At 65.1% G+C, this 57,671-nt stretch carries 45 protein-coding genes, 2 tRNA genes and 1 pseudogene (1 of these 48 running past the window's edge); 23 read left to right on the top strand and 25 right to left on the bottom strand.

All coding sequences use genetic code 11. The features are described 5' to 3' along the window. On the top strand, window positions 1–486 hold a 486-nt coding region (locus LQV16_RS08740; RefSeq protein WP_229993504.1), incomplete at its 5' end, for a PASTA domain-containing protein. Window positions 487–492: 6 nt separating this feature from the next. Next, window positions 493–2,469, top strand: a complete 1,977-nt coding sequence (gene pknB, locus LQV16_RS08745) for a Stk1 family PASTA domain-containing Ser/Thr kinase (protein ID WP_229993505.1) — start codon at window positions 493–495, stop codon at window positions 2,467–2,469. Between the two features lie 108 nt (window positions 2,470–2,577). Here pknB and LQV16_RS08750 read toward each other — a convergent pair whose 3' ends face one another. Continuing rightward, the gene (locus LQV16_RS08750; RefSeq protein ID WP_229993506.1) at window positions 2,578–3,219 is read right to left on the bottom strand and encodes a gamma-glutamyl-gamma-aminobutyrate hydrolase family protein; all 642 of its coding nucleotides are present in this window, start codon (window positions 3,217–3,219) and stop codon (window positions 2,578–2,580) included. 170 nt (window positions 3,220–3,389) lie between these two features. Continuing rightward, a pseudogene (locus LQV16_RS08755) lies at window positions 3,390–3,821 on the bottom strand (sortase); the annotation flags it as partial. 156 nt (window positions 3,822–3,977) lie between these two features. Here LQV16_RS08755 and LQV16_RS08760 point away from each other — a divergent pair. Both LQV16_RS08760 and LQV16_RS08765 read left to right on the top strand, forming a co-directional pair. Next, window positions 3,978–4,232, top strand: a complete 255-nt coding sequence (locus LQV16_RS08760; RefSeq protein ID WP_091560774.1) for a cell division protein CrgA — start codon at window positions 3,978–3,980, stop codon at window positions 4,230–4,232. 103 nt (window positions 4,233–4,335) lie between these two features. Next, window positions 4,336–4,941: a DNA-3-methyladenine glycosylase I gene (locus LQV16_RS08765; protein ID WP_290369353.1), complete on the top strand. Its 606-nt coding sequence runs from the start codon at window positions 4,336–4,338 to the stop codon at window positions 4,939–4,941. Window positions 4,942–6,092: 1,151 nt separating this feature from the next. Here LQV16_RS08765 and LQV16_RS08770 read toward each other — a convergent pair. Next, window positions 6,093–6,962, bottom strand: coding sequence for a rhomboid family intramembrane serine protease (locus LQV16_RS08770; protein WP_229993507.1), 870 nt, complete (start codon window positions 6,960–6,962; stop codon window positions 6,093–6,095). A gap of 9 nt (window positions 6,963–6,971) precedes the next feature. Further along, the gene (locus tag LQV16_RS08775) at window positions 6,972–7,517 is read right to left on the bottom strand and encodes a peptidylprolyl isomerase (RefSeq protein ID WP_229993508.1); all 546 of its coding nucleotides are present in this window, start codon (window positions 7,515–7,517) and stop codon (window positions 6,972–6,974) included. A 155-nt stretch (window positions 7,518–7,672) separates the two neighbouring features. Here LQV16_RS08775 and LQV16_RS08780 point away from each other — a divergent pair, with 155 nt between their 5' ends. Together LQV16_RS08780 and LQV16_RS08785 are read left to right on the top strand one after the other, a co-directional pair. Next, on the top strand, window positions 7,673–8,671 hold the full coding sequence (locus LQV16_RS08780; RefSeq protein ID WP_229993509.1) for a hypothetical protein: 999 nt from the start codon (window positions 7,673–7,675) through the stop codon (window positions 8,669–8,671). A 153-nt stretch (window positions 8,672–8,824) separates the two neighbouring features. Further along, complete coding sequence (locus LQV16_RS08785; protein ID WP_229993510.1) at window positions 8,825–9,697, top strand: glycosyltransferase family 2 protein; 873 nt, start codon at window positions 8,825–8,827, stop codon at window positions 9,695–9,697. A 44-nt stretch (window positions 9,698–9,741) separates the two neighbouring features. Here the strand turns inward: LQV16_RS08785 and LQV16_RS08790 are convergent, their stop codons facing one another. Next, window positions 9,742–10,686 carry a DMT family transporter gene (locus tag LQV16_RS08790; RefSeq protein ID WP_229993511.1) on the bottom strand — a complete coding sequence of 315 codons (945 nt, stop codon included), beginning with the start codon at window positions 10,684–10,686 and terminating at the stop codon, window positions 9,742–9,744. A gap of 132 nt (window positions 10,687–10,818) precedes the next feature. Between LQV16_RS08790 and LQV16_RS08795 the strand changes: the two genes are divergently transcribed. After that, on the top strand, window positions 10,819–11,187 hold the full coding sequence (locus LQV16_RS08795; protein ID WP_229993512.1) for a cupin domain-containing protein: 369 nt from the start codon (window positions 10,819–10,821) through the stop codon (window positions 11,185–11,187). A gap of 60 nt (window positions 11,188–11,247) precedes the next feature. Here LQV16_RS08795 and LQV16_RS08800 read toward each other — a convergent pair. From LQV16_RS08800 to dnaA, 11 genes are all read right to left on the bottom strand, one after another. Beyond that, window positions 11,248–11,323, bottom strand: a tRNA-Ala gene (locus LQV16_RS08800). A 72-nt stretch (window positions 11,324–11,395) separates the two neighbouring features. Further along, window positions 11,396–11,512: a DLW-39 family protein gene (locus tag LQV16_RS08805; RefSeq protein WP_216699097.1), complete on the bottom strand. Its 117-nt coding sequence runs from the start codon at window positions 11,510–11,512 to the stop codon at window positions 11,396–11,398. Window positions 11,513–11,581: 69 nt separating this feature from the next. Further along, a tRNA-Ile gene (locus LQV16_RS08810) sits at window positions 11,582–11,655 on the bottom strand. Between the two features lie 98 nt (window positions 11,656–11,753). Then, the gene (locus LQV16_RS08815; RefSeq protein ID WP_229993513.1) at window positions 11,754–12,389 is read right to left on the bottom strand and encodes a DUF3566 domain-containing protein; all 636 of its coding nucleotides are present in this window, start codon (window positions 12,387–12,389) and stop codon (window positions 11,754–11,756) included. Beyond that, window positions 12,386–15,124, bottom strand: coding sequence for a DNA gyrase subunit A (gene gyrA, locus LQV16_RS08820; RefSeq protein ID WP_229993514.1), 2,739 nt, complete (start codon window positions 15,122–15,124; stop codon window positions 12,386–12,388). Before gyrA ends, LQV16_RS08815 begins: the two co-directional genes overlap by 4 nt. A 60-nt stretch (window positions 15,125–15,184) precedes the next feature. After that, complete coding sequence (gene gyrB / locus LQV16_RS08825) at window positions 15,185–17,233, bottom strand: DNA topoisomerase (ATP-hydrolyzing) subunit B (protein ID WP_290369354.1); 2,049 nt, start codon at window positions 17,231–17,233, stop codon at window positions 15,185–15,187. A 466-nt stretch (window positions 17,234–17,699) separates the two neighbouring features. Continuing rightward, on the bottom strand, window positions 17,700–18,260 hold the full coding sequence (locus LQV16_RS08830) for a DciA family protein (protein WP_229993515.1): 561 nt from the start codon (window positions 18,258–18,260) through the stop codon (window positions 17,700–17,702). Continuing rightward, entirely contained in the window at window positions 18,257–19,513 is a 1,257-nt protein-coding gene (gene recF / locus LQV16_RS08835; protein WP_229993516.1) for a DNA replication/repair protein RecF, read from the bottom strand. Before recF ends, LQV16_RS08830 begins: the two co-directional genes overlap by 4 nt. Before the next feature lie 45 nt (window positions 19,514–19,558). Beyond that, window positions 19,559–20,443 (bottom strand): phosphogluconate dehydrogenase (NAD(+)-dependent, decarboxylating), encoded by an 885-nt coding sequence (gene gnd / locus LQV16_RS08840; protein ID WP_229993517.1) that lies wholly within the window; start codon window positions 20,441–20,443, stop codon window positions 19,559–19,561. A gap of 104 nt (window positions 20,444–20,547) precedes the next feature. Continuing rightward, window positions 20,548–21,672, bottom strand: a complete 1,125-nt coding sequence (gene dnaN / locus LQV16_RS08845) for a DNA polymerase III subunit beta (RefSeq protein ID WP_090582070.1) — start codon at window positions 21,670–21,672, stop codon at window positions 20,548–20,550. A 586-nt stretch (window positions 21,673–22,258) separates the two neighbouring features. Continuing rightward, a complete protein-coding gene (dnaA, locus tag LQV16_RS08850; RefSeq protein ID WP_018775671.1) occupies window positions 22,259–23,680 on the bottom strand; it encodes a chromosomal replication initiator protein DnaA in 1,422 nt (473 codons plus the stop codon). Window positions 23,681–24,142: 462 nt separating this feature from the next. Here dnaA and rpmH point away from each other — a divergent pair, with 462 nt between their 5' ends. The 8 genes from rpmH to LQV16_RS08890 all read left to right on the top strand — a co-directional run bounded on the left by rpmH (window position 24,143) and on the right by LQV16_RS08890 (window position 29,869). Further along, a complete protein-coding gene (gene rpmH, locus LQV16_RS08855) occupies window positions 24,143–24,280 on the top strand; it encodes a 50S ribosomal protein L34 (RefSeq protein WP_003800212.1) in 138 nt (45 codons plus the stop codon). Between the two features lie 41 nt (window positions 24,281–24,321). Then, the gene (gene rnpA / locus LQV16_RS08860) at window positions 24,322–24,732 is read left to right on the top strand and encodes a ribonuclease P protein component (RefSeq protein WP_229993518.1); all 411 of its coding nucleotides are present in this window, start codon (window positions 24,322–24,324) and stop codon (window positions 24,730–24,732) included. Continuing rightward, complete coding sequence (gene yidD, locus LQV16_RS08865; RefSeq protein WP_229993519.1) at window positions 24,725–25,120, top strand: membrane protein insertion efficiency factor YidD; 396 nt, start codon at window positions 24,725–24,727, stop codon at window positions 25,118–25,120. The genes rnpA and yidD overlap by 8 nt, the downstream gene beginning before the upstream one ends. Before the next feature lie 16 nt (window positions 25,121–25,136). Beyond that, complete coding sequence (gene yidC, locus LQV16_RS08870; protein WP_229993520.1) at window positions 25,137–26,117, top strand: membrane protein insertase YidC; 981 nt, start codon at window positions 25,137–25,139, stop codon at window positions 26,115–26,117. Continuing rightward, window positions 26,117–26,719 carry a R3H domain-containing nucleic acid-binding protein gene (locus tag LQV16_RS08875; RefSeq protein ID WP_229993521.1) on the top strand — a complete coding sequence of 201 codons (603 nt, stop codon included), beginning with the start codon at window positions 26,117–26,119 and terminating at the stop codon, window positions 26,717–26,719. The genes yidC and LQV16_RS08875 overlap by 1 nt, the downstream gene beginning before the upstream one ends. Before the next feature lie 16 nt (window positions 26,720–26,735). Next, the gene (gene rsmG / locus LQV16_RS08880; protein WP_229993522.1) at window positions 26,736–27,386 is read left to right on the top strand and encodes a 16S rRNA (guanine(527)-N(7))-methyltransferase RsmG; all 651 of its coding nucleotides are present in this window, start codon (window positions 26,736–26,738) and stop codon (window positions 27,384–27,386) included. Between the two features lie 87 nt (window positions 27,387–27,473). Beyond that, window positions 27,474–28,541 carry a ParA family protein gene (locus tag LQV16_RS08885; RefSeq protein WP_229993523.1) on the top strand — a complete coding sequence of 356 codons (1,068 nt, stop codon included), beginning with the start codon at window positions 27,474–27,476 and terminating at the stop codon, window positions 28,539–28,541. A 68-nt stretch (window positions 28,542–28,609) separates the two neighbouring features. Beyond that, window positions 28,610–29,869, top strand: a complete 1,260-nt coding sequence (locus LQV16_RS08890; RefSeq protein ID WP_229993524.1) for a ParB/RepB/Spo0J family partition protein — start codon at window positions 28,610–28,612, stop codon at window positions 29,867–29,869. Between the two features lie 6,393 nt (window positions 29,870–36,262). Here LQV16_RS08890 and trxA read toward each other — a convergent pair. From trxA to LQV16_RS08915, 5 genes are all read right to left on the bottom strand, one after another. Next, the gene (gene trxA / locus LQV16_RS08895) at window positions 36,263–36,589 is read right to left on the bottom strand and encodes a thioredoxin (RefSeq protein WP_091248528.1); all 327 of its coding nucleotides are present in this window, start codon (window positions 36,587–36,589) and stop codon (window positions 36,263–36,265) included. Between the two features lie 37 nt (window positions 36,590–36,626). Beyond that, window positions 36,627–37,583: a thioredoxin-disulfide reductase gene (gene trxB, locus LQV16_RS08900; protein WP_229993525.1), complete on the bottom strand. Its 957-nt coding sequence runs from the start codon at window positions 37,581–37,583 to the stop codon at window positions 36,627–36,629. 242 nt (window positions 37,584–37,825) lie between these two features. Continuing rightward, the gene (locus LQV16_RS08905) at window positions 37,826–39,382 is read right to left on the bottom strand and encodes an ABC transporter substrate-binding protein (RefSeq protein WP_229993526.1); all 1,557 of its coding nucleotides are present in this window, start codon (window positions 39,380–39,382) and stop codon (window positions 37,826–37,828) included. 170 nt (window positions 39,383–39,552) lie between these two features. Then, window positions 39,553–41,601: a murein biosynthesis integral membrane protein MurJ gene (murJ, locus tag LQV16_RS08910; protein ID WP_229993527.1), complete on the bottom strand. Its 2,049-nt coding sequence runs from the start codon at window positions 41,599–41,601 to the stop codon at window positions 39,553–39,555. A 62-nt stretch (window positions 41,602–41,663) separates the two neighbouring features. Beyond that, window positions 41,664–42,212 (bottom strand): NUDIX hydrolase, encoded by a 549-nt coding sequence (locus LQV16_RS08915; protein ID WP_229993528.1) that lies wholly within the window; start codon window positions 42,210–42,212, stop codon window positions 41,664–41,666. Between the two features lie 171 nt (window positions 42,213–42,383). Here LQV16_RS08915 and LQV16_RS08920 point away from each other — a divergent pair, with 171 nt between their 5' ends. The 5 genes from LQV16_RS08920 to LQV16_RS08940 all read left to right on the top strand — a co-directional run bounded on the left by LQV16_RS08920 (window position 42,384) and on the right by LQV16_RS08940 (window position 48,519). Then, window positions 42,384–43,862, top strand: coding sequence for a CCA tRNA nucleotidyltransferase (locus LQV16_RS08920; RefSeq protein WP_229993529.1), 1,479 nt, complete (start codon window positions 42,384–42,386; stop codon window positions 43,860–43,862). After that, entirely contained in the window at window positions 43,863–44,447 is a 585-nt protein-coding gene (locus LQV16_RS08925; protein ID WP_091560715.1) for a histidine phosphatase family protein, read from the top strand. It begins immediately after the preceding gene. Window positions 44,448–45,099: 652 nt separating this feature from the next. Next, complete coding sequence (locus LQV16_RS08930) at window positions 45,100–45,324, top strand: hypothetical protein (protein ID WP_229993530.1); 225 nt, start codon at window positions 45,100–45,102, stop codon at window positions 45,322–45,324. Between the two features lie 271 nt (window positions 45,325–45,595). Next, window positions 45,596–47,074 carry a glycosyltransferase 87 family protein gene (locus LQV16_RS08935; protein WP_229993531.1) on the top strand — a complete coding sequence of 493 codons (1,479 nt, stop codon included), beginning with the start codon at window positions 45,596–45,598 and terminating at the stop codon, window positions 47,072–47,074. Continuing rightward, window positions 47,071–48,519, top strand: coding sequence for an NAD(P)/FAD-dependent oxidoreductase (locus LQV16_RS08940; RefSeq protein WP_229993532.1), 1,449 nt, complete (start codon window positions 47,071–47,073; stop codon window positions 48,517–48,519). The genes LQV16_RS08935 and LQV16_RS08940 overlap by 4 nt, the downstream gene beginning before the upstream one ends. On the opposite strand, the gene LQV16_RS08945 is transcribed toward LQV16_RS08940, so the two are convergent. Both LQV16_RS08945 and LQV16_RS08950 read right to left on the bottom strand, forming a co-directional pair. Then, window positions 48,516–49,298, bottom strand: a complete 783-nt coding sequence (locus LQV16_RS08945; protein ID WP_229993533.1) for an ABC transporter ATP-binding protein — start codon at window positions 49,296–49,298, stop codon at window positions 48,516–48,518. The genes LQV16_RS08940 and LQV16_RS08945 overlap by 4 nt on opposite strands. Before the next feature lie 45 nt (window positions 49,299–49,343). Beyond that, a complete protein-coding gene (locus LQV16_RS08950) occupies window positions 49,344–50,444 on the bottom strand; it encodes an ABC transporter permease (RefSeq protein WP_229993534.1) in 1,101 nt (366 codons plus the stop codon). A 189-nt stretch (window positions 50,445–50,633) separates the two neighbouring features. Between LQV16_RS08950 and LQV16_RS08955 the strand changes: the two genes are divergently transcribed. From LQV16_RS08955 to LQV16_RS08965, 3 genes are all read left to right on the top strand, one after another. Then, window positions 50,634–52,022, top strand: coding sequence for a sensor histidine kinase (locus LQV16_RS08955; RefSeq protein WP_229993535.1), 1,389 nt, complete (start codon window positions 50,634–50,636; stop codon window positions 52,020–52,022). Further along, window positions 52,019–52,675 carry a response regulator transcription factor gene (locus LQV16_RS08960; protein WP_229993536.1) on the top strand — a complete coding sequence of 219 codons (657 nt, stop codon included), beginning with the start codon at window positions 52,019–52,021 and terminating at the stop codon, window positions 52,673–52,675. The genes LQV16_RS08955 and LQV16_RS08960 overlap by 4 nt, the downstream gene beginning before the upstream one ends. 89 nt (window positions 52,676–52,764) lie before the next feature. Beyond that, entirely contained in the window at window positions 52,765–54,789 is a 2,025-nt protein-coding gene (locus LQV16_RS08965; RefSeq protein WP_229993537.1) for a penicillin-binding transpeptidase domain-containing protein, read from the top strand. A 118-nt stretch (window positions 54,790–54,907) separates the two neighbouring features. Here the strand turns inward: LQV16_RS08965 and LQV16_RS08970 are convergent, their stop codons facing one another. Both LQV16_RS08970 and LQV16_RS08975 read right to left on the bottom strand, forming a co-directional pair. After that, window positions 54,908–56,281, bottom strand: a complete 1,374-nt coding sequence (locus LQV16_RS08970) for an aspartate aminotransferase family protein (protein ID WP_229993538.1) — start codon at window positions 56,279–56,281, stop codon at window positions 54,908–54,910. 27 nt (window positions 56,282–56,308) lie between these two features. Next, window positions 56,309–57,671, bottom strand: the 3' portion of a protein-coding gene (locus LQV16_RS08975; protein ID WP_229993539.1) for a CoA-acylating methylmalonate-semialdehyde dehydrogenase. 125 nt of this gene lie beyond the right edge of the window; only the last 1,363 of its 1,488 coding nucleotides appear in the window; its start codon lies off the right edge, out of view — the gene reads right to left on this strand; its stop codon occupies window positions 56,309–56,311.

Raw genomic sequence — 57,671 nt, forward strand, 5'->3', positions numbered from 1 at the left:
CCCACGCCCAGCTCCGCGACACCGACCGAGTCCACCCCGGCAGCGGTCAACCTGATCCCGGATGCCTATTTGGGGAGGCCCTTCAACGATGTCCGCAACGAGCTGATCGGCCAGGGGCTGCAAGTCACCGGCGTCGAGGTGGTCAACGACGCGACACCTGGCACCGTCACCAACATTGACCCTTCCGGTCCGGTTCAGCCCGGCACCACCATCACCGTCAGCTACTCCAAGGGACCGGAAATGGTTTCCGTCCCGTCCATCAAGGCAGGCTCAAGCGAGGCCAAGGTCCAGCAGGCCATCCAGGACGCCGGGCTGCGCTGGGCCAAGGGAGCCGACGTCAGTCCCACGAACAAGAACGAAGATCCCGGAACCTTCGTGAGCTCGGAGCCTCCTTCCGGGTCCAAGGTGCCCGCCGGCAGCGTTGTGACCTATCACCTCGCCGAAGCCACCGCCACAACACCTTCACCTACCAAGTCCGGACCCTAAAGAATCATGAGCAATACACCCCGCACTCCGTCGCACAGGGAGGAACGCCCGGCGAACACGCAGCGCGTCCTCAGCGGGCGCTATGAGCTGGGTGAGCTGATCGGCCGTGGCGGCATGGCGGATGTTTTCCGCGGCGTCGATACCCGGCTGGGACGTACAGTGGCCGTCAAGCTGCTTCGCCCTGACCTGGCCAGGGACCCCCAGTTCCAGGCCCGGTTCAAGCGCGAGGCCCAGGCTGTCGCGGCACTCAACCACCCTTCGATTGTGGCTGTCTTCGACACCGGGGACCACGCGGTCCCCGGTGACCACGACGACAGCGTCCGTGTGCCCTACATCGTGATGGAATTCGTTTCCGGCAAGACGATCCGCGATCTGGTGCGGGCCAAGGACGTCACCATCGATCAGGCGATCGACTTCACGCTGGGCGTGCTGTCCGCGCTCGATTACAGTCACAAGGCCGGAATCGTGCACCGCGACATCAAACCCGCCAACGTGATGTTTTGCCCGGATTCGAACAGCGTCAAGGTCATGGACTTCGGGATCGCCCGGGCCATGGCGGACTCCTCGGCCACCATGACGCAGACCCAGGCAGTCGTGGGGACCGCCCAGTACCTGTCCCCCGAACAGGCACGGGGCGAAACCGTCGATGCACGGAGCGATCTCTACTCCGCAGGATGCCTTCTCTATGAGATGCTGGCCGGCCGGCCGCCGTTCATCGGCGACAGCCCAGTCTCCGTGGCCTACCAGCACGTGCGTGAGATCCCGGAGCCCGCCAGCAGCCTCAACCCCGAGGTCTCCGCTGCGCTGGACAGCGTGTTGATGAAGGCCTTGCAAAAGAACCGCGCGGACCGGTTCCAGGACGCGGCCGCCTTCCGCCGTGCCCTGCGGGCCGCGCGCAGCGGCGTTCCGGTGGCAGCACCGGCCGCCAGTGAAGCCCCCACGGACCCCACCAACGCCGTTCCCCGGCATGACCCCCTGGCGCCTACGGCAGCGTTCACGCTGACCGGGGCCAAGTTCCTTGACGATTCCCCGGGCGGCCGGCTGCGGCCCGCTGAAGAAACGCCCGACGACGAGCAGTTGCTGCAGCCCGCAGACACCGAACTTTATGACACGGACGACACCGGCAGCCTGCCCCTGGTGCTGCCGGTCGAACGCGAGCACACGCCGCGCCAGAAGTCGCGCCGCCGCACGTGGATCGCGACCCTGGTGGTCCTCACGATGCTGGTATTGGCCGGGGGCGGTCTGTGGCTCTACAACCTCATGAACCAGGCCCCGCCGCAGGCAACCAAGGTTCTGGTTCCCACGGTGACGTCCCTGACGGAATCAGAGGCCCTGCAAAGGCTGTACAACGCCGGCTTCAAGCCACAGCTCCAACGGCTGCAGCACGAGAGCATCCCCAAGGGCGCAGCCATTGGCACGGTGCCGACGTCGGGAAGTTCCATGGACGCCAACTCGGACATCATCCTCAATATTTCCGAAGGCCCCAGCGCGGTCACCATCCCCACCGACCTCCCGGGCCGGACGGAGGCGGCGGCCCGCGATCTCCTGCACCAAAAGGGACTGACCGGGTCCCTCACCACCAAGATGTCCAACCACCCCACGGTCCCTGTCGGCATTGTCATCACCACCAACCCGGCCCCGGGACAAATTGTGGCCGTCGCGGACACCGTCGAAATCGTCGTCTCCACCGGGAAGGTTGCTGTGCCCCAGCTGATCGGGCTGCCGCTGGCGGAGGCGGAGGCGAAAATGACGGAGCAGGGTCTGAAGCTCAACGTCACCGAAGTGGAGAATTCCCAGGTGGCCCCGGGCAAGGTGACAGGCCAGGCCGATGCCGCGGATTCGCTCGTGGAACAGGGTAAGACCATCACCGTGACCGTGGCCAAGGCGCCAGCGCCGCCCCCCTCACCGACGCCCACGCCCACGCCAACGCCCACCAAAACCACGACAAAGGAGGGCGCGGTCCTGGACGGACTGTTCCCCTAGGCCGGGCGGGACAGCGGGTAAGGGCCAGCTACCGCCGAGCCGGCGCGTGCAGAGCTCGCGCATGCAGTGCGTGCAAGGTCAGGGCAGGAGCATGCTGTACCTAAAGAGTCAGTGCTTGATAAGCGGGCTGAGTTCCGCTGCCCGCTCAGCGGCGCCGGCCATGCCCAGCGACTCGAGCCAGTTGCCCAGCATCTGGTAGCCGCCTTCGGTCAGGACAGATTCCGGGTGGAACTGGACACCGCACAGCGGGGCGGTGCGGTGCTGCAGGCCCATCACAACACCGGTGCCCGTTTCCGCGGTGATCTCCAGGACTTCCGGGATGCTCGCGCGGACGGCGGCCAGAGAGTGGTAGCGGGTGGCCGTGAGCGGGGAGGGCAGCCCGGCAAACACGCTGGTTCCGTGATGTTCGACGAGGGAAGTCTTGCCGTGCATCAGTTCGGGAGCGTGAGTTACGGTTCCGCCGTAGGCCTCCGCCAGCGCCTGGTGGCCCAGGCACACACCCAGCATGGGCTTGTCATGGCTGCCGCACCATTTGATCAGCTCAATGCAGACGCCGGCCCCGGCGGGATTCCCCGGTCCGGGAGAGATGAGGACACCGTCCCGTGCCTCGGCCATTTCGATCGCCTCGGCGAGCGTGACGTCGTCGTTGCGGACCACGGTGGTCTCGGCACCGAGTTCCTGGAGATAGCCGACCAGGGTGTAGACAAAGCTGTCGTAGTTGTCTACGACCAGGATCTTGGTTGTACTCATGGGTGCTTTGCTGAACCAATCGTTGAATCTGTTAACTGGGTGAATTGCGCCAGCCAAGGAAAAAGGAACTGAACCATCAATACCAGTGCTCCGGCCGCCAGCACCAGCGCAGTCGCAATCCTGAGCCACAAGGGACCGGGAAGGTGGCGGAAAAACCAGCCATAAATCCGTCAGCCTTCCCTGGCCGCGCGGGCCGCCTGGATAATTTCAGCCGGCGGCTCTGCGGAAACAGGTTGCCACCTTTCAAGCAGCGTGTAGGCCACAAAGCGTTCCTGGGAGCCAAACCGCGGATTGCAGCTCGTCGGGGTCAGATAGCTCTCCGTCGGCGCGGCGCCCGGCCGCGTCGGCACCGGCTCATCGGTCCGTGAGGGGAGGCCTGTCTGGCTGTTCCGGAACACGTAGACATAGTAGCCCTCGCGGGTCTGGACGTAGATCCAGTCCCCGGGCACTAAGGCGTCGACATGGTCCAGGACCGCGTCGTGAGCCTGCCGGTGTCCGGCCACGGCGAAGTTTCCCGCAGCCCCTGGCATGGCCGTGCCCTGATGGTGCCCGATGCCCATAGTGTCCAACACCGCCGTCGTGGTTGCCTGACCGATGGGGCGGTTGCGGGGTCCACGGTGTGGCCGGAACTACAGCTAGAATTGTGCGAGCAAAAAGAATTCAAACTTGACCAAGAGCGCGTTGGCCGGCGGGGGCTCCTGTCCTGCAGGATATAAAGCCACATTGCCGCTCTTGTTCCAGCCCGCCAAGGAGGATCAGTGCCCGAGTCGAAGCCGCGTAAAAGGACTGCCCGTGTGGCCCCGCAGACTTCTGCTGCGGAGGCCTACAAGCCCAATCCGGTCTGGTTCAAGCCGGTCATGTTTGGCCTGATGATCATTGGCCTGCTGTGGATCATCACGTTCTACATCACCGAGGGCGCCTTCCCGGTGCAGTCATGGGCGTCGTGGAACATTGTCGCCGGATTCGGAATCGCGATCATCGGCTTCCTAATGACCACGCGCTGGCGTTCCTGAACAGGCCCGCGCGGCGCACATCCCTGACGGGCCGGTACACACAGTGTGCCGGCCGTCGTCGTTAATCCCCGGCCCTAATTCCCGGCCCAGCGAAGGAACCCAGATGACTCCGGCAGTGAGCGGCTCAACCATAGGCGACGACGGACTGGCGCGGCCGGCGTGGGCATCCGTGGATCCCATGCTGCGCGAGTACTACGACAACGAGTGGGGCATGCCCGTCCGGGATGAGCAGGGCCTCTACGAACGAATCAGCCTCGAGGGGTTCCAGGCGGGGCTGTCCTGGGCCACGATTCTGCGCAAGCGGCCCGCCTTCCGCGCGGCATTCAAGGACTTCGACCCGGAACTGGTGGCCCTCTTCACGGACACCGATGTGGAGCGTCTCATGCTCGACGCCGGGATCGTCCGGAACCGGCTGAAGATCCAGGCAACCATCACCAATGCCCGGGCTACTCTGGCGTTGAGGGACGACGGCGGCCTGGTTGACTTCGTATGGGGGTTCCAGCCGGTGGCCACACCCCGGCCCAGCTCCCTCGACCAGGTCCCCACCACCTCGGCCGAGTCCATCGCGCTCTCGAAGGCGCTGCGCAAGAAGGGCTTCGCCTTCGTCGGGCCCACCACCATGTTCGCGCTCATGGAGGCTACCGGAATGGTGGACACCCATCTGCTGGACAGCCACCGGCGCGGAACTTCGGGCGTCTGGCCGCACTGACCAGTCGGGCGACACCCTGCCCCAACCTTATCCACAGCTGTGCACAAGTCTGGGGAAACTTATCCACACTGTTTATAAGTTCCCGGGCTAATGGCGCGTTTCGGCCCAGTTTAAAGGCCACTGCCGGGTCCAAGGCCGATGACGGGATCCCCGGGCGGACGCGAATTACAGCCTTGTAAGTTATTAACAGTGTGGATTGTCTGTGGACAAGTACGGCAGGCCCATCAGTCAGACCCCATCAGACCGTGGACGGCACTGCTGCACCCTTAGTGGGCATGGCCAGTCCCGAAATGAAGTCGCCTGGCCGGACAGGCAGGGCACCAGATGAGTTATCCACTTAATAACACCCCACTACCCACAAGTTATCCACAGCTGGGGATAACAGCCCGCGCCCCGGCCCCGCAACCCCTGCTGCGGGGCCATGAGCCGGGTTAGTTCCCACGGAAACTCAGACCATCAAGTTATTAACACTGTGAATAACCCTGTTGAAACACACCGCCGCTGTGCCCGGGTCCCTGCCTCCGCACCGGGCGGACTGTGGCGCTGTGTCGCTGTGTCGCGGCTCATCCGCCTGCGGCGGCGACACCTGGAGGCAGCGGACAGAGACAGCGCGGCAGTGGCCGCATCACAGAGAGCGCGATCGGCCCCGCGTCAGAGCTGGCGCGACCTGGAATGCCGCGTACAGATGCAGTGGAGAGCCGGTGACGGCGTGGCATGGCCTGGAGGGGGCCGGCGCCTGGAAACCGTCGCGGTGCAGGGAGGCACTGCAGGCAATGGTGCCGGCTGGCAGAAGCGTCGGGCCAGCGATCAAAGTTGTCCACTTACGCACAGGGCAACCCACAGAAGTTATCCACAGGTGTGGAGATCAGGCAGGACGCAGCGCCTCTGCGCCGGAAAATCGCCAGCTCAGGCGGTCAGATCCGGGTCGCCACGTTGAACTACACGCTTGTAAGTTATTAACAATGTGGATAACCCTTGTGGAAAACTTTCGAGGCCGCACCTCTGAATTCAGAGGTTGGGGCTCGGCCGGAGTTTGCGCACGGAAAGTCCCCACCTCTGGGCAGCGGGGAGGGGGACCGAAAGGACCGGAGGGCACTGCGGACAGCAAAACCGGGCCGCAACATGCGGCCGGGAACATGGGCTGGAGCGGGCTAGGCGCCGGCGCCGGCCATCCGGACGACGGACGCGACGATCACCAAGGCAAGGACCCCGCCAAGGCCGATGGCCTGCAGCAGGGTCTGCCGGGGGCCGCGCGGGGTATAGGCAATGACTGCGGCGCTCAGGGCGCCGGTGACGAGGCCGCCGAGATGGGCCTGCCACGCGATCTGGGGCACCATGAAACCGATGACCCCGTTGATGGCGATCAGGACCAAGAGTTGGCGGACTTCTCCGCCGCGTTGACGCTGGACCACCAGCAGCGCGCCGAACAGGCCGAAGATGGCGCCGGAGGCGCCCACGAGTCCCACGGGGCCGTTCACGGGATACACCGGGGTCAGCAGGAGAAAGCCGACGGATCCGCCGACGGCCGAGAGCAGGTAGATGGCCAGGAAGCGGGCGTGGCCCAGCAGCGGTTCAAGGATCTGGCCGAAAATCCACAGCGTATACATGTTCAGGACGATGTGGAGCAGGAATCCCTGCGAGTGCAGGAACGCCGAGGTGAGCAGCCGCCATGGTTCAACATCAGTCAGGGCGGGCGCGTAGGCAAGTTGCTGGTAGATCCCGTCGTTGGGAACCATCCACTGCAGGGCATAGACAAGGGCGCACAGCCCGATGATCACGAAAGTGACCACGGGTTTGCCGGCGGTCACGGCACCGCCGTAGACGGTCCTGACTGTCGGCGTCGTGCGTTTGGTTTCGTTGACACAGTCAACACATTGGAATCCGACGGCGGCCGCCCGCTGGCAGTCGGGGCACGCAGGGCGCCCGCACCGCTGGCAGCGCACATAGGCAGGCCTGTCCGGGTGCCTGGGGCATACCGGGACCTCTGCGGACGGCTCTGCCGCCGGAACTCCGTAGCTCATGGTGTGGGGTTAGAGCTTTTCGATGTCAATGCTGTTGATGGTGACATCCTCGACGGGGCGGTCGCCCATGCCGGTGCGGACGCCTTCGATCGCGTCGACGACCTTCTTGGAATCCTCATCGGCGACTTCACCGAAGATGCTGTGCTTGCCCTGCAGCCAGCCGGTGGGGATGGTGGTGATGAAGAACTGCGAACCGTTGGTGCCGCGCCCCATCTGGACACCGGCGTTGGCCATGGCCAGCTTGTACGGCTCGTTGAAAGTCAGTTCCGGGTGGATTTCATCGTCGAACTTGTAGCCCGGTCCACCGGTGCCGCGGCCCAGGGGGTCGCCGGCCTGGATCATGAAGTCCTTGATGATGCGGTGGAAGATGGTGCCGTTGTAGAGCGGCGTGCCGGTCTTGTCCTCGCCCGTTTCCGGGTGGGTCCAGGCCTTCTCACCGGTGGCCAGCCCGACGAAGTTGTCGACAGTCTTCGGCGCGTGGTTGCCATAGAGGTTGACGACGATGTCGCCGAGGCTCGTGTGGATAGTGGCTTTTGCGGTTGCGTTGGCAGTCATAGCGCCTATTCTTCCATGACGGCTCCGCCCCCATAGGGCCGCACAGTCAGTTCCGCGCTGGGTGAAATCCACTGGAAATCGGTCTGAAGAATAGCCGGTGCGTTCCTAGACACGTAGGCTAACAGCAGAACCGTCACATTAATCGGGAGGTAGTTGTGAAGAAAACGGATCGTATTGCCCGTGACCTGGAGCAGTCAGTCAGCACCGGAGTAGACAGCGCCAAGGATTGGGCGGCTCCGCGGGTTGAGGCTGCCGTGAACTGGGCTGTTCCCCGCCTGCAGTATGGGCTGGATACCGCCTCTCCCAAAATCCAGGAGGGGCTCAAGTCAGCGGCCCACAATCTGGCCGGTAGCGTTGCCACTGTCACCCCTCGCCTTCAGGATGGCCTGGCCCAGCTTGCACCGAAAATCCACGACGCCGCGGAAAGCGCGACCCCGCGCCTGCACGAGGCTGTGGACAAGGCCTCACCGGTGATCCTCAACGCACGCGACCGGGTGGTTGTCGAGTACCTTCCCAGGCTTTCGGACCAGATCGGACAGGCTTCCGTGGCCGTCCACCGCACGCTGGAAAACGCTCCGGCCCACGTGGACGCCGTCGCACAGAAGCTTGTTGATTCCGGCGTGGTCCACGGCGTCCAGGCACAGGCCCAGACTGCCAAGGGACATGCGAAGAATCACGCGAAGACTGCAGGAAAGAACATCAAGGCGGCCGCCACCGAAGTCAGCAAGACAGCCAATGCCAAGCTCGCCAAGCAGCAGAAGCCCAAGCACCGCGGCCTGCTGATTTTCGGCATCATCGCTGCCGCAGCTGCCGCCGGTGTCGCCGCCTGGAGGGCTTCCAGGCCGGTGGAGGACCCCTGGAAGGTGCCGACGCCGGTAACGCCTGCCCCGACGGCCGCTCCTGCCGGCGAAGCGCTGAAGGACACCGCCGACAAGGCCGGCTCCGCGGCTGTTGCGGCAGCGGACTCTGCGGCCGAGGCTTCCACCGAGGCATCCGGTTCCGTAGCTGCCGCGGCGGACAAAGCGACAGAAGCGGCCAAGGACGTTGCCGACGACACCGCGAAGACTGCCGCCAAGGTTGCCACCGATGCCAAGACGGCCGTCCGCAACATCGCGTCCAACCTGAACAACGGGGCAGACAAGCCGAATAAGTAGCTCCGGCTGTATTCTCCCAAGGAGGGATTCCGCTACGGCGGGATCCCTCCTTTTGTTTCACACGGCGTGTTTCCCGCGGCAGGGTTTGCTCGGACTGGGGAGGCGCGTCGCGCTCCGCCTTCAAACGGCAGGCTAGATGCTAAATTTGTGGTGATGTCACCCCATAGATCACCCCAGGATGCTTTGCTCATTGCTCCGCCACCGGCTGTATCTATTGTGATTCCGGCGTACAACGAGGAAAGCGTCATCCGGCAGTGTCTGATCGCCGCGGTATACCAGTCGGTGCCTGCCCACGAAATCATTGTGGTGGACAACCTGTCCAAGGACCGCACGGCAGAGATCGTGCGGCAGATGCAGCTGGAGTATCCGGAGAGTCCCATCATCCTGCTCAGCCAGGACCGCGATCAGGGGCTCATCCCCACACGCAATTTCGGTCTTGACCACGCCACCGGTGACATCCTGGGCCGGATCGACGCCGATTCCGTGCTGGAACCGGACTGGGTGGAGCAGGTGCAGAAAGCCTTCGCTGACGAGTCGGTGCACGCTGCGACCGGTCCGGTGGTCTATTACGACATGCCCATGCGCCGGTTTGGGCTCAAGGCAGACGACAAAATGCGTCAGCTAATGCTCAGGCTTGCTAAGCACCAGTATCACTTCCTCTTCGGCTCCAACATGGCACTGCGTCGCTCGGCTTGGGAAACCATCCGTGCAGAGGCGTGCCGCGACGAGCGGGACGAGATGCACGAGGACATCGATCTTTCGCTGCATCTGGCCGACCACGAACTCCGGATCCAGTACTGGCCGCAGATGATCTCGGGTATGTCGGCGCGGCGGCTGGAGGACTCGCCGCGGGATTACCGCTACTACGTGACGCGCTTTGACCGCACCTACAAGGCCCACAACGTCAAGAAGATGGCATTGAAGGCACCCATGGTGGTCTTCTTCTCGGTGTATTTCCCCGCGAAATTGCTCCGCGCCATTCACACGGTCAACGTGGCCCAGCCAGCCCGCCGCGGCGGCCAATAGGCCCGGCGAACAGGCGCGGCCGCTCAGAGCGGCCCCGCCGGCTCCTAGTCGGTGCCAAGCTCCGCCAGCCGCTCTGCGCCGGGGCCCTCCGCAGCGCGCCCCTCAGCAGCGCCCCGGGTGGAGCGTGAGCCGCGCTGCCCCAGGACCACGACGGCGAGCCCCACCAGGATCATCACCAGTCCGGCATAGGTCCCGGCCGGGAGCGTCTCGCCCAGGAACGCCGCAGCCAAAAGCGCCGCTCCCGGGATTTCCAGCAAAATGATCATGGACACCAGCAGCGGGCTCATGGTCGCCAGCAGATAGTTGAACGCGGTGTGCCCCACCAGCTGTGCGCACACGGTGATGGCGAGGATCCCCAGCCAGCCGGTGGCTTCGAACCCTGCCAGCGGCGCTCCGGCCACCAGCGCCATCCCCGCCACAATCGCGGCGCACATGCCGTAGCACAGGGTCGTGTAGACGCCGGTGCCCATGCTCTGCCGGGCCTTGCCTCCGGCGAGCGTGTAGACGCCCGCCAGGGCGCCGCCGGCCACGGCCAGGAGATCGCCCACGAGCGCCTCGGGCGAGGTGCCCATATCAAAGCCGGTAATCGTCACTACACCGCCGAAGGCGAGCCCCAGCCCTACCAGGACCGGCCAGCGGAACCGGACTCCCCGGAAGAGTTGGAAGATCGCGATCCAGCCTGACTGAAGGCACACCAGTGCCGTCGCCGCCGCGACCGACGTCAACTGCAGGGAGGTGATGAAGCATGCGAAGTGCAGGGCCAGGGCCACGGCAGCGGCGAGCGACCAGCGGAACTCGGCTCCGGTCACGTGGCTGAACTGACGGGGGTTGCGGACCACAACCGGACCGGCCATCACGACCGCTCCAATGGCGTTGCGCCAGAAAGCAATGGCGAGGGCACTAACCGACGTGGCGCCCAGTGTGGCTGCAATAAGCGGCCCGGACGACGCCACACCCAGCACCCCTACGGCTGCAAGTAAGAAGTTCACGCTCCAACACTAATGGGACGGACCGTGGTGGCCCTTTACAGCCGCTACTCCTTGACCGGTGCATACCGCGGTGCCAACCTTAAACCGCGGTCTCACATCTCGGTCTCGCCATCATCGAAGAAGGAGACCATCATGGCGTCAATGATCCGCAAGAGCCTGGACAATCCCGAAGAAACACGTCCTGTTGCCGAAGGCATGGGCAGGGTGGATCTCGTCAATCTGGACTCCGGCCCGGTTGGACGGGCCACTTTCCTCCCAGGCTGGAAATGGTCAGATCACGTCAAGCCGATCGCCAAAACGGACAGCTGCATGGCCAGCCATACCGGCTACACGATTTCCGGCCGCATCAAAGTCGTCATGGATGACGGCGAAGAACTCGAATTCGGGCCCGGCGACTTCGGCGTCATTCCGCCGGGTCACGACGCCTGGGTACTCGGCGACGAGCCCTACGTGTTTATCGACTGGCAGGGGATGGCGGACTACGCCAAGCCGAAGGAGTGAGTGAGGCACGGGCATGAAAAAAGCCCCGGGCCGCGTTTCCGCGGTCCGGGGCTCATTCTATGGTGGAGGCACGGGGACTCGAACCCCGAACCCCCTGCTTGCAAAGCAGGTGCGCTACCAATTGCGCCATGCCCCCATAAGAAGCAACCCGTCAATCATACCTTAGGTCCGGACAGCTGATTTCCAGCTTCCACTCCCAGGCTCCGGGCTAGTCAACCGTATCGGTTGAATTGCTCCAGATCACTTTCCGGGCTTCGGATTCCTGCACTTTCCTGTAGAGGAGGACGCCTGCGACCGTGGCTGCGATAACCAGCAACTTCTTCACATGCTCCCCGTTCCGGTTCAGTCATCGACGAACCTTCACTAACCTCTGCCAGAACCAGTACTGGTTCCGTGGGCGTACCAGGACTTGAACCTGGGACCTCTTCGTTATCAGCGAAGCGCTCTAACCGCCTGAGCTATACGCCCCGATGCCTCATCGGGCCGAGATATGACTGTACAGCACATCCCGGCCCGATCTCAAATCGAGGCCCTTTCCCGCGGGATTCCGCGGAAAAGTACGGGAATTAGTCGTCCGTGAGGGTCACGCCAATGCCGCCCACGAGCGTCGCCGCAATGTTGTACAGCACCGCCGAAAGCATCGACAGGGCTGTCAGCAGCACCACGTTGATCACGGCGATGATGGTCGCGAACGACGCCACCTGCCCCAGGGACGCCACCTTCTTCAATTCAAAGCCGCCACCCTCAGAACCGGCCAGGGTCCCGAGCAGGCTGTCCACCTGGTCAAAGATCCCGGTAAGGTCCAAAACGGTCCAGAGCACGATCGCCGCCACGACCGTGACGATTCCCAGCGCCACGGAGAGCAGGAAGGCCATTTTCAGCACGGACCAAGGGTCTACCTTGCTGACCAGCAGCCTGGCACGGCGCACCTTGGCCTTCGGAGCCGGCTTGATCAGCCCGGCGGTGCCCTGCCCGCCGGACTGGGCGGCCCGCTGGCCCGGGACTGCGGGGCGCTGGCCGGGGACCGTGGGGCGCTGGCCGGGTGCGGGGGGACGCTGTCCCGTTCCTGCGGCTGCGCCGGACACGCCCGGGCGCTGCTGCGGACGCGAGGGAGCGCCGCTTACGCGCGGCGCGGCGGTGGGCTGCCGCACTCCGCCAGGCACGCCGCTGCTCGGGTTGGGATATGAGTCCGAATTACTCACTCGTTACCTCCGGTGTTTTCTTCGTCCAGCTCGGCATTGCCTGATGACTCATCTGACTCCGGGGCCGGTACTGATTCTGCCGCTGCGGACTCCTCATGCAATCCGCCATCTTCAGCCAACGTTACGTCATCCGGCGTGGAAGCCCGATTTTCGGCGTCCCCGCCGGCATCCCCGCCTGCATATTCGCTGTCGTCTTGACCTTCGGTCGAATCGTCGCTTTCCAGCCCGCGTTCGGTGTTGCGTGCAACGGCGATGATGCGGTCGTTCTTGTCCGGCTTGGCAAAAATAACGCCCATGGTGTCGCGGCCCTTGGCGGGCACGCCGGTGACCGAGGAGCGGACCACCTTGCCGCCCTCCATGACCACCAGGACTTCATCCTCTTCCTGGACAATGAGGGCGCCGACAAGGTGCCCGCGCTCCTCCTGGTACTTGCCGACCTTGATGCCGAGCCCGCCGCGGCCCTGGAGCCGGTATTCCTCCACCGCGGTCCGCTTGGCGAAGCCGCCTTCGGTGACAATGAAGACGTACGATCCGTCCTGAACGACGTCGGCCGCCAGCAGTTCGTCGTCCTCCCGGAACTTCATGCCGGTCACGCCGGAGGTGGCGCGGCCCATCGGGCGCAGTGCATCGTCCGTCGCCGTGAACCGGACGGACTGGCCCTTGCGGGAGACCAACATGAGGTCATCGGTCTCGGAGACCAGCTGGGCCGAGACGAGCTCGTCGCCGTCGCGCAGGTTGATGGCGATCACGCCGGCGGACCGGTTGGTGTCGTAGTCCTCCAGCCGGGTTTTCTTGACCAGGCCGCGCTTGGTGGCGAGCACCAGGTACGGGGCGTGCTGGTAGTCCCGAAGGTCCAGCACCTGGGCGATGTGCTCATCCGGCTGGAAGGCCAGCAGGTTGGCCACGTGCTGGCCCTTGGCGTCACGTCCGGCTTCGGCGAGCTCGTAGGCCTTGGCCCGGTAGACGCGTCCGAGGTTGGTGAAGAAGAGCAGCCAGTGGTGCGTGGTGGTGACGAAGAAGTGCTCCACGACGTCGTCCCCGCGCAGCTGGGCGCCCTTGATGCCCTTGCCGCCGCGCTGCTGGGAGCGGTAGTTGTCGCTGCGGGTGCGCTTGACGTACCCGCCGCGGGTGATGGTGACCACCATCTCCTCTTCAGGGATCAGGTCCTCCATCGACATGTCGCCGTCGAAGCCCATCAGCACCTTGGTGCGGCGGTCATCGCCGTGCTTCGCCACGATTTCGGCCAGTTCCGTGCTGATGATCTCGCGCTGGCGCGCTTCAGAGGCCAGGATCGAGTTGTACTCGGCGATCAGGGCCTCAAGCTCGGCATGGCGGTCCTGGATCCTCTGGCGTTCCAGCGCCGCAAGCCGGCGCAGCTGCATGTCCAGGATGGCCCGGGCCTGCAGCTCGTCGATGTCGAGCAGTTCCATCAGCCCGTCGCGTGCAGCCTCAGTGGTGTTGGAGGCGCGGATGAGGGCGATGACCTCGTCGAGCATGTCCAGCGCTTTGAGCAGGGCGCGGAGGATGTGCGCTTCTTCCTCGGCCTTGCGCAGGCGGTAGCGCGTGCGCCGGGCGATGACGTCCATCTGGTGGGTGACCCAGTGGCGGATGAACGCATCGAGGCTGAGCGTGCGCGGCACACCGTCAACGATGGCGAGCATGTTGGCGGCGAAGTTGTCCTGCAGCTGGGTGTGCTTGTAGAGGTTGTTCAGCACCACCTTGGCCACGGCGTCGCGCTTAAGCACAATCACCAGGCGCTGACCGGTGCGGCCCGAGGTCTCATCGCGGAGGTCGGCGATGCCGGAGATTTTGCCGTCCCTGACCAGTTCGGCGATCTTGATGGCCAGGTTGTCCGGGTTGGCCTGGTACGGCAGCTCGGTGACCACCAGGCACGTGCGGCCCTGGAGTTCCTCGACGCTGACCACCGCACGCATGGTGATGGAACCGCGGCCGGTGCGGTAGGCATCCTCGATGCCCTTGTGGCCGAGGATGGTGGCGCCGGTCGGGAAGTCCGGTCCCTTGATGCGCACCAGGAGCTCTTCGAGCAGTTCCTCCCGGCTGGCGGTCGGGTTCGCGAGGTACCACTGAACGCCGTCGGCGACTTCGCGGAGGTTGTGCGGCGGGATGTTGGTGGCCATGCCGACGGCGATGCCCGAGGAGCCATTGACCAACAGGTTCGGGAACCGGGCCGGCAAGATGGTCGGCTCCTGGTTCTTGCCGTCGTAGTTGTCCTGGAAGTCGACTGTTTCCTCGTCGATGTCCCGGACCATCTCCATGGCGAGCGGCGCCATCTTGGTTTCGGTGTACCGCGGGGCGGCCGCGCCGTCGTTGCCGGGCGAGCCGAAGTTACCCTGGCCGAGCGCCAGCGGGTAGCGCATGGTCCAGTCCTGGATCAGGCGGACCAGGGCATCGTAGATCGCGGTGTCGCCGTGCGGGTGGTACTGGCCCATGACCTCTCCCACCACGCGGGCACACTTGTTGAAGGAGCGGTCCGGGCGGTAGCCGCCGTCGAACATCGCGTAGAGCACGCGGCGGTGGACGGGCTTGAGGCCGTCGCGGACGTCCGGCAGCGCGCGGCCCACGATCACGGCCATGGCGTAGTCGAGGTAGGAGCGCTGCATTTCGGTCTGCAGGTCCACCTGCTCGACCCGGTCAGTCAGTACGTCGCCGTCGAGGATGGCGCCTTCAAGGACGGGCTCGGAGCCGGCCGGCACCTCGGGTGTTTCGTCACTCATAGTCTATATTTTCCGTTTCAGGTATATATCAGTTCTGGAATATTAGGGGCCAGGAAGCCTCTAGATGTCCAGGAACCGAACGTCCTTGGCGTTCTGCTGAATGAAGTTTCGGCGGGATTCAACGTCCTCGCCCATGAGCGTGGAGAAGGTCTGGTCCGCCGCCAGGGCATCATCCATCGTCACCTGCAGCAGGGTCCGGTGGTCCGGGTCCATGGTGGTGTCCCACAGTTCCGTGTAGTCCATCTCGCCGAGGCCCTTGTAGCGCTGGATGCCGTTGTCCTTGGGAATGCGGCGGCCCGCGGCCTGGCCCGAGAGCAGCTTGGCGTCGCGTTCACGGTCGCTGTAGACGTAATCGTGCGGCGCATTGGACCACTTGATCCGGTACAGCGGCGGCTGCGCGAGGTAGACGTAGCCGTTTTCGATCAGCGGGCGCATGTAGCGGAACAGCAGCGTCATCAGCAGCGTCGTGATGTGCTGGCCGTCGACGTCGGCATCGGCCATGAGCACGATCTTGTGGTATCGCAGCTTGGCGATGTCGAAGTCCTCGCCAATACCGGTGCCGAAGGCCGTGATCATGGACTGGACCTCGGCGTTGCCGAGCGCCTTGTCCAGCCGGGCCCGTTCGACGTTCAGGATCTTGCCGCGCAGCGGCAGGATGGCCTGGGTCTCCGGGTTGCGTCCGCGCTTGGCAGAACCGCCGGCCGAGTCACCCTCCACGATGTAGACCTCGCACCTCTCCGGGTTCTTCGAGGAGCAGTCGGACAGCTTACCGGGCATGCCGAAGGATTCCAGCGGGCTCTTGCGGCGGGCGTTGTCCCGGGCCTTCCGCGCGGCCATACGCGCCTGGGCTGCCGAGATGGCCTTGCGGATCACGTCCCGGGCGGGGCCGGGGTTGCGCTCGAGCCAGTCGCCCAGCCCGTCGGTGACCACGCGCTGGACGAAGCCCTTGACCTCGGAGTTGCCGAGCTTGGTTTTGGTCTGGCCCTCGAACTGCGGCTCGGCGAGCTTCACGGAAATGACTGCCGTCAGGCCCTCGCGGATGTCGTCCCCGGTGAGGTTGTCTTCCTTTTCCTTGATGATGTTCTTCTCCCGCGCATAGCGGTTGATGAGCGAGGTCATCGCGGCGCGGAAGCCCTCTTCGTGGGTGCCACCCTCGTGCGTGTTGATCGTGTTGGCGTAGGTGTGGACGCTCTCGGAGTACGCGTTGGTCCACTGCATCGCCATTTCCAGGGCGATGTGCCGTTCCGTGTCCTCGGTCTCGAAGGCGATGACGTCCTCGTGGACCACATCAACCTTCTTGCCGGAGTTCAGGTGCTTGACGTAGTCCAGCAGGCCGTCGTCGTACTGGTAGACCACGGTGTGGAATTCCGCCGGAACTTCGCCTTCGGTGGGGACGGTGTCCAGGTCCAGGTCGTCGTCCTCGGACGGTTCCTCCGGAGCGCGGCGCTCGTCGGTCAGCGTGATGCGCAGTCCCTTGTTGAGGAAGGCCATCTGCTGGAAGCGGGCACGCAGTGTTTCGAAGTCGAAGTAGGTGCTCTCGAAGATGGTGGCATCGGGGTAGAACGTCTGCGTGGTGCCGGTCTCGGCGGCCTCCTCGCCCTGGACCAGGCCGCCCTGCGGCTTGCCGCCGTCGGCGAAGGACATCCGCCAGACGTGTCCCTGGCGGCGGACCTCGGTGTCGACGCGGCTGGAGAGCGCGTTAACCACCGAAATGCCGACGCCGTGGAGGCCGCCGGAAACGGCGTAACCGCCGCCGCCGAACTTGCCGCCGGCGTGCAGGATCGTCATGACGACTTCCACGGTGGGCTTGTGCTCGGTGGGGTGCATGTCCACGGGGATGCCGCGGCCGTTGTCGACCACCCTGACCCCGCCGTCGGCCTGCAGCACGATTTCGATGTGCGTGCAGTAGCCGGCCAGAGCCTCGTCCACCGAGTTATCCACCACCTCGTAGACCAGGTGGTGCAAACCGCGGGGTCCGGTGGAGCCGATGTACATGCCGGGACGTTTCCGGACAGCTTCCAGGCCTTCAAGTACGGTGATGTCGCTGGCGCCGTATTCGCGCGATGTCGCGGTTCCCGACGACGACGCCGCTGCCGCCGCCACTTGCACTACCGCTTCCGCTACGTCTTCCACTGCCGGGATCTCTGCATTGTCGTTAGCCACAGGCGCTTTCGACTCCTCTATGTTCGTTGAAGGCCGGCCGTTGCCTCTTCCGTGGAAAAGGCTCCTGCCAACAGGCACGTCACTGACGACGCCGGGTGTTCCGCTGACTTGGGATCCCGTCCGCCGCACGCTGAAATTGCGTCGGAAACGGACTCAGTCAACGCTTCACCGGCGCCCAGTTATCTCCACCGATTCTATCGTGTTATAGGAGCCAAACCCGCATTCCAGGGCGCCAAACGGTCGGGAAAGTGCCGCTGAGAGGCCGCTGGCTCCCCCTGCAAGGCTTTCGGGGTCCGGCCCTAGGGTGCCTATACGACTCCGGGTCGTTCGAGCGCCCTACACGCCGCTTGCGGATTTTTCAAGGGTTTTTGCAAGAAGTGCTTCACATCCGGAGGCGCGTGGGGTCCCGGGGCTATCCATATGTGTCGCGGGGTCCGCGGCCATTGACCGTCCGGAGGCCCTTGCGCCAGCTCGGGGCGGCGGGTCCAAGCACCTGGATGCTGGTGACGACGCCGTCGCCAAGCTCGGTGCGGAATTTTTCCAGCAGGCTGTTGCTCAGCAGCCGCAGCTGGGTCGCCCACGCCGTGGAATCGGTGCGCACATGCAAGGTGGTGTCGGTAAAACTCTCGGGGGTGCAGTGCGCCGAAATCTCCGGGCCCACCAGCACGGCCCACTGTGCCATGACAGAGCCGACGGCCACCGGCGAGCTCCAGCCGCGTTCGGCAACGAGGCGTCCCACAACCTTTCCCAGGCCCAGCGGATCCCGGCCGGTGCCATGGAACTGGGAGAACCCGCGGGTTCCCCGCGCGGCGCGGGCAGGTTTCTGGGCCCCGGCACCGGAGCGCGGGAGCGCCCGGCGGATTTCGCCCCGGGCCGCGGCGGCGTCGCGCATCCTGTTCAGTGCCGCCTGCGCGGCATCGATGTCGTCGGGATCCCGGCCCGGTTGCAGGCCGCCGTCGGTATCCTTATTCATCGATTTTCCTGCTCATCGATTCCTCCCGGGATGACCTTCACCCGCCGTCCGGTCAGTTCCGCCGGGATATCGTCCTCGACGGCGGCAGTGACCAGCACCTGTTCGGCGCCGGATACTATTGCCGCCAGTTTACGCCGCCGCTGGACGTCGAGTTCGGCAAAAACGTCGTCAAGGATCAGGATCGGGGGCGACCCGCCGGTGCGGGCATCGTCGAGCATGACGTAGTAGGAGGCCAGGCGCAGGGACAGGCACATGGACCAGGTTTCGCCGTGTGAGGCGTAGCCCTTGGCCGGAGCCGATCCAAGCACGAGCTCAAGCTCATCCCGGTGCGGTCCGACCAGCGAGATGCCCCGTTCCAGTTCCTTGCGGCGGGATGCGGCAAAGGCCTGGATGTAGCGGTCGGTGAGCTGCTCGACGGAGAGCAGGCGCAGATCCTCCGCCAGGAGGGAGGTGGCATCGGCGCCGGCCGCATCCGTTTCGGTTTCCGCGGCGGTGGCGCCGCCCGCAGGTCTGGTCCCAGAACTGGCCCCAGCGCCGTCGTCATCCAGGCTGTCCTGCAGCGTGGAACGGTAAACCGCGGCGGCCTCCTTGGAGCCGTCGGTCAGTTGCGCATAGGCGTTTTTCAGGTGCGGTTGCAGGCGGTCCACCAGCTCGAGGCGCGCATGCAGCAGTTCGGCCCCGGCCCGGGCCATGTGCTGGTCCCAGACATCCAGCGTTGCCTCATGCCCGGAGCTGAACTTTCCGGCCCGGGCTGACTTGAGCAGTGCGTTGCGCTGCTTCAGGACCCGGTCGTAGTCACTCCTGGTCGCGGCGTGGCGCGGCATGAGGCTGACCAGAAGCTCGTCCAGGAACCGGCGGCGGCTGGAGGGATCGCCCTTGACCAGCGCCAGGTCTTCCGGAGCGAAGAGCACGGTCTGGCAGATGCCAAGCAGGTCCCTGGCCCGGACCGGATTGCTCCGGTTGATCCGTCCGCGGTTGGCCCGCGCGGCGTTGATTTCCAGTTCCAGTACGGTCGACTGCTCACCGCGGACCAGCTTGGCCCGGATCATCGCCCGTTCGGCACCAAAGCGCAGCAGCGGTGCGTCCGTGCTGACCCGGTGCGAGTTGAGCGTGGCCAGATACCCGATCGCTTCCATCAGGTTGGTCTTGCCGATGCCGTTGGAGCCCACCAGGACGGTGACCCCCGGCTCAAGGCTTAGATCGACCTGGGCGTAGCTGCGGAAATCTGTGAGTGAGAGTTTTTCTAGGTACACGCGGGATTCAGGACTTCACAGGCTGGGTTGCTTGGCTGGGCAGGATTACTTGGCCGGCCGGGTCGCGTGGCCGCCGAACTGGTGGCGCAGGGCGGACACCATCTTCATGGCCGGCGAGTTGTCCTCGCGGGAGGAGAACCTGGCGAACAGCGCAGCCGTGATCGCCGGTGCCGGCACAGCGTTGGCAATTGCCTCCTCGACGGTCCAGCGGCCCTCGCCCGAATCCTCGACGTAGTCGGAGATCGATTCCAGTCCGGGGTCCTCGTCAAGGGCCTTGACCATGAGGTCCAGGAGCCAGGAGCGCACAACCGTCCCTTTTTGCCAGGCCCGGAAAGTCCCGGGGAGATCGGCGACGATCTCCTTGGCGGCCAGGAGTTCGTACCCCTCGGCGTAGGCCTGCATCAGGCCGTATTCGATCCCGTTGTGGACCATCTTGGCGTAGTGGCCGGCACCAACACCGCCGACGTGCACAAAGCTGTCGGCCCGCTCGCCTGCGGGACGGAGCGCGTCAAAGACGGGAAGGGCCCGTTCGATATCGGCGGCATCGCCGCCCGCCATGAGGCCGTAGCCGTTCTGGAGGCCCCAGACCCCGCCGGACACGCCGCAGTCCGCAAAGCGGATTCCCTTTTCGGCCAGCGTTGCACCGTGCTTCTGGTCTTCCGTGAACCGGGAGTTGCCGCCGTCGATCACGAGGTCACCGGCGTCGAGCTTGGTGCCCAGTTCGGTGATCACGGCGTCGGTGATCTCGCCCGAGGGGACCATGACCCAGATGAGGCGCGGCGCCGGGACGGCGGCGATGAGTTCGTCCAAGGTGGCGACGTCGGCAACGTCGGGGTTGCGGTCAAAACCGGTGACCTCGATCCCGCCGTTGCGCAGACGTTCGCGCATGTTGAAGCCCATTTTTCCAAGGCCGATTAGTCCGATGTGCACGGGATGAACTCTTTTCTGCGCTGGGGTGCTTCGTTGGGGACCGTCACCCAGGTCACTGGCAGTTGTGGCCGTTTTGTGGGGTCAAAACGGCGCACATCTGTCAGCTAGTTGGGCAGCCTCACGGGCATGACGAGGTAGCGGTAGTCACCCTGGTCCTCGCCCTCGGCGTCCTGCTGGGCTGTGATCATGGCCGGCTTGGGTGCGGTGGTGAAGGAGAACCGCACGAACTTGGTTTCGATGACGCTCAGGCCCTCGATCAGGTAGTGCGGGTTGAAGGCCACGGTGATGTCCTCGCCGGACAACTGGGCTTCGAGCTCTTCGGAGGCCTGGGCGTCCTCGCCGGTGCCGGCGTCCAGGTGCAGCTGGCCCTGGGTGAAGGCGAGCCGGACCGGGGTGTTGCGTTCGGCCACGAGCGAGACGCGGCGCACGGCTTCGACCAGTTCCTGGGTCTGCACGGTGGCGTGGATGGGTGTGGAGTCCGGGAACAACGAGCGGATTTTGGGGTAGTCGCCGTCCACCAGCAGCGAAGTGGTGGTCCTGCCGCCGCTTTCGAAACCGATCAGCCGGCTGTCGTCGTCGGCGAGGGCGATGTTGATGTCGCCGCTGCTGCCCAGCGTTTTTGCCACTTCGTTGAGGGTCTTGGCCTTGACCAGGGCGCTCGTGGAGATGCCGGGAGTCGCAGGCTTCCACGGAACTTCCCGCATGGCCAGGCGGTAACGGTCGGTGGCAAGGAGGGTGATGAGATCGTCCTCGATTTCCATCCGAACGCCGGTCAGGATCGGCAGGGTGTCGTCCTTGCTGGCCGCGATGATCACCTGGGACACCGCCTGGGCGAACGAATCGCCGGGAACGGTGCCGCTGATCGTGGGGAGGGCCGGCAGCGGCGGGTATTCGGCCTCGGGCATCGTGGCCAGGTGGAAGCTGCTTCGGCGACATGTGAGAGTCACCTTGTTGCCGTCGGTTTCGACCTCGACGGGGGCGGACGGCAGGCTGCGGCAGATGTCCGCGAGCAGGCGGCCCGATACCAGGATGGTGCCTTCGGTGCTGATGTCAGCAGGGATTTCGAGCCTCGCGGAGGTCTCGTAATCGAAGCTCGAGAGGCTGACGGTACCGGCTTCAGCCTTCAGGAGCAGGCCTGAAAGTACGGGAACGGGCGGCCGCGGAGACAACGACCGGGCGGTCCATGTCACGGCTTCTGCCAGGACGTCCCGTTCGACTCTGAACTTCACGGAAGGGTGCCGCCTTTCATTGCTGCTGTTGGTGCTGAATTCGCTACGACTGCTCAGGCTGCCGCGGACCTCGGCAGGGATGCCGAACTCCGTCAACAAGGGAATCGTCCGCCCTCCCCGGGCCTCATGGCCCGGTAGGGAACCACAAAAGATGTCCGGGACGGACGCACTGCTGACAGCTTAGCCCCAAGGTGAGCGTTTCTCCCATCCCCGGGTTACAAGAGTGTTGTTCGCGGGGCCGGTCTCCTGTGCCGGTCCGGAACGGGCCTGGGCACTGCTCGGGGGGCGGAAGGAGATTGTTGTTTGAGGGAAATTCATTTTCTTGGGATTAGCAGTGTTAATAACTGCTGTGGAAACTGTGGATAACTCGATCCTGCCGTGCGAATCCGCGGTTAAGCCCTGTTCATGGACTGTGGGCGGAGCAGGTTTTAAACAGGGTGTGGATGGGGACAAGTTTTTTGGCCGATTCGCCGATCCACAGGAGCCTTAAGGGTTTTAAGCCCATTAACCGCGGTTGTCCCCTTAAGTATCCACAGGGTTGTCCACAGGGCCCTGTTAATAAGGTAAGAGTGCGCCGGCCGAGGGCTCAGGAATTACGCTGCTGCTGCTTGATCCGGTTGGTCAGCTCGGTCACCTGGTTGTAGATGACCCGGCGCTCAGCCATGAGTTCGCGGATTTTGCGGTCGGCGTGGATCACGGTGGTGTGGTCGCGGCCGCCCAACTCCTGCCCGATCTTGGGCAGGGACATGTCCGTGAGCTCCCGGCACAGGTACATGGCAATCTGCCGTGCGGTCACCAGCGTGCGGGTGCGCGACTTGCTGCAGAGTTCCTCCATGCTGAGCTTGAAGTAGTCGGCCGTCTGCGTGAGGATCTGGGCCGAGGTGATTTCCTGGGCACCGTCGTCGGTGATGAGGTCCTTGAGCACCATTTCGGCCAGGGCCACATCCACCGGCTGCCGGTTCAGGCTGGCGAAGGCCGTGACGCGGATGAGGGCACCCTCAAGCTCGCGGATGTTGCTGGAAATCTTCGAGGCGATGTATTCGAGGGCATCATCCGGGGCGGAGAGGCCTTCGCTGAGCGCCTTCTTCCGGAGGATCGCGATGCGGGTCTCCAGTTCGGGCGGCTGGATGTCGGTCAGCAGGCCCCACTCGAAGCGCGACTTCATGCGGTCCTCGAAGCCGGCGAGCAGCTTCGGCGGCTGGTCCGAGGTGATGACCACCTGCTTGTTGTTGTTGTGCAGGGCGTTGAACGTGTGGAAGAACTCCTCCAGCGTCCTGTCCTTGCCGGCCAGGAACTGGATGTCGTCGATCAGCAGCACGTCCACGTTGCGGTACGTGGTCTTGAAGCTGGTGCCTTCGTCGTCGCGGATGGAGTTGATGAAGTCGTTGGTGAATTCCTCGGAATTGACGTAGCGGACCCGGATCCCGCTGTAGAGCCGGCGCGCATAGTGGCCGATCGCGTGAAGCAGGTGGGTTTTGCCGAGGCCGGAGTCGCCGTAGATGAACAGCGGGTTGTAGGCCTTCGCCGGCGCCTCCGCCACAGCCACGGCGGCTGCGTGGGCGAACCGGTTGGAGGAACCGATCACGAACGTGTCGAAGACGTACTTCGGGTTGAGGCGGCCGAATTCGTGCGAGGTGCTCGGCAGCATCGGCTGCGGCTTTAACTCCACGGTCGGGTCAGCGGCCAGGGAAAGTTCGACGGCGGGTTCGGGCTCTGTGTGCAGGGGCACCAGGTCAGTGTCGACGTCGATCGCGCAGCGGATTTCGTCGGAAAACACGCTGCGGAGGGCGTCGTCGAGGGCTTCCTTGACCTGGGTCTGCAGCACTTCGCGGGTGAGCTCGTTGGGGACGGCCACCAGAAGGGTGGAACCGATCAGGCCCTGGGCCTGGGCCAGGATGACGAAGCCGCGCTGCCGGGGAGAGACACGGTGGTCGTTCTCCAGGAGGCTCACAACCCGCCGCCAGGAACTTCCGACAGTGTTGGCTTGGTTGGCTTCGTCTACTGTCATCAATCAGTTCCTCAAACTTGCTGGCCTGCATTACGTGCATCCACGCGGTCCGGAGCTGTCCACCGGCCGGCTCAATCCACAGGGTTATGCACAGTCCGTGGACAAGGGGTTACTGAGACACTGTAGGGGATCAAAACGCTAGAAGATAGCTGGGTTCAGTCCTGTGGATAATTACACCGTTGTGGTTCTCAAAAGGGGCCTGTGACCGGGCTCATCCACAGGCTGACGGACGGGTTAGCCACAGCTGGGGAAAGGTTGAGAAGCAACCCCCGGTTTGACTCGGGAGGTCGGCAAGCCCTAACGTTGTGAAGTCCCATGTGTACGCTTTTCGCCTCATCTGAATCTTTCCCGACGCCCCGCGTCGTGCGAGTTACGAGGGAAGCGGCACATCCAAAACTTAGCGTCGGCCAGTTCTTCCCCTTGATCGGGTGGGCGCACCTTTGATCCACTGGAGTAACTAACGTGAGCAAGCGGACTTTTCAGCCGAATAACCGCCGTCGAGCCAAGAAGCACGGCTTCCGCCTTCGTATGCGTACCCGTGCCGGCCGTGCCATCCTGGCAGCCCGTCGTGGCAAGGGCCGCACCGAACTGTCGGCCTAAATAACTGACTCGTCGGTCTACATCCCTGTGCGAGTTGAACGGTGCTAGCCACCAGGAACCGTCTGCGGACATCAACCGATTTTTCAACAACTGTACGTTCCGGTGTCCGCAATGGACGCCGGAACGTAGTGTTATATACGGCAGCTCTCGCTGCCGATGAACCAAGCCGGATCGGATTCATCGTTTCCAAGAGTGTCGGGAACGCTGTTGTCAGGAACCTCGTTAAGAGGAGACTGAGAGAAGCCGGTGCATTGTCGTTGCAGAAATACGGCAGCGGGTTCGCCATCGTGGTCCGGGCACTGCCCGCTGCGGCGGGGGCCAGCTGGGACCAGCTGCTCGCCGACTATGACGCCGCTTTGGAGACGACCATGAAACGGCTGGGCGATCGCCTTCCAGAGGCTGCTTCACCAGGTTCTTACAAGACGACACAGGAAGGGACCCCGCGTGCGTAACTCAACTGCCGCCGTCGTCCCTCCTGCAAAATCCGCAGCAGCATGGTTGGGCCGGGCAGTCTGGAACTTGCCCCGCAATGTCCTCATTCTGTTGCTTCAGGCGTACCGCAAGGTGATCTCACCGCTGTACGGCCAGGTTTGCCGCTTCTTTCCCAGCTGCTCGGCCTATGCCCTTGAGGCGATTACGGTCCACGGCGCGGTGAAAGGAAGCTGGCTGGCGGCGAGGCGCCTGTCGCGCTGCCATCCCTGGAACGCCGGTGGCGTGGACCATGTCCCCGCCGGCAAATGCGAGTGGCCCGCAGACCGCACCCCCACAATTGTTGTGCTGAACAATCCGGACAAGTACCTGGCTGCTCAGACTGATGGAGAAGGCCGCTCTGCGGCCTAACGAATAGGGATATCGTATGGACTTCTTTGAAACAATCATGTTTCCGTTCAAGTGGCTGGTCTCAGCCATCATGGTGGTCTTCCACGATGGCCTGAGCGCCATCGGCATGCCCGCTGCCAGTGGCTGGACGTGGACCCTGTCCATCATCGGGCTGGTGCTGGTGATCCGTGCCGCCCTGATTCCCGTGTTCGTCAAGCAGATCAAGGCCCAGCGAGGCATGCAGCTGCTGCAGCCGGATCTGAAGAAGCTGCAGGACAAGTACAAGGGCAAGACCGACCAGCTGTCCCGCCAGGCCATGGCGCAGGAACAGATGGCCCTGTACAAGAAGCACGGCACCAACCCGTTCTCTGCCTGCTTGCCCATGCTGATCCAGATGCCCTTCTTCTTTGCCCTCTTCCAGGTCCTCTCCGGCATTACGGCCGCGGCCACCAGCGGGAAGAGCATCGGGGCGATGAGCCACGAACAGGTCGTGCAGTTCGATCAGTCGACCATTTTCGGTGCCCCGCTCTCCGCGACGCTGCTCCACGGCACCCCCGAGGGCGGCAACGTCGTTGCGGTGTGGGTCCTCTCCATCGTGATGATCCTGGCCATGACGGCCTCGCAGTTCATCACGCAGAAGCAGATCATGGCCAAGAACATGTCCGAAGAGGCCCTGGCGAGCCCGTTCATGCGCCAGCAGAAAATGATGCTCTACATCCTGCCGGTCGTCTTCGGTGTGGGTGGCATCAACTTCCCCATCGGCGTCCTGATCTACTGGACCACCACGAACCTTTGGACCATGGGGCAGCAGTTCTTCGTGATCCGCCGGATGCCTACGCCGGGTTCCCCCGCCGCCAAGGCTCTCGCCGAGCGCCGGGCAGCCAAGGGCCTGCCCGCACTGCCCCTCCTGGGCGGCAAGAAGGTCGACGCCGAGGCAGCCGAGGCCTCCGCCGCGGCCGCCGTGGAAGCCAAGACCCAGCGCGTCCAGCCGCAACGTAAGAACAGGAAGAGGAAGTAATGTCTGCCGAGAGCACCGAACACGCTATTTCCGCCGAGTTTGACGAGGACCGGGACGACGCCCAGGATGCGGCCCAGGACTCGTCGCAGGACGACGCCCAGGGAGCACAGGCCGGCACCGGCAAGAGTGTTTCCGCAAGCCGCCTCGAAGAAGAAGGCGACGTCGCTGCGGACTACCTTGAGGAGCTGCTGGACATCGCGGACATCGATGGCGACATCGACATCGAGGTCCGCAACGGTCGCACGTATATCTCGATCGTCGCCGAAGAAGAATCGGCCGGGCTGGAAAGCCTTGTGGGCCGTGACGGCGAAGTCCTTGAGGCGCTCCAGGAACTGACGCGGCTCGCCGTGCTCTCCGCGACGGAGAACCGGTCCCGCCTGGTCCTGGATATCAACGGGTACCGTGCGGAGCGTGCCGGCGACCTGCAGAAGATCGCTGAAGACGCCGTCGCCGCGGTCAAGGATTCCGGCGAGGCCGTTGCCCTGGCTCCGATGAGCGCCTACGAGCGCAAGATCGTGCACGACGCCGTCGCCGATTTGGGGCTCGTCAGCGAGTCCGAAGGCGAAGGCGCCGACCGGCACATCGTTGTCTCCGCAGACTGAACCGTTGACTAGCTTGATGGTTGAAATTACCGCCCATGAACTCAAGGCAGCAGAGTCCATCTTCGGTGACCGCCTGGAACTGGCGACGCGCTACGTCGAGCACCTGGCGACGTCCGGGACCGAACGGGGCCTGATCGGGCCCCGGGAAGTGCCCCGGCTGTGGAGCCGGCACGTGCTCAACTGCGCCGTCATCGAGAGCCAGATTGCCCACGGAAGCCATGTCGCCGACGTCGGCAGCGGCGCCGGCCTACCCGGCCTGTGCCTGGCCATCGCCCGGCCGGACCTGGAGCTGACGCTGATCGAACCGTTGGAGCGCCGCGTCATCTGGCTCCAGGAGGTGGTGGATGACCTTGGCCTCGAGAACGTCACGATCATGCGCACCCGCGCGGAACTCGCAGTGGGACTCGTGAACGCCGACGTCGTTACGGCCCGCGCGGTATCCGCGTTGTCCAATCTCGCCGGACTGACCATTCCGCTCCTGGCCGGCAAGGGCGAAGTCGTTGCCATTAAGGGACGCAGCGCCGGCGAAGAAATCGAAAAGGCGGCCAAGATTATTCGCAAGCTGGGCGGCACTAAGACGTCCGTGGTGGTGGTGGGCGAGGACCTGCTCGAGGAACCCACCACTGTTGTGCGAATCGTAGTGAACAAGCCTCAAAAGATTACCTAGCACCGGCCCCGGTGCCCGGGGAGTCTGAGGGGAAGAGGTTAGGCTAGTAACCGGCAGTAAAAGCCGAATGAGAGTGAGCGTGTCATAGTGAGCAGTAGCGAAGCTTCCACACAGCGGATCCCGCCGTTTGTGTCCCTGGGGTCCGCACGGGCGTTTACGGCTCCTGCAGTAGCTTTTGACTACTCCGGAAATCACACGGCTTCGGTTGCCAAGGCTGTCGGGATGGCCGGTGTTTCACGTGAAACCTCTCTTCCGCACACCGGGAACGTGCTGGACTCCATCGACGATTCCAGCCCCATCGCCCGGGAACTCGCGCATGAGAACAAGCGCCGCGAACGGCTGCTCGGCCGGCAACTGCCCAAACCGGAAAAAACCCGGGTCTTCACCGTTTCCAACCAGAAGGGCGGCGTCGGCAAAACGACGACGACCGTCAATATCGCCGCCGCGCTGGCGGCGGCAGGCCTGAAAGTGCTCGTGATCGACATCGATCCGCAGGGCAACGCCTCCACAGCCCTGGGAATCGAGCACCACGCCGACGTCGACAGCATCTACGATGTCCTGATTAACGATGTCCCGCTGAAGGACGTTGTGGCCCCGTGCCCCGACATCGATAACCTGATCTGTGCGCCCGCCACCATCCACCTTGCCGGCGCCGAGATTGAACTCGTCAGCCTGGTGGCCCGCGAGCAGCGGCTGCGCCGCGCCATCGATGTGTACTCCAAGGAGCGCGCCAAGAATGGCGAGGATCGGCTGGACTACATCTTCATTGACTGCCCGCCCAGCCTCGGACTGCTGACAGTCAATGCCTTCTGTGCGGCCAGCGAAGTCCTCATCCCGATCCAGTGCGAGTACTACGCCCTTGAAGGCCTCAGCCAGCTCCTGAAGAACATCGAGATGATTCAGAAGCACCTGAACGCCGATCTGGTTGTCTCCACAATTCTGCTGACCATGTATGACGGCCGCACCAATCTCGCTGCCCAAGTGGCAGCCGAGGTCCGGGAGCACTTCCCGAAGCAGGTGCTCGGTGCCGTGGTGCCGAGGTCGGTGCGTATTTCCGAAGCACCGAGCTACCAGCAAACTGTCATGACGTATGATCCCTCTTCCAGCGGCGCCCTGTCCTACCTGGAAGCCGCAGCGGAAATCGCGGAACGTTAGAATCTTTTCAAGAATTGCACTAGCCAGAGCCAGGTGAATCCCGGCTCTTCCACTGGAGGGATTTATCCATGAGCGATAAGCGACGCGGCCTCGGCCGTGGACTTGGCGCACTCATTCCAAGTTCCGCCGCGGCTAACGCCTCCGGAAACGGCGCTGCCCCATCCCGGCCCGTGGACCTCTTCTTTCCCGAAGCCCGAAAAAAGATTTCCGACGCCGACTCGGTCCCGGACGTCAACGCCGCCCAGGCCAAGGCGCCGGAGTCCGCCCCCGCCAAGACCGGGGATCCTGTTGATCTCACAGCTGCCGGCACTGATGCCAGCGCAGCTGCCGACGTCGACGCAGCTGCCGGCGCTGCCGGCTCTGGGTCCAAGAAAACTCCCGCCCGGAAGACGGCTCTGCCGAAGTCCTCGCCTGCTGCTGCCAAGCCGGCCGCGGCCGACGCCGGCGAGCAGTTGGCCTTCGAGTCCACCTCGGAGCAGGGCGATGAGCGATCGGTTGAGCTTGTAGAGGTGCCCGGTGTCAGGTTTGCCGAAATTCCGGTCACTGATATCCATCCCAACCGCAAACAGCCCCGCTCGGTCTTCGATGAGGACGACATGGCGGAGCTGGTGCACTCCGTACGGGAAATCGGCGTCCTCCAGCCAATTGTGGTCCGTACCTCAACCGAAGAGGGTGGCGAACCCTACGAGCTCGTCATGGGTGAACGGCGGTGGCGTGCAGTACAGGCCGCGGGCCTGGAAACTATCCCCGCGATTGTCCGTGACACCACCGATGACGACCTCCTTCGCGATGCGCTGCTGGAGAACCTGCACCGTAGCCAGCTGAATCCGCTTGAAGAGGCTGCGGCCTACCAGCAGCTCCTCGAGGACTTCGGAACTACCCACGAGCAGCTGGCGGACAGGATAGGCCGTTCGAGGCCCCAGGTGTCCAACACCCTGCGGCTGCTGAAGCTTCCCCCGCTGGTCCAGCGGCGGGTTGCCGCAAACGTTATCTCGGCAGGTCACGCCCGTGCGTTGCTGGCACTCCCGGACGCCGCGGCCATGGAACGACTGGCGCAGAAAATTGTGTCGGAGGGCATGTCGGTCCGGGCGACAGAAGAAGCCGTCACCTTGTACCAGAGCCCCGCCTCGCCGGCCAAGAACAACATCCCGCGCCCCGGAGCCCGCCACGAACGGCTGGACTACCTGGCGTCGTCGCTGTCTGACCGCCTTGATACCAACGTCAAGATTTCGCTCGGTGCCCGTAAGGGTCGCGTCAGCATTGAGTTCGCGAGCGTCGAGGACCTGAACCGCATCATGGACGTCCTGACGCCTGGAGCGTCCAGCTAGGTCGCCTCTCGCTGAGCGTTTCCCGGAGGGTCTGTTTCACGTGAAACAGACCCTCCTTTTTTGTCGATGCCGGTGCCCTTTGCAAATGCCGGCGCTGCTCGTGCCGGGGATTTCTGCCGGGTGGGATTCCACTATCCTTCGGCCGGGCCCGGGGCCGGGCCTGGGCCGGCCGCGGATTGAGGGCTCGGGTCGTGGGAGCGGTACGTCACCGTGTTTAGTGGCGGAGTCTTTGGGGCGGAGTCTTTGGGGCGCTTCACCGCGGGTAAGGCGGCATTCGCCCCTACCGCCGGAATAGTGAACTGGCCTGATGAATACTGTTGGTTCTCAGCGTAGGTGCACGCGGAATGCGCAGTGTACGGTCCAGACCTTGTGCCGGCGTCCGCGAAATGGGTAACACATCGCCGTACGGGGCGTGAGCGGGGAGGTATGCCGCGGGGCTCTTGGAGTCGCTGAACGGATCTCGTGCGTTCCTAATGACCCTGCAGAGTCCATGCCGCCGCGACCACGTCTCTCCGAAGCCGCCATTACCGTCCCTTTCTGTGCCCATAGGAGAACCTGTTCCGGAGCTGCGGATCAATGTTTCACGTGAAACAGGGCCAGCAAATCCATGCCACAGCACTCACCGAGCCCTCAGGCCTATCCCGTAGGCCAGGCAGTGGACGATGGACGATAGCCGATCAGAGCGGATGGGGCGTTAGTACCGGCTCGAAGACCGGACGTCCGTCGCCCCGGCGGTCAACATCGCCGGGGACTCGGCATTCCGACGGTGCGAGTTCAACGGGGCCGTGCGACTGCAATAGAGCTGGGAATCGGGGGTGGCCCTGGGCCGGGGGTCGACCTCCTGGAGATGATCCACGAGATGTCCGCGGGCTGAATATCGAAGGTTGAGCCGCCCAAAGGAAGGTGTCCATCCCTGGTTGTTCAAACTCCCGGCCTCCGCGTCCGGCCCGGATGTTGGTGCGGGCAGTCGATCACATCGCTCCATCTTCGCCACCAGCAGCAGGCAGGAACAGCCTTCGAGGCATGGCCAGCTCCCGGGTCCGCCGTTAGCCCACGGTAAGAGCTGACGACTTTCGAGTTCGGCGGCAACGTACCTCGCTGCGCGAACTGTGGACGTGCAGCCTGTTGTGGCGGCCTTGAAAGCAGTGTCGGGTCCCGTTGCAGCGCTGCATGGGGGGCAATAGTCGAATGAATGCAGAGCGGGCTGGCGTGCCGCTGAAGTTCCGATCGGTCGGTTTATCGTGGGTTGGGGTCTTCCTGCTGTCGCGGGAATTCGAAAGAGTGCCTGTACCCTCTGATTCCGATGTCTAGTCGTTGAGGCGTCCTCTGGAAGGCAACCGCGGAGATTCGAATGTCACGCTTTGATCAGGCAATGTCGCTGCCACAAAGTCCCTGAGCATGGGTTCCCCGGCGATGTGGCGTGGCCTATGTTTTCGACGCGCTCCGTCCACCGCCGACGGTCCCGGGACCCAGGGCCGAGCGGCACTGTTTCGTGAAGGCGGAGCGGCGGGATTGGCCTGTTGGGCTTGGGCTCCTTGGCGGCCTGTGGGCCGCAACGTGGGCCTCGATATGGAGTTGATGTGGCGCCGACGCCGCAGGAGTACCCGACCTCGCAGCGATGCGACGGAGCACTCCTCTTGGGATGCTGGACAGAATTGCCTGGCATCACGGAGTTCCAAGCCCTCCGGGTCCCTACTCGCTGGCCTTACCGTATTCGACAGCATGCCCGTGATCCCATCCCCTCCTCCAGTAACCGTTCGGGCCGCGCATGTCAGCTTGCTGCGGCACCCCGGCACCCCGGCACCTCGGCACCTCGGCACCTCGGCACGCCGGCACCCCGGGCGCCGTATTCCGGCACCGCGGCACCCCGGGACGCCGTATTCCGGCACCGCGGCACGCCGGCACCCCGGGCGCCGTACGCCGGCACCGTGGCGCGGCGGTACCCAGGCACCCCGGACGCCGCAAGCCGGGCGTCGTACTCCGGGCCGTACTCCGGCACCGTGGCACGCGGGTACCCGGCTCCCCCACCGAGTTCGCAGAGTATGCCGTGCCCGTCAGCCTGTCATTACGGACTATACGAGAGTGCAGCGACATTGATCCGTCACGGGACGCCAGCCACCCTCACTCCCGGCAGGCCTCGGGAGCCCCTGCTGCCAGGAGCCGCGGTGCGTGGGGCTCCCGATACGGAATGCCGGCGAATCGTATCCGGAGGACGCGTCAGTGCCCTGTCGATTCAGAATATTGGACGGTCTCGCCTGCAGCAGCGTCGGTCTGGGCGGGATCGCCCGAGGTGATGAGTCCGCCAGCTGCCACGGTCGGGGATGCGCCCCAGCGTCTTCACGTTCAGATGGACGAGTCCCCTGTGCTTGCGCGTTCGTAGCGGTTAGCCGTGGTCAGGGTAGACGAATCGGAACTTCAATCTGCGGATCACAATCCATGCGCCGTGCGATCCCCGTACGCTGTAGGCTCCGGCCCACTCTTTGCGCCGGCACCCGACGAGGGTCGCGACCCGCCGGGGTTCCAGCGTAATGACCGTCGGCGTCCCGGATGGCCTGTTCACCTTCGGCACCTGAGCCAGTGAGTTGAGCGTTGGTCTGCGCCGGCTCATGCCGTTCGGAAGTCCGGCCACTCGCCCGTCCCAGGACTTCCCGACCCATGGACATGAGGCTCGGTCGGCCCGGGACTTTCCGACATATCGACGTGCGGCTCGGCCGGAACACGTTTGGCTCCGACGCAATACGAGCGGCCGGCCGCCACGCGGTCGACCATCAGGCAGCTTCCATGAGCCGTCCAAACGGCGGCGGGTGGGAGACGAGGACCTCCGAGTGACAAGTGCGTGAACGGATCGGCTCCACTAACCCCGGCGGTCGTCCTCGCTTTCAGGCCCCACGTGTCGACGACGTGCCGTCGCCGTAGACCCGGTCCGCGGCAGCCGGTCCGCGCAAGATGATAATTCGACTTGGCCCCATGGCGAATTGCCGAAGCCGGGTGATCAGACGGGGAGCGGCGGCGCTCCCCGGGTGCTTCTCAACATTCGTGCACGCGCTGGACGCTCTGCCCTAAGTGGTGGGTGGTGTATGTGGGTGAATGGTCTGGTCGTTCGAAGTGACGTGGTTCGGCCAACAGCATTGGTTCCCTGCGAGGTGAGGGACACCCCTTCCAGGCGCTGCGGTGCGGCAGCTGAACGGTGTCAGGAGGAGCGCTCTCGGAGCCGTCCATGGCTACTGGTTCCGGCCAGTGCCCGGTGGATAGAACGGTGGATAGAGCAGTGGATATTGCTGTGGATAACTTTGTGGATTAGTTTCGGACTGAAGCTCCGTGGGAGCGGCTGAATGGGACACCAGCTGCGGTCGTACCGTATGCCTTGATGCTTTGATGGATGCTCGTGATCCGTTTCACGTGAAACATGATCATTCACGGCGGGAACGGGGCCGGAAGCATTGGTGAAGATGTATTAAATCTCCGCTCTAGGGTTAATTTTTCAGGGTACTTGGCTTCTTTTTCCGTCCGGATCCCCAGGGCTTGAATGATTCTTCGCGGCAGAACCAAGGCACCGCGAGTAGCCGGTCAATAGGTCATGGCCTGAGAACCTAGCGACGCTTCTCGGAGCGTCAGTACGTGGGTGTGAATAGTCTCTCAGGGCCTGTGGATAACTGTGTGAATAACTTCTGTGGAGAACGCGGTGGATATCGCGGACGCGACGGTTCCTGCGGGCCAGTGCACGTGCTGGGCGCGCATGAATCGGGAGTGCTTTTGACCTCTATTTGTCGACGCGGACAGCCGCTTAGATGGCGGATACTGTGACGGTGGGTCCTCAAGGCGGTGTCGTCAGAGCAGTGTCGAAAAGCTCAAGGACACGGAGGGATCGAGGATCTCCTTCCGCGGGAGGCGGCAGTGACTACAGTCGGTAGCTCCAGGAGATCCGGAAGCGAAGGGGACGTTGCCCACCTGCCGACCGCTACAACAATACGACTAGTAGCGCACTGACACGAACCTGCGGTTCGGGAGAACGCGCATTCCCTCCTGTCCCCCGCGTGAATAGTCTGCGGACAATCGGCGGGAACAGAACCACTGCCTACCGGTCCCCTCTTCAGCAGACAAGGTGGTGCGGGTTGCCACTAGCCCGGGTAGTTGGAGCGTCGCCAAGGGCTTGAGGGGAGCTCTCGATGGAGCCTGGCCGGAGATGGGCAGCCCGGTTCAGCAGGCGTTGGGCGAGCTGCGACGTACGGACCGGAGACTGCAATGTGACTTAGACGAGGCGGCGACGTACGGACGAATGTCTGAGCCTGCCCGTTGCTGGACCGCCGGTACGAGGGATCACTGGCTGGGGCAAGACGGCGAATAATCGAGAGTCTTCATAGGCCGGCTGACGGGATCCGCCAGGAGCGGGAGCCGATTGCGGACCCGGCGCGGCGAGAAATATCGTCGCCGTACTCGGGGTGGCCAGCCATTGCCAGTGGCAGGGGGCTCCGTCCCTTGCCTTCAATAGGTCGTTGAGTTGTCTTCTATGCGCCTGCCGTGGACTGAACGTGGAGACCTCTTGCCGTGGCCTACTGACGACCCAACCCGGAATTCGACCGCCCATGTTCGGCGCGGGCCATAAATCAGACAACATGGGCCGTCGAGATATCAGTGTGCCTTGGAGATCCTGTTGGCCTTCTCCCCCCGCCGGACCGCGTGCAGTCGAACCGCGATTGACCGTGTGGGGCCGGCCCCAGCAGCACGCCCTCCGCCTGTCGAGCAGGTTCCTAGGCTCTCGGACAGTTGCCTGTGGGCTGCCATGCCGCGGTGTTATGGAGTCTGTCCAGCTCACCCGATGACGGGAGTCTGCCCGGTTACGCTTTCCAATCAGACCTGCCGATTGGTCGCGCGGCTGGTGGGAGCTGGAAGGGGTTCCATCCCCCGTCAGGAACCATATTGCCCTGGTGACGGCCTCCCCTCGGATGGCGCGCAATCCGTTGCCTTGTTTCACGTGAAACCTGGCGATGCTGGAGCTGGGCCAGGTCCCGTTGGGGCCTAGGTGGGGATGGAGATGGAGCGTGGGACATGGAAGGAATTGGGCCCGCAGTCAGCCGAACGATACTGCAGGGAGTGGCAGGCTAGGCGCTATGCCGCGGCGCCCCTCCGCCTGTGGCTAGTTGCTGCCTCGACGCGGTCGGTGCTCAGGAGGCTATGGATGACGACGCAGGCCGGGAGGGGCAACATTTGGCGTCACTGTTTGGATCCCCCGGTGAACGGTAAAGGGGATGTCAGCGCCGTGTCCAAACTAATATCCGAGAGCCAACTGTCGGATCGCCATTTTTCGGCCGTCGTCGATGCCCGGCGTAGGTTCGGTTTCACGTGAAACACCATGACGGCGGCCTACTCGCCCGACTCCACGCGTGGGCAGCGCCGGCATGTTTCACGTGAAACATCTGGTGGACGGGGCTGAGGCCTGCGTGTGATTGGCGGCCGCCAAGAATGACCGGGAACCAAACGTAGAGCTAGATGACGCCAGGGATTGGAACGGCCGCTCTCGTGAATTTCAAGGGTCGACACGTCAGCGCCTGCCAGACTGTTTTCGCCACTAGCTTGGCTCTCGATTCTGTGGAGGAGCCGCGGGGGAAAATCACGTATACCGGCAGTGGCGGAATAGCTACCCCACGTCGAAACTTTGATCCGTTGCTGTGCAGGGCGAGATTCAGTCAAAATGCCCGCGCGGAATGCAGTCAGGACCCTTTGGTGACGCCCCAACCTGCCACCATAGGTCATTCGAGGCGTTGGCTGTGTGTGAGTTGCCCAATAAAGCATCGAATGCCGCCAGCACCACTTCGCCTATAGCCCGGCGATCTGGAACCGTCACCCGGATTCAACGTTTCACGTGAAACCGCTGGGTGCGGCGCGCTAACGACCCTTCGGGGCACCAAGTCACCATAAATCTCCGGCGACAGTGAAGGCTGCGGGTAGCCACGACTAGCACCATGGCCGCAGCGGCAAGAGGGAGGCCGGTTTCCCGAAACTTCTCGTGGCCGCAGAACGGCTGGCATGGACTGCAGAAGCGCGCATGAGCGTCCTGATCCTCATGTTTCACGTGAAACATGGGCATTATGTGAACGCGACAACCAGTGCACCGGCAAACCGTCGCTACAGTACTATTCGCGCACTGGAGCGCCCCCGATAGCAGGCGGAAGCGTCCCTTCTGGGGCAGGAATCGAGAAATACAGCGAGAGTGGCCAGCCGACAGAAAACTGCATCAGCGGGCAACCCCTGAAACTTGCCTTATCAGTTCGAAAGACGTCGCCGTGACCCGGGCAGCCCCTACTACCCTCTGTCAGTCCCCACTCCCCCTCTGTGGACCCTGGACCACAACAAAAAAGGGCCCCCGCCAGAAGGCGGGGGCCACTTTCAGTGAGCTTAGGACAGGACGTCCGCAAATTCCTTCTCAAAGAACTGCTTGGGCCGGGCACCGATAACGGTGCTCTTGACCTCGCCGCCCTGGAACAGGTAGACGGCCGGGATGGAGGTGATGCCGTACTCGGCTGCGATGGCCGGGTTGTCGTCAACATTGACCTTGACCACATCAACCTTCTCGCTGTATTCGACCGAAATCTCGTCAAGAATCGGTCCCAGCTTGCGGCAGGGGCCGCACCACTCGGCCCAGAAATCGACGATGACCGGCTTATCGGAGGCCAGTACATCAGTGCTGAAGCTGGCGTCCGTTACGTCTTTTGCGTTGCTCATAACCTTTGTCTCTCTTCCGTTGGTTGCTGCGCGCCGTTTAGGCGTGGAAATCTGCGAGGTAGTGCTCGACGTCGAGGGCGGCCACACAGCCGGAACCGGACGCGGTGATCGCCTGGCGGTAAGTCGGATCGATCACGTCGCCGGCGGCGAAAACACCCTGGACGCTGGTCTTTGACGTGCGGCCGTCCACCGCGATGGTTCCCTCTGCGGTCAGTTCGAGCTTGCCCTTGACCAGATCGGTGCGAGGATCATTGCCGATTGCAACGAACACTCCGGTCACGGCCAGTTCGGATTCCGCGCCGTCAAGCAGGTTCTTCAACCGCAATCCGGTGACTTTGTCCTGACCCAAAACGTCCTCCACGCCGCTGTTCCACACGAAGTTGATCTTCTCGTGGGCCAAGGCGCGGTCGGCCATGATTTTTGAAGCGCGGAGAGTGTCGCGGCGGTGCACAACGGTGACGGACTTGGCGAACTTGGTGAGGAACAGGGCCTCCTCCATGGCGGAGTCGCCGCCGCCGATTACTGCGATGTCCTGATCCTTGAAGAAGAAACCGTCGCAGGTTGCACACCAGCTGACACCGTGGCCTGAAAGCCGCTTCTCGTTCGGCAGGCCGAGCTCACGGTAGGCCGAGCCGGTGGAAAGAATGATGGACCGGGCCTTGAAGGTCTCCCCTGTGCCGATGGTGACGGTCTTGACGTCGCCGTCGAGGTCCATCTCGGTGACGTCTTCGAACTGGATCTCCGTGCCGAAGCGCGCGGCCTGCTTCTCGAAGTTCTCCATGAGGTCCGGGCCCATGATGCCGTCCGGGAACCCAGGGTAGTTCTCCACGTCCGTGGTGTTCATCAGTTCGCCGCCGGCCGTGACCGAGCCTGCCAGGAGCAGCGGCTTCAAGTTCGCGCGCGCCGTGTACACCGCTGCGGTGTAGCCCGCCGGGCCGGAGCCGACGATGATGACATCACGTACTTCGGAGGCAGTGTTTTCTGCGTTGCTCACTGAACGGTGAACCTCTTCCTTTGTCGAGCGCCCGCCTCGATGGCCGGCCACATGGCACAACTATTGCCGGGCATTGAATATTCCGGCCGAAATGGGCGTCACGAAGCAACACCATTACTCAGGGTACCGGTTTGCCGCGGCCGGGGCCGGAGGCGGCCCCGGATTACAGGGCCGCAACTACACAGGGCCCCTTACCGCCCAGGGCCCCTTATTGCCCAGGGTCGGCTACTGCCCAGGGTCCGCTACTGTACCTTGATCTCGGCAAGGCGCAGGCCGTACCCGTAGCGGGTCTTGGGAGCGGCCAGCTTGGGAAGCGTCTTGATGGACACGATCACGTATTGCGCCGTAACAGGTTCGGACAGAGGCATCGTGAGGTCCGGCGACGTAAAGCTGTTGCTGCCAATCTGCTTCGCGCCGTCCAGGGACGGGCTGTCATTGGTGAAGACGCTGATGCTGCCGCCGGAGGCGCCGAGCTGGCTCAGGGTGACGGAGGAGACTTTGGAGGGGTCCTTCAGCTTGACGACGAGCGGGACCTCGGAGGCAAGTCCGCCCCAGTCCTCCGTGGCGAATTCCATGTCGGACCAGAAGCTCGCGCCGTTCCCGTCAAACGTCTTGGCGAGGTCGGTGTCGTAATTTCCGGCGAAATCGAAGTTGCCGACTCGCGTCACGTCCTCGATGACGGGCGGCCCGGCGGCCGGTGCCTCGCTGGCGGTCGACGACGGTTGCCCCGTGGACTGTTCCGGCGTGCTGGACGACGCGGACGGTGCGGCGGTGGTCTGCGGGCTGCTCTTAAAGAGGCTGCCAAGGTTGGTGACCGCGAAGATGAGGCCCACCACCAATACGGCAGCCAGGAGCCCGCCCACCAGCCAGCGCATGGAGCGCGGTTCCCGGCTGGGCTCGTCTTCGTACTCGTACTCATCCTCGTCGATGGCGGCACGGGCGGAGGCGGGGAAGTTGCCCGGAGCCCGATCCGCAGTGTCGAAACCGGCTCCGGCCAGTCCGGCGGCCGCTGCGGCGCCGCCGTGGTGCTCGGCACCACGCTGGTCATCGCCGGTGTAGTCGTCGTCGGACCACAAGGAAACTTTAGGTGCAGCGGCGGTTGCCGGCTGCTGCGCTGCCGGGTCGGTCTGGCGGGACGCCGTGCCGCCCTGGGCGGGCTGCGGCGCCGTCGTATGTGCCGCGGTCTCTTGCGGTGCGGTTGTGGGGGCTTTGGGGGCCCTGGCGGCTGCTGCTGCAGCCCCGGCTGCCGCAGCAGCGCCAGTCGCGGCGGCGGGCGCCGACGTCGGCCGGGACGGTACTCCGGCGGGAGGTGCCGCGGGGGAAACCGGCGGGTGTCCGGCTGCGGCCTGGGTCTGCCCATAGTTGATGTACCCGGCGTCGACTTCCTCGTCGTCGTAGAGTCCGTCGTAGGTTTCGGGTTCGTGGGAGCGGGCCTGCCCAAAGATTTCGCTGCCCAGGGTGTCCGTGAAGAAAGGTTCCACGTACGGCGGGTTGGACGACACCACAAGATCCAGAAGGTCCGCGGCCGAGGTGTGGTTGGTGATCAGATACGTGGTGGAATCGCTGACGCCGAGGTCAAGGATCTGCACACTGCCGGGACGTTCGCCCGTGGCCACTTCACGGGCACTCTGGGCCACCTGATCGGCGTTGCCCGGGCCGGCGACAAGGATACTCACGGGACGGTTGAGCACCTGGTCCACACCGTCCAGCACCAGATCCTGGTCATGTGAGGTCAGTACGGTGGCAGTGACCTTGTAGCGGCCACCGAGTACTGATCCGACATCGATCGGGTGGGACACGGGCTCCTCCTAGACTGTCCGGGACCTGCCGACGTGGTCACTCTGAGAGCGACCGTGTGCCCTCCGGTAAGCCGGTTGACCGCTGGTCCGCAACTTCCCTTGTTAGTCTTCGATCCTAGCCGATGCTCTGTCCGGGCCGCGTGAGCACGGCGGTTCGAAACGGGGCCGGCTCATTTTTTCTTTTTCCGACTAAACGGGAAATAGGGGTTGTGACCGGCCGGGCCCTGGTAGGTCCGCCGGCCCGGCAAGGGAACATCGCCCCGGCCCAGACCGCCCTGCGCGGTGCTGGGGAGGTCCTCGGCCGGCAGATATCCGCCCTCCGGACCGGACGGACGCCCGTAAGGGAACGAGTCCTCTTCCCGGATGTCGGGGCCTGCTCGGAACGACTCGGCGTCGAACCCGCCGGAAATTCGCGGAATCAGGCCTGTATCCACCGAGGTGGTGGCCCGCTCCGGCGCCCTTCGCACCTCCGGTGCGCCACTTGCCTGCGGCTCGGGGGCGCGGCGCCGGAGCCGCCCCAGCAGCGGCTGCAGGAGATCCTGCAGCTCGGTCACCCGGAAGAGCTTCAGCAGCACGAAGTAGGCGGCCAGCATGACGGGACCGACGACGACGATCGTCACCAGAGCGGCGATCCGGTCGCTCCAGGCGTAGCCGTCCGGGTTGTAGCTGCCCAGCATCCACAGCGCCACGGCTCCGGCCAGAGCCGAACCCAGGGCCGCGTAGCCCATACGGATGTAGGAGCTTGCGATGCGGGGTCCGTCCAGGTGGCCCAGGAGCCGGCGCAGGAAGATCGCGCTGACGATCACGGAGAGGATATTGCCGCCGGTGTAGAGGATGGCGATGGCGAAGATGATCTGGTCGAACGGCAGGAACTGGATCGCGAACGCGGCCGCCACGTTGACCAGCGCCAGGACCAGCTGGATGAAGAACGGCGTCCGGGCGTCCTCGTTGGCGTAGAACACCCTCGACATCATGAAGTTGGCGCTCATGAACGGGGTGCTGAGGGCCAGGATGGTGAGGGTCTGGGCCAGCATGACGCCGTCCTGGCGCACGTTGCCGGAGAAGAACATGCCCAGCGGCCCGGCCAGCGCGAAGAGCGCCAGCGCGCCGAAGACGGTGGCCACGGCCATGGTCCGCAGCCCGTGGGAGAGCGCGCTGCGCAGCCCGGCCCGGTCGCCGTCCTGCGATGCCCGGGTCATCCGGTTGAACAGCACGGTGGCCAGGGACAGGGCAATGATGGAGTGCGGGAGCAGGTACAGCTGGCTGGCCACCTCCAGCACTGCGTTGCCCGGAATGGTGGCCGCCGCGGGGTCCCCCGCTTGTTGGAGGCGCGCCCGTTCCGCGCCCGGGATCGTGGCGATGCGCATGACGTAAAGGAATGCCAGCTGCCCCACGGCGGCCGTCGCCAGGGTCCAGACGCTCAGCTTTGCGGCATGGCCCAGCCCGACGCCGCGCCAGCCGAAGCGCGGCCGCAGCCCCAGCCGGAGCCTAAACACGGGAATGAGCAGGACGGCAGTCTGGGCGACGACGCCGATCGTGGAGAACCCGGCCACGAGAATGGTCTGGGCGGACCCCCAGTTGTCGATCGTGTGGGGATTGGCGGCATTGGCGCCCATGATGGCGATGAACATGCCCAGCCCGGCGATCGCCACGACGTTGTTGACGATCGGCGCCCACATCGCGGGCCCGAAGGCCCCGTGGGCGTTCAGGACCTGGGTCAGCAGGGCGTACAGGCCGTAGAAGAAAATCTGCGGAAGGCACCAGAACGCGAACGACACCGCGAGGGCCTTCTGTTGCGGCGAGTAGCCCTGGGTGGTCAGTTGAATGACCGTAGGCGCCAGCAGCGTGACCAGCAGTGTGAGCACCAGCAGCACCAGGACCGCCAGCGTCAGCAGCCGGCTGATGTAATCCGCACCCTTGTCCGGCGCCTTGCTGGCCTTGATGATCTGCGGTACCAGAACAGCATTGAACACCCCGCCCGCCACCAGCAGGAAGATCAGGTTGGGGAGGTTGTTGGCGTTGATGAACGTGTCATTGACGGAGGAGCCCAAGCCCAGGGCGGCCGCCAGCATCCAAGTCTTGGCGAAGCCCAGGAAACGCGAAACGAGGGTTCCGGCGGCCATGATGGCGCTGGAACGGGCTTCACCGGACTGGACAGCTTTGGAATCGGCGGGGCCGGAGGGTACGGGGGCGGGTTTGGCAGATGACATCGTCTTCATCGTCTCACCCGTGCGGGGCATTAGTCGCTATCGGTGGCCGGGACCGGCCGCTCCTGCGGCCCTTAGCGGTCTTCCGGGAGGACTTCCTTGGCCAGATCCGCGATGCGGCGCTCATTCGGGAAGGACAGCTTGCGGGCCAGCTCCTGGATAGGAACCCACGCGACGTCGACTGCTTCCTTGTCCGGATCGTTCTCGATGGTGAGTTCTCCGCCCGTGGCCCGCAACAAGTAGTGGTGCACGGTCTTATGGACGCGGTGCCCGCTAACGGTGAACCAGTAGTCGATGCTTCCCAGCGGTGCCAGGATCCGGCCTTCGATCCCGGTTTCCTCGGCGATCTCGCGGACGGCAGCTTCCTCGTTGCTTTCCTTGCCTTCCGGGTGCCCTTTCGGCAGGCACCACTCTAGACGGCCGCCGCGGTTGAGGCGCGCGATGATCGCTACCCGCAGGTCGGAGTCGGACATGTCCACCACGACGCCCCCGGCGGAGATTTCCTCCACGGTGGGCAGGGAAGCGTGGCCCGTGTGCTGGACAGGCGCGACATTGGCACCTATTGCCGACGGCAACGGTGCGTTTGTCCTCCTGCCGGGAGCGCTCGGTACGGGATGGGCCATGAGGTCCACTCTAACGACTCTTGCCCGCTGTTGATGACCTAAACATGGCCCTAAAGTGGACGGCCGGGAAAGTCGGCCCGCAGCAGTTCGTACGCAATCGTGACGAACCGGCCGGATCCTCGTGGGTTCCGGTGTGGTGCTGGCGCGGTTTTCTGACAAGCTTAAGTAACTATGGCGCACGCACATCACAAGACTGACTCCCACACCGTTTCTTTCCAGGTGGATCCGGTGGTTCTGGAGCTCGGGCAGCGCTTCGTCGACGCCGGCCACGAGCTGTCCCTCGTGGGCGGGCCCGTCCGTGACCTGTTTCTTGGCCGGATCTCGCCCGACCTCGACTTCACCACTGACGCCACGCCGGACCAGACCGTTGCCCTGATCAAGAAGTGGGCGGATAACTACTGGGAGATCGGGCGCGCCTTCGGCACCATCGGGATGCGCAAGGGCGAGTTCCAGATCGAAATCACCACGTACCGGGCCGACGCCTACGATCCGGAGTCCCGCAAGCCGATAGTGGCCTTCGGAACATCCCTCACGGATGACCTGCTGCGGCGGGACTTCACGATCAACGCCATGGCACTGCGGCTGCCCATGCTGGAGCTCGTCGATCCTTTCGGCGGCGTCCGCGACCTGCACGCCTCGATCCTCAACACGCCGGGACCGCCGGAAACGTCCTTCTCCGATGACCCCCTGCGCATGATGCGCGCGGCGAGGTTCGCGGCCCAACTGGGGGTGTCGGTGCACGCCGAAGTCCGCGAGGCGATGGTCCGGATGGCGGAACGGATCAGCATCATCTCGGCCGAACGTGTGCGCGATGAACTGATCAAGCTCATATGCGCCGCGCAGCCGCGGGCCGGCGTGGACCTGCTGGTCGATACCGGACTCGCGGACCTGGTGCTGCCTGAAGTCTCGGCCCTGCGACTCGAATCCGATGAACACCACCGCCACAAGGACGTATACCAGCACTCGCTCCAGGTCCTGGAACAGGCCGCGGCCCTGGAATCGAAGGCGGACGGCCCGGTTCCCGGCCCGGACTTTGTTTTGCGGTTCGCGGCGCTGATGCACGACGTCGGCAAGCCGGCCACGCGACGGTTTGAACCGGGCGGTGCGGTGAGCTTCCGCCACCACGACATGGTGGGCGCCAAGCTGACCGCGAAGCGCATGAAGGCGCTCCGCTTCGACAACGACACCATCAAGGCCGTGGCCAGGCTCGTGGAGCTGCACATGCGCTTCTACGGTTACGGTGAGGCCGGCTGGAGCGATTCCGCGGTCCGCCGCTACATCACCGACGCCGGGCCCCTCCTGGAGCGTCTGCACCGGCTCACCCGCTCCGACGTCACCACGCGGAACCAGCGCAAGGCGGACAGGCTGTCCTTCGCCTACGACGACCTCGAGGACAGGATCGCGGCCCTGCGGGAGCAGGAATCCCTCGACGCCGTCCGCCCGGACCTTGACGGCGGCCAGATCATGGCCCTGCTCGGTCTCAAGCCCGGTCCCGTGGTGGGCCGCGCCTACAAATTCCTGCTCGAAGAACGCATGGAGCACGGTCCGCTCGATCCCGCCGTCGCCGAATCCCGCTTGCGGGACTGGTGGGCGGCCCAGCCCGAGGCGGCGCCCGCCGGCGCCGAACTTTCCACCACTGAGGAGTCCTAAGTGACTGCACCATCCAACGGCCCCCGCCCCCAACTGTGGATCCTGCGGCACGGCGAAACAGAGTGGTCCAAGAGCGGGCAGTACACCGGGCTCACCGACATGCCCCTCACGGTCGAAGGCGAGCAGCAGGCCGTGGAGGCGCGCAGGGTGCTCGAGACTGTCGACTTCGACCTCGTGCTGACCTCGCCCCTGCGCCGCGCCCGCCGGACCGCCGAACTCGCCGGCTACCCCGACGCCCAACTGGAACCGCTGGCGGTGGAATGGGACTACGGCGACTATGAGGGCATCAGCTCAGACCTCATCCGCAAGGACAACCCGGAATACCTGATCTGGACGCACGGCGTGCCCAACGGTGAGGCGCTCGACGACGTCGCCGCCCGTGCGGACAAGATCGTGGCGCGGGTACTGGAATCGGGCCTGGACAATGTGCTGATCGTCGCGCACGGACATTTCTCCCGCATCCTGACCGCCCGGTGGCTTGGACTCGACCCCCGCGAGGGCCGGCATTTCGTGTTGGGGACGGCCAAAGTCTGCACGCTGGGATGGGATAAGAAGACACCGGCAATCGTGCGCTGGGGACTCTAAAACCGGTTTTAGAACAAAGTCAAAGAAAGTTTATGAATTCGGTAGGCAACTGCCGCATTCATAGTGTATTTTTATTTCTGACCCCAGAGCGACTTGCCGGGGTCACGGCGCACGTCGCCCGGCCAGTCAGCCGGAGCCACGGCAGGACAGAAAAGGAGGTTGGGGAAATGATGATTACTTTGACTAGCGGATGGATGTACTGCACCACCGCCACCCCGGCCTCGTTCGCTGAGCCGCGCCCAAATGTCGGACTGACTGTTTCCTGACCGCTTTCCCGTCCCAGGTAATGCAAGCTGGGACGGGCGGCAGCTGGCTTCCTCAACGGAACGCCTGGTGACAGCAGCCTGAACACGCGGAACCACGCGGTTGCGCAGCCTCCCATAGTTCGGAACCCAGTTTCTTGTTGGGGTTTCAGCGCTGCTGCGTCCTGGGGCCACTCTCCATCGAATAAATTCCCCGTATCCGGAATTCCGGCTTAATTTACAGCCCTAGAATTTCGCGCCTAATTGTCGCGCCCGGAATCGGCTGTTCGAATTCATCGCACCTATGGCTTTATTTGCCGTGCCCAAAATCTGCCGTCCGTTTCACCCGGCCATTCCCCACTAAGTCGCACCGAACCGGTCTGCAAATCCCCCACCAATGAAAGGGCCCCGTGGCTACCGCAACCACCGCTTCAACCCACCGCACCGCCGTACCCGCCGCCAAGACGCACCGATCCAGCCACCGAGGGGAGGTAAAAACCATGATGAACAAGCTCTATACGGTCCTGTTCAGGAAACTGGCGCACAGGGAGTCAACCCGCTTCAACGGCCAACTCCTGGACCAAAGACGAAACGAAACCTTCCTCGCCATGTATCAGGCCGGCCTGATTCGCTGAACCCCTGATCTGCTGACTGCCGGACACTTCCGCCACTGGTGCATGGACCAATCCCGTGCAGGAACGAAGCCCGTTACCGGCAGGACTGTTCGCAGCGAAGGAGAACCTGTGACTGACATCGGAACCGATCCCAGAGGAGCCCGTGCGGCGACGCACGGGCTCCTCCTTTTAAGCCCCGTTCGTCTCCCCCGTTGCCGTGGGGCGGGCGATCCGACGTGCCAGGAACTCCGCAGCGCGGCGTGGGGCAACGGCCCCCGGTAAGCTCGAGGGCATGCAGGAGACAAAGCCGCCGGAGCGCAAACGGGTCCGATTGGTCATCCCGAGCCGCAGCGACCCTTTTCTCCGAAACTTCACGGAACTGGTAGGTGGTCCGTTGGGCCAGCGCTCGGCGCCCGGGATCGTTTCGCCAGGATTCTTCACGGTGGAGCGTGTTCTGGTGATCCTCACAGTCCTCGCCGCCCTGGCCGGGATTCTGCTCAAGAACTTCTGCCGCACCAACGGCTGGGAAACGCCCGGGCAGTTCTACGCCACGTGCTACTCGGACTTTCCGGAACTGTTCCGCAACCGCGGCCTCGGCGATGGCGCCTTCCCCTTCATCACCCAGGGAAGCCTCTTTGAGTACCCCGTGCTGATGGGGCTCATCGCGGGCGCCACGGCACTTCTGGTGCCCGGTGCCGGCACCGGAGACCCCCGTGTCCTTGGCTACTTCGACGTCAATGCCACCCTGATCGCCGCGGTCTGGATTATCACCGTGCTGGCCACAGCACGGACGGACCGGCGGCGGTCCTGGGACGCGGCGATGGTTGCCCTCGCCCCGGGCATCGTCCTCGCCGGCGTCATTAACTGGGACATGTGGGCCGTGTGCATGCTGGCTCTTGGGATGTACTTCTTTTCGCGAAACAAGCTGGTCCTCGCCGGAATCTTCATCGGCCTGGGCACGGCCACCAAGCTCTACCCCCTGTTGATCCTCGGTGCCGTCCTGCTGCTGGCGCTCCGGAGCGGGCGCATCCGGGCGCTCCTGATCACCGCTGGTGCCGCAACCGCGGCCTGGCTGGCGGTCAATGTCCCGGCAGCCGCGGCAAATCCGGACGGCTGGAAGTACTTCTACCAGTTCACGCAGGAGCGGCCGGCGGGCTACAGCTCACCCTGGTTCGCCTACAACCTGGTGGCTGGCCGGCTGGGCTTGAACCCGCTTCAGGCCGAAGCCATCAACTCCCTCGCACTGGACCTGTTCCTCCTGGCCTGCATCCTGATTGCGGTCCTCGCACTGACAGCACCCCGGCGCCCGAGGATCGCGCAGTTGGTCTTCCTGATCGTGGCCGCATTCATCCTGACCAACAAGGTGTACTCGCCCCAGTTCGTGCTGTGGCTGATCCCCCTCATCGCCCTCGCCCGGCCCCGCTGGCGTGACTTCCTCATCTGGCAGGCCATCGAAGCACTGCACTGGGGCGCCGTCTGGATGTACCTCGGGCAGGCGACCAGCGGCGGTTCGACCCAGCACAACATCGATATGCCCTACTACGTCCTGGCAGTGGTGGCCCACATGCTCGCCACCGCCTACCTGATGGCGCGCGTCGCCTGGGACATCTGGGATCCGTCCCACGACGTGATCCGCGGGCACCGGATCGATGATCCGCATGGCGGCCCCTTCGACGGTGCCCCGGACTGGCTGCGGATTGATCTCCGCCGGCCTGCGGCGTCCGTAGTGCCGTGGCGGAAGAGTGCCGTGGCGGAAGGCCACCGCCCATGACTGACGTCGCCGTCGTCGGCTCCGGCCCCAACGGGCTGGCCGCGGCGGCGACCATGGCGCGGGCCGGACTCAAAGTCCACGTGTTCGAGGCGGCTGCCACCCCCGGCGGCGGACTCCGCACCGCCGAACTGATGGAACCGGGCCACTTCCACGACGTCTGTTCAGCCGTGCACCCCATGATTCTGGCCTCACCTTTCTTCCGCCGGTTCGAGCTGGCCCGGCGCGTGCCCCTGGAAGTGCCGGAGCTCTCGTACGGATCCCCGCTCGACGGCGGCCGTGCGGCGCTGGCCTACCGCTCCCTGGACCGCACTGTTGCGGAACTCGGGCGGGACGGCGCCGCCTACCGCCGGCTTATGGAGCCCCTGGTGCGGCGGGTGGAGGGAGTCGCAGACCTGACCCTGAACCAGCTGCTGCGGATTCCGGGAGATCCTCTGGCAGCCGCTGCATTCGGTCTCCGGGCGCTCGAACAGGGCTCGCCGCTGTGGAATGCGAGGTTCAGTCAGGACCTGGCTCCCGCACTGCTGAGCGGGGTCGCCGCGCATACCGTGGCGCCCCTGCCCTCGGTCACCTCGGCCGGCGCCGGCCTCATGCTGGGCGCCCTGGCGCATGCCGGCGGCTGGCCTGTTCCGCGCGGCGGATCGGCCGCGATTGCCCGGGCGCTGACCGCCGATATCGAAGCCCATGGCGGCGTGATCGAGACCGGGAGGCGGATCGCTTCACTCGCGGAGCTGCCGCCGGCCCGGGCCACCCTGCTGGATGTGGCGGCCCCCGCGCTGCTTCACCTGGCGGAGGGCAGGCTCCCGGCACGCTACCGGAGCGCCCTGGCGTCCTTCCGCTTCGGGAACGCGGTCTGCAAGGTCGACTTCATCCTCTCCGGACCGGTGCCGTGGGCGGCGGCCAGCCTCGCCGATGCCGGGACTGTGCACGTAGGCGGCACCAGGGCGGAAACCGCCGAAGCGGAGCGCCAGGTGGCATCGGGACGGCATCCGGACCGGCCCTACGTACTGGTCTCCCAGCCCTCGCGTTTCGATGCCGGCCGCGCCCCGGCCGGCCGGCACATCCTGTGGACCTATTGCCATGTTCCGGCCGGCTCTGCCGTGGATATGAGCGACGCGGTCATGGCGCAACTGGAGCGCTTCGCACCCGGCTTCCGGGACCTGGTGGTCCAGTTCAAGGTGACGACGGCCGCCGGGCTGGCGGCGTACGACGAGAACTACGTCGGCGGGGACTTCGGCGCCGGCCGCATGGACCTTTGGGGCATACTGCGGCGCCCGGTGCTGAGCCCCGTTCCATGGCGGACGCCGCTGCCCGGCGTGTACCTGTGTTCCTCGTCCACCCCGCCGGGTCCCGGCGTCACCGGGATGCCCGGCTTCCACGCCGCCAGGTATGCCCTCCAGGACATGTTCGGGCTCGGCGTACCTGACCTCGGGAACCGGGTCCCCTAACCCAACCGCGGGGCCCCGAAGCCCGTGTCCGCCGCCGCCGACGCGGCCGGCGTCGCCACCATGGAGGACAGCCGTCCGTCGCGCATGCTCGCCACGGCGTCAGTGATCGGGACGAAGTCGGTGTCGTGGGTGACCATGACGGTTGCCACGCTGAATTCGTCCGTGACCTGCCGCAGCAACCGGACGATCGCCTCGCTGCGGTGGTGGTCAAGAGCCGCCGTCGGCTCGTCCACGAGCAGCACGGCAGGATTTCCCATGAGTGCCCGGGCAATGTTGACACGCTGCCGCTGCCCGCCGGAGAGCTGGTGGGGCCGCTTGGCCAAGGCGTGGCCGAGACCCACGAGGTCCAGCAGACCGGCCGCGCGTTCCCCGGCCGCGCGGGCGGCCCCGCCGCGCAGACGCTGGGTGATCACCAGCTGCTCCATCGCCGTGAGGGAGGGCAGGAGGTTGGGCTGCTGGAAGATGATCCCGATCTTGTCCCGGCGCAGTGCGGTGCGCCCGGCGTCGGGGAGTCCGCCGGCGTCCTGGCCGTCGATCACCACCAGGCCGGCGGAGGGCCGGACGAGGGTGGCGGCGACGGCCAGCAGGGACGACTTTCCGGACCCCGACGGGCCGATGAGGGACACAAACTCCCCGGGGTGAACTTTGAGGCTCACGTCGTCCAGGGCTTTGAGGGTGCCGTCTCCGTCCGGGTACTCCAGGGTGACGTTGACAAGGTTCAGGGCAGCGTTGTTCAGGGCGGACTTGTTTACGATGGACTTGTTCAGTGCGGAATTCACGAGATATGCCTTTCGAAGAATATACGGGACCGGGCCTGGGGCCGGTCAGTTGCCGCCGAGGGCGATCAGCGGATCGACGCGCGCAACGCTGCGGACCGCGAGGGCTGCCCCGGCCAGGCCCAGGAGCACGATCCCGGCGATGGGCAGCAGCGTTGTCCAGGGCGTGATGAGGAACGGCGCCGCCTGGGACGCGAGGACCCCGCCGGCCACGCCGGCCAGCCCGCCTGCCGCGGCGCCGGCCAGCAGGACCACGGCTGCCTGCGCCATGGCGTCCCGGAGGATGTAGCGGGCGGACCCGCCGAGTGCCTTCAGAACGGCGATGTCCCGGGTGCGTTGGACCGTCCAGACCGTCAGGAAGGCGACAATCACGAGGGCCGAGATGCCATAGAGGAATGCCTGCATGAGCAGCAGCGAGCCGTTCTCGCTCTTGTAGGAGCCGAGGGCCTGGAAAGATCCGTCGACGGTGGTGCTGACGGTTCCCGCGGCTGCATTGGCGGCATCGGTATCCACCCCGGGTCCGGCCGTGGAGTCAAAGGTCACGGCCAGCACCGTCGCGGCGCCCGCGTCCGGCAGGTGTGCCAGCTTCTGCCAATCGGCCAACGTGGTCCACACGACTCCGGTGTGTGAATACCACTGCTCCGGAACCACGGCCGTCACAACGAGGCCGGTGCCGCCCACCGAGACGCGGCTGCCGGTGCTGAGCTCCAGGTCCTTCGCCAGTCCCGCTCCGACAGCGATGGTTCCCTCTGTCAGCGGGGCGGGGGCCAGTGGCGTGCCGGTCTCGGTGCCGAAGACCGCAACGCTTGCCGTGCGTGCCGGGACGCCTCCGTCGCCGAGGGCCTGGAAGCGGCTCTGGCTGATCCCTAAGGCATCGGCCCGGGCGACGCCGTCGCGTGCCGACCACTGCGACTGTTGGGCGCGCGAGACTTCGGATTCCGTGAACGAGGCCTTGGGCGTGCTCCCTGCCGGGGCGCCGAAGACCAGTTGGTCGGCCGGGAGGGCAGCAAGGGCCGACGTCGACTGGTTGCCGAGTCCGGCCGTCAGCCCGGAAAGCATGACGAGCAGGAGGGTGATGAGCGCGACGACCGCGCCCATCAGGGCGAACCGGCCCTTGGCAAAGCGGATATCGCGGATGGCGAGATACATGGTTGTCCTTTTTCGTGACGTTTGTGGCGTTGCTTCCAGCCTTCCCTCCGCCAGTCCCAGGGGCATCGGCCGCCCGGTTGGATCGCGGGCACCGCAAGGACTGCCCTGCGATCAACCAAAAGGTTGATTCCGCCGGTGGCGGGCCGATTTCCGCAGTTGCCCCTGCCCCGCCGGCACTACGCTGGAAGCATGGAGGGCAACGCCGGCAACACGGTCCACGAGGGCATTGGACACGAGGGCACACGACACGCCGGCACACCCCACGGGGCCACGGGGCACGCGGGCACGGAGCCCACCGGGGCGGCCGTCATTCTGCGCGTCCTTCGCGTGAGCCTTCACGTCGGCTTCGCGGTACTTCTCCTGGTGGCGCTGGTCCGGCTCGTGGCCGGCGGAATCACGGGTCAGGGCTGGGTCACCCTGCTGCTGGCCCTGCTGCTCGCCGCCTTCTACCTCGCTGGCACCGTTCTGGAGAAAAGGCATGCAGCCCACAGGACCCGGTTCGATCCGCGGCCCTACTCGGCCTGGTGGCTGGGCGGCGTCAGCGTCCTGTGGCTGCTGCTGATCTGGACCAGCGCCGACTTCGTCTGGCTGGCCTTCCCGCTGTTCTTCCTGGAGTTGCACGTGCTCCGGCGCCGGCTGGCGCTGCCCGCGATCGCACTCAGCACCCTTTTTGTCATTGGGGCGCTCTGGTTCCACAACGGCGGTATCGCACCGCCGGAGCTGCCCATGGTGCTCGGGCCCGCGTTCGGCGCAGCCTTCGCTGTGGTCACAGGGCTGGCCTACCGGGCGCTGTTCCTGGAGGCGGAAAACCAGCGGCTGGCGGCCGAAGAGCTCCGCCGCACCCGTGCCGAACTCGCCCGAACCCAGCACAATGCCGGCACCCTGGCCGAGCGCACCCGGCTGGCCCGCGAAATCCATGACACCCTCGCCCAGGGCCTGTCCAGCATTGTGCTGATGGGGCGCGCGGCCGAGAAAGCCCTGGACGACGGCGAACCCGCCGTGGCACGGGAAAGGCTCCGCATCGTCCGGGACACGGCCGCCGCGAATCTTGCAGAGGCCCGCAACTTCGTCCGGGCGCTCCAGTCCCCCGACCTCGAGGACGGCTCCCTCGTGGCCGGCCTCCTCCGGCTGTGTGAAAAGACCGAAGCGGAGACCGCCGCGCGCGGTACCGGGCTGCGCTGCCGCCTCGACGTCGAAGGCGTGCCCGTGGAACTCCCCGCGGCCCACCAGACCGCCCTGCTCCGGGCCGCACAGGCGAGCCTGGCCAACGTCCGGATTCACGCGCAGGCGAGCACCGCCGTCGTCACCCTTTCCTTCTTGGGCCCGGAAGTGGCCATGGACATCTACGACGACGGCACCGGGTTCGACCCCGCCGCCTTGCCGGCCCGTCCGGACGGTTCCGGTTATGGGCTGACGTCGCTGCGGGAACGTGTGGCCGCCCTCCACGGCCAGCTGGACATCGAGTCTGCCCCGGGTGAGGGGACCGTGGTGGCCATCCGGCTGCCACTGGGCGACGAGCCCGGCACCGCGCCCGGTTCCAATGCCGTGCCGGCGCAAGCCAGCGGGGACCGGCAATGAACAACATCCGGGTGTTCCTGGTGGACGACCACCCGGTGGTCCGGGCCGGGCTGCGGGCGATGCTGGGTGATCTGCAGGGCATCACAGTGGTGGCCGAGGCGGCCGACGGCGGCGCCGCCCTGGCCGGACTGGCCAAGCTCCATACCCTGGGCGAGCCTGCGGACGTGGTGCTCATGGACCTGCAGATGGGCGCGGGAATGGACGGCGTCACCGCGACCGGCCGGATCAAAGCGGGAGAGGCCGGGCAGCCGGCGCCTCCGGTGCTCATCCTCACCACCTTTGACTCCGACGCCGACATCCTCGCTGCCGTCGAGGCCGGCGCCAGCGGCTACATGCTCAAGGATGCCCCGCCGGAGCAGATCCGCCAGGCGGTGCTCTCCGCCGCGGCCGGCGGTACGGCGCTGGCACCCGAGGTCGCGGCCAGGCTGATGGGCCGGATCAGGAACCCGGAGCCGGCCCTGTCCGTCCGCGAGATCCAGTTGCTCGAACTGCTGGCCACCGGGATGGGAAACCGGGCGATCGCCAAGCAGCTGTTCATTTCCGAGGCCACGGTCAAGACCCATCTGGTGCATATCTACGGCAAGCTCGGCGTGGACAACCGCACTGCCGCGATCGCCGTTGCCGCACAGCGCAGGATCATCCGGCGGCCCTAGGCGTTCCGGGCACGGGAAGTCCGTGCCTGTGTCACGTGCCGCCGCTTTGTGACACGGGGGTTGTCAGTGGTCCGGGGCATAATGTCGCAATGGGGAACTCATCAAAACTTGCACTGGCCCTTGTGGGTCTGGTTCTTGGCGCCTCGCTGGTCGCCTGCGGAGACGGCCGGGACGGCGCGGAAGGCGCCGCCCAGCAGCTCGCCAGCGCGGTGTCCGCGCTCGACGTCGGATCCGTCGCCTTCGAGGGGAAGGAGTCGGGCGCCGCCAACGACCAGCTCAAGGAAATTTTCCAGGGACTGGACCCGGACAAACCAGCCGTGCAGGCCGGCCAGCTGACCTTCGAGTCGGACACGGCCACGTTTCCGCTGAACTACACCTGGAAAGTCGGCGCGGAGGAATGGAAATACACCGTTTCCGCACAGCTGAAGAAATCCGGGGACAAGTGGCTCACGGTGTGGAAGCCGGCCATGCTGGTTCCCGACCTCGCTGACGGGGAGATCATCACCCGGGCCACCCAGACGCCGCAGAGGGCCTCCATCCTGGGCGCCGGCGGGGCCCCGCTGGTCACGTACCGGCCCGTTGTCAACGTTGGCATCGACAAGCCAGCGCTCGGCGGCGCGGACCCCTCCGACTCCGCCACCAAGCTTGCCCAACTGGTCGGCGTGGACCCGGCAGCCTACGCCCAGCAGGTCGCGGCGGCCGGTCCGGACGCCTTCGTCCCGGCCATCACCTTCCGCGAGGACGGTTCCCGGACCATCACCGACGAGCAGATCTCCGCCATCCCCGGCGGCCGCGCCGTCCCGGACAGCCTGCCGCTGGCACCCACCCGCACGTTTGCGCGGGCACTTCTGGGTACAGTCTCCGAGGCGAACGCGGAGCAAATCGAGAAGTCCGGCGGCGCGCTCAAGCCCGGGGACACCACCGGCGCCGGGGGCCTGCAGCAGCAGTACGACGCGCAGCTGCGCGGAACCGACGGGATCGTGATCCGGGCACAGAAAGCCGGACTCACCACCGCGGAAATCCAGGCGGCGTCTCCCGACCCGAGGCGGGTGCTGTTCGAGACCGGCATCAAACCCGGAACCCCGCTGAAAACCACCCTGGACCCGAAGCTGCAGCAACTCGCGGAAGACGTGCTCGGCAAGGTCGGCCCTGCGTCGGCCATCGTGGCGCTCCGGCCCTCCAGCGGCGCCGTCCTGGCCGCCGCGTCCGGGCCGGGCAGCAACGGCTACGACACCGCAATGCTGGGACAGTATGCCCCCGGATCGATCTTCAAGATGGTCGATTCCCTGGCCATGTTCCGCAACGGGATGACCCCCGATTCCAAGGTGGACTGCCCGGCGACCCTCACGGTGGACGGCCGCACCTTCAAGAACGCCGAGGGATACCCCGAGTCCTCCCTGGGCTCCGTGACGCTGCGCGACGCCTTTGCGCACTCCTGCAACACCGCCTTCATCAACGCCCGCGACACCGTCAGCCAGGCGCAACTCGAATCTGCCGCGACCTCGCTGGGCGTGGCAGTCGAAGCGCCCGCGCTCGGCGCCGCAGCGTTCCTCGGCTCCGTCCCCGGGGAAGCCGCAGGAACCGAACACGCCGCCTCCATGATCGGCCAAGGCAAAGTGCTCCTGTCCCCGCTGGCCGCCGCCATCATGGCCGGCTCGGTAGCCAAGGGAGCCCCGGTGGCCGCCCAGCTGGTCTTGAATCCGAATGAGGGCGTCACTTCACCGGGCGCCGAGAGCACGCCCACTGCCGGCACCGGAACAGGCACGGCGCCTGCCGCCCCGCCCTCCGGTGACGCGTCGGCGTCGGCGTCGGCCGCGGCACCGGCTACGGCGGCCGAAACGCCGGTAACGGCAGCGGAAGCCGCGGCGTTGGCTGACATGATGCGTGCCGTCGTGACCAGCGGGCATGCCGGGTTCCTGGCCGCCGTCCCGGGCGAGCCCGTCGGCGCGAAGACCGGAACGGCTGAGTTCGGCAACGACACCCCGCCCAAGACCCACGCCTGGATCGTGGCGGCGCACGGTGACCTCGCCGTCGCCGTCTTCGTGGAGGACGGCGGCCTTGGAGCCACCACGTCCGGACCGCTGCTCAAGGAGTTCCTCACCCGGGCCAGCTGAGACGCCGGACCGGAAAAGTCCGAGTCGCCGGAGATTCTGCGCCGAAATGGCGGATGCTCCCCCGCGTTGTTATGCGGGGGAGCATCCGTCGTTCGGGTGTCAATAGTGCGGGAGCGCCTCAGGCGGCGAAGCCGTCCGCAATGTCCAACACGGCGTCCAGTACGGCCAAGCCCTTTTGGGTGTCTTCCACGCTGGTGTTGCACGGCGGGACAACATGGATTCGGTTGAAGTTCGCGAACGGGAGCAGCCCGCGGGACTTGCAGGCCGCCACCAGCTGGTTCATTTCCGGGCTTGAGCCGCCGTACGGGGCCATGGGCTCGCGGGTCTTCCGGTCCTTGACGAGTTCGATCGCCCAGAAGACGCCCTTGCCGCGGACTTCACCAACGGAGCGGTGGCGCTCGGTGAATCCACGGAGGGCCGGTCCGATCACCGTCTCGCCGAGGGCTGCCGCGTGCTGGACGATCTGTTCGTTCTCCATCGCGTTGATGGTCGCCACGGCGGCAGCCGCCGCGAGCGGGTGGCCCGAATAGGTCAGGCCGCCGGGGTAGACACGCTTGCCGAACGTGGCTGCGATCTCCGGGCTGATTGCCACCCCGCCCATCGGAACATAGCCGGAATTCACGCCCTTGGCGAAGGTCAGCAGGTCCGGAACGACGTCGAAGTGCTCGACGGCGAACCAGGTTCCGGTGCGGCCGAAGCCGGACATGACTTCGTCGGCGATGAAGATGATGCCGTGCCGGGTGCAGAGCTCGCGGACGCCCTGCAAGTATCCCGGGGGCGGCACGTAGATCCCGGCCGTGCCCGGGATGCTTTCCAGGATGAGGGCGGCGATGGTGGAGGGGCCTTCGAAGCTGATCAGCTGTTCCAGGTGTTCGAGGGCGCGCTGGCTTTCCTCCTCCTCGGTGGTGGAGTGGAAGGCGGTGCGGTACAGGTACGGCGGGAAGAAGTGGACGGTGCCGGTGCTGGCGGTGTCGCTGGGCCAGCGCCGGGGGTCGCCGGTGACGTTGATGGCCAGCTGGGTGCCGCCGTGGTACGAACGGTAGGCGGAGAGCACCTTGTGGCGGCCCGTGTGCAGACGGGCCATGCGGATGGCGTGCTCGTTGGCGTCCGCCCCGCCGTTGGTGAAGAAGATCTTGTCCAGTCCGCCGGGCGTGCGCCCGGCAATCAGGCGTGCAGCTTCGGAGCGCGCGTCGTTGACGTAACTCGGGGCAATCGTGCACAGCTTGGTGGCCTGTGCTGCGATGGCGGATACGACGGCGGGGTGCTGGTGGCCGATATTGGTGTTGACCAGCTGCGAGGAGAAGTCCAGGTACTTGTTGCCGTCGCCGTCCCAGACGTGGGAGCCCTCGGCCGCGGAGATGACCATGGGGTCGATGAGGTCCTGGGCGGACCAGGAGTGGAAGACGTGCTTGCGGTCCAGTTCGTAGGCGCGGCGGGCGCCCTCGGCGGCCTCCTGCTGCGGGAGGGTTTCGTTTTCAAGGGTCGAGGTCATGACAGCTGCCTTTCGGATACGGGTGGCTTAGGCGTTCTGCGGGAAGCCGAGGTTGATGCCGCCGTGGCTTGGATCCAGCCAGCGGGAGGTGACGGCCTTGCCGCGGGTGAAGAAACCGACGCCCTCGGTGCCGTGGGCGTGGGTATCCCCGAACAGCGAGTTCTTCCAGCCGCCGAAGGAGTAGTAGGCCATGGGGACCGGAACGGGGACGTTGATGCCCACCATGCCCACCTCCACTTCGTTCTCGAAGCGCCGCGCCGCGCCGCCGTCGTTGGTGAAGATGGCGGTGCCGTTGCCGTATGGGTTGCCGTTGATCATCTCGAGCGCCTCGTCGTAGCTGTCAACGCGGAGCACGGACAGGACCGGTCCAAAGATCTCGTCCTGATAGATGGACATGTCCGGAGTCACCTTGTCGAAAAGCGTGGGTCCGACGAAGAAGCCGTCACCTTCCGCGTCGGCGGCGATGTTGCGGCCGTCGACGACGAGTTGGGCACCGGCAGCTTCGCCGGCATCAATGTAGCCGGCAACCTTGTCCCGGTGCTGGGCCGTCACCAGCGGGCCCATGTCGCAGCCGCGCAGCCCGTCGCCGGTGCGCAGGGAAGCCGCACGCTGGGCAATCTTGTCCACCAGTTCATCGGCGATTTCGCCCACCGCGAGCAGGGCAGAGATGGCCATGCAACGTTCGCCCGCCGATCCGAATCCGGCATTGATGGCGGCGTCGGCGGCCAGGTCCAGATCGGCGTCGGGCAGCACGATCATGTGGTTCTTGGCTCCGCCAAGGGCCTGGACGCGCTTTCCGTTGGCCGTCGCGGTCTGATAGACGTACTTGGCGATCGGGGTGGAGCCGACGAAGGAGACGGCTTTGATGTCCGGGTGGTTGAGCAAGGCGTCGACGGCCACCTTGTCGCCGTGCAGGACGTTGAACACGCCGTCCGGCAGGCCGGCTTCTTTCCAGAGTTCGGCCATCCAGTTCACCGCCGTGGGGTCCTTTTCGCTGGGCTTGACGACGACCGTGTTGCCGGCGGCGATGGCAAGCGGGAAGAACCACATCGGCACCATGGCCGGGAAGTTGAACGGGCTGATGACTGCGACCGGACCCAGGGCCTGGCGGATGGAGTGGACGTCCACGTTGGTGGACGCGTTCTCGGTGTAGCTGCCTTTGAGCAGATGGGGGATGCCGCAGGCGAACTCGACGACTTCCTGGCCCCGGGTGACTTCCCCGAGGGCATCGTCCAGGACTTTTCCGTGCTCGGAGGTGATGATGGCGGCGAGTTCGCCTTTGCGGGAGTTGAGCAGTTCGCGAAAGGCGAAGAGGATCTGGGTGCGGCGGGCAATCGAGGTGTCGCGCCATGCGGGGAATGCGGCCTTGGCCGCGGCAATGGCGGCGTGG

Origin of the sequence: Arthrobacter sp. Bi26 (assembly GCF_918697925.1) — a bacterium.
Taxonomy (GTDB): Bacteria; Actinomycetota; Actinomycetes; order Actinomycetales; family Micrococcaceae; genus Arthrobacter.

Coding starts and splice junctions, on each gene's coding strand:
- LQV16_RS08950 (WP_229993534.1), bottom strand. CDS start 50,444: ATGTATCTCGCCATCCGCGATATCCGCTTTGCCAAGGGCCGGTTCGCC.
- LQV16_RS08960 (WP_229993536.1), top strand. CDS start 52,019: ATGAACAACATCCGGGTGTTCCTGGTGGACGACCACCCGGTGGTCCGG.
- LQV16_RS08970 (WP_229993538.1), bottom strand. CDS start 56,281: ATGACCTCGACCCTTGAAAACGAAACCCTCCCGCAGCAGGAGGCCGCC.
- LQV16_RS08770 (WP_229993507.1), bottom strand. CDS start 6,962: ATGAGCTACGGAGTTCCGGCGGCAGAGCCGTCCGCAGAGGTCCCGGTA.
- rsmG (WP_229993522.1), top strand. CDS start 26,736: ATGGTTGAAATTACCGCCCATGAACTCAAGGCAGCAGAGTCCATCTTC.
- LQV16_RS08915 (WP_229993528.1), bottom strand. CDS start 42,212: ATGGCCCATCCCGTACCGAGCGCTCCCGGCAGGAGGACAAACGCACCG.
- yidC (WP_229993520.1), top strand. CDS start 25,137: ATGGACTTCTTTGAAACAATCATGTTTCCGTTCAAGTGGCTGGTCTCA.
- murJ (WP_229993527.1), bottom strand. CDS start 41,601: ATGAAGACGATGTCATCTGCCAAACCCGCCCCCGTACCCTCCGGCCCC.
- LQV16_RS08920 (WP_229993529.1), top strand. CDS start 42,384: ATGGCGCACGCACATCACAAGACTGACTCCCACACCGTTTCTTTCCAG.
- LQV16_RS08890 (WP_229993524.1), top strand. CDS start 28,610: ATGAGCGATAAGCGACGCGGCCTCGGCCGTGGACTTGGCGCACTCATT.
- LQV16_RS08875 (WP_229993521.1), top strand. CDS start 26,117: ATGTCTGCCGAGAGCACCGAACACGCTATTTCCGCCGAGTTTGACGAG.
- LQV16_RS08965 (WP_229993537.1), top strand. CDS start 52,765: ATGGGGAACTCATCAAAACTTGCACTGGCCCTTGTGGGTCTGGTTCTT.
- LQV16_RS08765 (WP_290369353.1), top strand. CDS start 4,336: ATGACTCCGGCAGTGAGCGGCTCAACCATAGGCGACGACGGACTGGCG.
- LQV16_RS08785 (WP_229993510.1), top strand. CDS start 8,825: ATGTCACCCCATAGATCACCCCAGGATGCTTTGCTCATTGCTCCGCCA.
- LQV16_RS08830 (WP_229993515.1), bottom strand. CDS start 18,260: ATGAATAAGGATACCGACGGCGGCCTGCAACCGGGCCGGGATCCCGAC.
- LQV16_RS08935 (WP_229993531.1), top strand. CDS start 45,596: ATGCAGGAGACAAAGCCGCCGGAGCGCAAACGGGTCCGATTGGTCATC.
- gyrA (WP_229993514.1), bottom strand. CDS start 15,124: ATGAGTGACGAAACACCCGAGGTGCCGGCCGGCTCCGAGCCCGTCCTT.
- LQV16_RS08940 (WP_229993532.1), top strand. CDS start 47,071: ATGACTGACGTCGCCGTCGTCGGCTCCGGCCCCAACGGGCTGGCCGCG.
- LQV16_RS08775 (WP_229993508.1), bottom strand. CDS start 7,517: ATGACTGCCAACGCAACCGCAAAAGCCACTATCCACACGAGCCTCGGC.
- trxA (WP_091248528.1), bottom strand. CDS start 36,589: ATGAGCAACGCAAAAGACGTAACGGACGCCAGCTTCAGCACTGATGTA.
- dnaA (WP_018775671.1), bottom strand. CDS start 23,680: ATGACAGTAGACGAAGCCAACCAAGCCAACACTGTCGGAAGTTCCTGG.
- LQV16_RS08750 (WP_229993506.1), bottom strand. CDS start 3,219: ATGAGTACAACCAAGATCCTGGTCGTAGACAACTACGACAGCTTTGTC.
- LQV16_RS08955 (WP_229993535.1), top strand. CDS start 50,634: ATGGAGGGCAACGCCGGCAACACGGTCCACGAGGGCATTGGACACGAG.
- pknB (WP_229993505.1), top strand. CDS start 493: ATGAGCAATACACCCCGCACTCCGTCGCACAGGGAGGAACGCCCGGCG.
- LQV16_RS08795 (WP_229993512.1), top strand. CDS start 10,819: ATGGCGTCAATGATCCGCAAGAGCCTGGACAATCCCGAAGAAACACGT.